The 57,671-nt window shown below is 31.5% G+C and carries 45 protein-coding genes (1 of these 45 only partly in view); 24 read left to right on the top strand and 21 right to left on the bottom strand.

Annotated elements, in window-relative coordinates:
- Window positions 1-60: 60 nt before the first annotated feature.
- The 4 genes from ABWP78_RS00510 to ABWP78_RS00495 form a co-directional block, all read right to left on the bottom strand.
- On the bottom strand, window positions 61-4,233 hold the full coding sequence (locus tag ABWP78_RS00510) for an RHS repeat-associated core domain-containing protein (protein ID WP_353167815.1): 4,173 nt from the start codon (window positions 4,231-4,233) through the stop codon (window positions 61-63).
- A gap of 8 nt (window positions 4,234-4,241) precedes the next feature.
- A complete protein-coding gene (locus ABWP78_RS00505; protein ID WP_353167813.1) occupies window positions 4,242-5,780 on the bottom strand; it encodes an FG-GAP repeat domain-containing protein in 1,539 nt (512 codons plus the stop codon).
- Between the two features lie 674 nt (window positions 5,781-6,454).
- Complete coding sequence (locus tag ABWP78_RS00500) at window positions 6,455-7,132, bottom strand: SpvB/TcaC N-terminal domain-containing protein (RefSeq protein WP_353167812.1); 678 nt, start codon at window positions 7,130-7,132, stop codon at window positions 6,455-6,457.
- Window positions 7,133-7,137: 5 nt separating this feature from the next.
- Entirely contained in the window at window positions 7,138-7,578 is a 441-nt protein-coding gene (locus ABWP78_RS00495) for a T9SS type A sorting domain-containing protein (RefSeq protein WP_353167810.1), read from the bottom strand.
- 484 nt (window positions 7,579-8,062) lie between these two features.
- Between ABWP78_RS00495 and ABWP78_RS00490 the strand changes: the two genes are divergently transcribed.
- Window positions 8,063-8,581 carry a helix-turn-helix domain-containing protein gene (locus ABWP78_RS00490; RefSeq protein ID WP_353167807.1) on the top strand — a complete coding sequence of 173 codons (519 nt, stop codon included), beginning with the start codon at window positions 8,063-8,065 and terminating at the stop codon, window positions 8,579-8,581.
- A gap of 186 nt (window positions 8,582-8,767) precedes the next feature.
- Window positions 8,768-9,124 carry a hypothetical protein gene (locus ABWP78_RS00485; RefSeq protein ID WP_353167805.1) on the top strand — a complete coding sequence of 119 codons (357 nt, stop codon included), beginning with the start codon at window positions 8,768-8,770 and terminating at the stop codon, window positions 9,122-9,124.
- A gap of 53 nt (window positions 9,125-9,177) precedes the next feature.
- Here ABWP78_RS00485 and ABWP78_RS00480 read toward each other — a convergent pair whose 3' ends face one another.
- The 8 genes from ABWP78_RS00480 to ABWP78_RS00445 form a co-directional block, all read right to left on the bottom strand.
- Entirely contained in the window at window positions 9,178-9,363 is a 186-nt protein-coding gene (locus ABWP78_RS00480) for a YgaP family membrane protein (RefSeq protein ID WP_353167803.1), read from the bottom strand.
- A gap of 12 nt (window positions 9,364-9,375) precedes the next feature.
- On the bottom strand, window positions 9,376-9,681 hold the full coding sequence (locus ABWP78_RS00475) for a hypothetical protein (protein ID WP_353167801.1): 306 nt from the start codon (window positions 9,679-9,681) through the stop codon (window positions 9,376-9,378).
- Between the two features lie 10 nt (window positions 9,682-9,691).
- Complete coding sequence (locus tag ABWP78_RS00470; RefSeq protein WP_353167798.1) at window positions 9,692-12,907, bottom strand: efflux RND transporter permease subunit; 3,216 nt, start codon at window positions 12,905-12,907, stop codon at window positions 9,692-9,694.
- A 49-nt stretch (window positions 12,908-12,956) separates the two neighbouring features.
- Window positions 12,957-14,045 carry an efflux RND transporter periplasmic adaptor subunit gene (locus ABWP78_RS00465; RefSeq protein WP_502905434.1) on the bottom strand — a complete coding sequence of 363 codons (1,089 nt, stop codon included), beginning with the start codon at window positions 14,043-14,045 and terminating at the stop codon, window positions 12,957-12,959.
- Window positions 14,046-14,130: 85 nt separating this feature from the next.
- Entirely contained in the window at window positions 14,131-15,444 is a 1,314-nt protein-coding gene (locus ABWP78_RS00460; protein WP_353167796.1) for a TolC family protein, read from the bottom strand.
- Between the two features lie 102 nt (window positions 15,445-15,546).
- Window positions 15,547-16,173, bottom strand: a complete 627-nt coding sequence (locus ABWP78_RS00455; protein WP_353167794.1) for a Crp/Fnr family transcriptional regulator — start codon at window positions 16,171-16,173, stop codon at window positions 15,547-15,549.
- Window positions 16,174-16,422: 249 nt separating this feature from the next.
- A complete protein-coding gene (locus ABWP78_RS00450; protein WP_353167791.1) occupies window positions 16,423-18,321 on the bottom strand; it encodes an amidophosphoribosyltransferase in 1,899 nt (632 codons plus the stop codon).
- Window positions 18,322-18,389: 68 nt separating this feature from the next.
- Window positions 18,390-19,313: a PfkB family carbohydrate kinase gene (locus tag ABWP78_RS00445; RefSeq protein WP_353167789.1), complete on the bottom strand. Its 924-nt coding sequence runs from the start codon at window positions 19,311-19,313 to the stop codon at window positions 18,390-18,392.
- A gap of 167 nt (window positions 19,314-19,480) precedes the next feature.
- Here ABWP78_RS00445 and ABWP78_RS00440 point away from each other — a divergent pair, with 167 nt between their 5' ends.
- Together ABWP78_RS00440 and thiL are read left to right on the top strand one after the other, a co-directional pair.
- Window positions 19,481-19,957: a regulatory protein RecX gene (locus ABWP78_RS00440; RefSeq protein WP_353167787.1), complete on the top strand. Its 477-nt coding sequence runs from the start codon at window positions 19,481-19,483 to the stop codon at window positions 19,955-19,957.
- Between the two features lie 139 nt (window positions 19,958-20,096).
- The gene (gene thiL / locus ABWP78_RS00435; protein WP_353167785.1) at window positions 20,097-21,146 is read left to right on the top strand and encodes a thiamine-phosphate kinase; all 1,050 of its coding nucleotides are present in this window, start codon (window positions 20,097-20,099) and stop codon (window positions 21,144-21,146) included.
- Window positions 21,147-21,165: 19 nt separating this feature from the next.
- Here the strand turns inward: thiL and rnhA are convergent, their stop codons facing one another.
- Window positions 21,166-21,645: a ribonuclease HI gene (gene rnhA, locus ABWP78_RS00430; RefSeq protein ID WP_353167783.1), complete on the bottom strand. Its 480-nt coding sequence runs from the start codon at window positions 21,643-21,645 to the stop codon at window positions 21,166-21,168.
- A 75-nt stretch (window positions 21,646-21,720) separates the two neighbouring features.
- A complete protein-coding gene (gene purN / locus ABWP78_RS00425; RefSeq protein ID WP_353167781.1) occupies window positions 21,721-22,284 on the bottom strand; it encodes a phosphoribosylglycinamide formyltransferase in 564 nt (187 codons plus the stop codon).
- Between the two features lie 242 nt (window positions 22,285-22,526).
- Here purN and ABWP78_RS00420 point away from each other — a divergent pair, with 242 nt between their 5' ends.
- The 5 genes from ABWP78_RS00420 to pyk all read left to right on the top strand — a co-directional run bounded on the left by ABWP78_RS00420 (window position 22,527) and on the right by pyk (window position 26,974).
- The gene (locus ABWP78_RS00420) at window positions 22,527-22,763 is read left to right on the top strand and encodes an acyl carrier protein (protein ID WP_007137004.1); all 237 of its coding nucleotides are present in this window, start codon (window positions 22,527-22,529) and stop codon (window positions 22,761-22,763) included.
- Window positions 22,764-22,954: 191 nt separating this feature from the next.
- Window positions 22,955-24,208, top strand: coding sequence for a beta-ketoacyl-ACP synthase II (gene fabF / locus ABWP78_RS00415; protein ID WP_353167778.1), 1,254 nt, complete (start codon window positions 22,955-22,957; stop codon window positions 24,206-24,208).
- 4 nt (window positions 24,209-24,212) lie between these two features.
- Window positions 24,213-24,962 (top strand): ribonuclease III, encoded by a 750-nt coding sequence (gene rnc / locus ABWP78_RS00410; RefSeq protein WP_353167775.1) that lies wholly within the window; start codon window positions 24,213-24,215, stop codon window positions 24,960-24,962.
- Between the two features lie 108 nt (window positions 24,963-25,070).
- Window positions 25,071-25,541, top strand: a complete 471-nt coding sequence (locus ABWP78_RS00405; RefSeq protein ID WP_353167772.1) for an IPExxxVDY family protein — start codon at window positions 25,071-25,073, stop codon at window positions 25,539-25,541.
- A 2-nt stretch (window positions 25,542-25,543) separates the two neighbouring features.
- Window positions 25,544-26,974, top strand: a complete 1,431-nt coding sequence (gene pyk, locus ABWP78_RS00400; protein ID WP_353167769.1) for a pyruvate kinase — start codon at window positions 25,544-25,546, stop codon at window positions 26,972-26,974.
- 69 nt (window positions 26,975-27,043) lie between these two features.
- Here pyk and ABWP78_RS00395 read toward each other — a convergent pair whose 3' ends face one another.
- From ABWP78_RS00395 to dinB, 3 genes are all read right to left on the bottom strand, one after another.
- Complete coding sequence (locus ABWP78_RS00395; protein ID WP_353167767.1) at window positions 27,044-31,255, bottom strand: T9SS type B sorting domain-containing protein; 4,212 nt, start codon at window positions 31,253-31,255, stop codon at window positions 27,044-27,046.
- Between the two features lie 97 nt (window positions 31,256-31,352).
- Complete coding sequence (gene lepA / locus ABWP78_RS00390) at window positions 31,353-33,149, bottom strand: translation elongation factor 4 (protein WP_353167764.1); 1,797 nt, start codon at window positions 33,147-33,149, stop codon at window positions 31,353-31,355.
- Between the two features lie 151 nt (window positions 33,150-33,300).
- On the bottom strand, window positions 33,301-34,377 hold the full coding sequence (gene dinB / locus ABWP78_RS00385; protein ID WP_353167761.1) for a DNA polymerase IV: 1,077 nt from the start codon (window positions 34,375-34,377) through the stop codon (window positions 33,301-33,303).
- Window positions 34,378-34,561: 184 nt separating this feature from the next.
- Between dinB and ABWP78_RS00380 the strand changes: the two genes are divergently transcribed.
- Window positions 34,562-35,029 (top strand): CYTH domain-containing protein, encoded by a 468-nt coding sequence (locus ABWP78_RS00380; protein WP_353167758.1) that lies wholly within the window; start codon window positions 34,562-34,564, stop codon window positions 35,027-35,029.
- A gap of 72 nt (window positions 35,030-35,101) precedes the next feature.
- Here ABWP78_RS00380 and ABWP78_RS00375 read toward each other — a convergent pair whose 3' ends face one another.
- From ABWP78_RS00375 to ABWP78_RS00360, 4 genes are all read right to left on the bottom strand, one after another.
- Window positions 35,102-35,557 (bottom strand): septal ring lytic transglycosylase RlpA family protein, encoded by a 456-nt coding sequence (locus ABWP78_RS00375; RefSeq protein ID WP_353167756.1) that lies wholly within the window; start codon window positions 35,555-35,557, stop codon window positions 35,102-35,104.
- Between the two features lie 90 nt (window positions 35,558-35,647).
- Window positions 35,648-36,046 carry a hypothetical protein gene (locus tag ABWP78_RS00370; RefSeq protein WP_353167754.1) on the bottom strand — a complete coding sequence of 133 codons (399 nt, stop codon included), beginning with the start codon at window positions 36,044-36,046 and terminating at the stop codon, window positions 35,648-35,650.
- A 60-nt stretch (window positions 36,047-36,106) separates the two neighbouring features.
- Entirely contained in the window at window positions 36,107-36,676 is a 570-nt protein-coding gene (locus ABWP78_RS00365; RefSeq protein WP_353167753.1) for a 5-formyltetrahydrofolate cyclo-ligase, read from the bottom strand.
- Entirely contained in the window at window positions 36,669-37,631 is a 963-nt protein-coding gene (locus ABWP78_RS00360) for a succinylglutamate desuccinylase/aspartoacylase family protein (protein WP_353167751.1), read from the bottom strand. The genes ABWP78_RS00365 and ABWP78_RS00360 overlap by 8 nt, the downstream gene beginning before the upstream one ends.
- A gap of 90 nt (window positions 37,632-37,721) precedes the next feature.
- Between ABWP78_RS00360 and ABWP78_RS00355 the strand changes: the two genes are divergently transcribed.
- From ABWP78_RS00355 to ABWP78_RS00290, 14 genes are all read left to right on the top strand, one after another.
- Window positions 37,722-38,591, top strand: coding sequence for a Fic family protein (locus tag ABWP78_RS00355; protein ID WP_353167749.1), 870 nt, complete (start codon window positions 37,722-37,724; stop codon window positions 38,589-38,591).
- 543 nt (window positions 38,592-39,134) lie between these two features.
- Entirely contained in the window at window positions 39,135-40,925 is a 1,791-nt protein-coding gene (gene uvrC, locus ABWP78_RS00350) for an excinuclease ABC subunit UvrC (RefSeq protein WP_353167747.1), read from the top strand.
- A 3-nt stretch (window positions 40,926-40,928) separates the two neighbouring features.
- The gene (locus tag ABWP78_RS00345; protein ID WP_353167745.1) at window positions 40,929-43,178 is read left to right on the top strand and encodes a patatin-like phospholipase family protein; all 2,250 of its coding nucleotides are present in this window, start codon (window positions 40,929-40,931) and stop codon (window positions 43,176-43,178) included.
- A gap of 70 nt (window positions 43,179-43,248) precedes the next feature.
- Window positions 43,249-44,745 carry an amino acid permease gene (locus ABWP78_RS00340; RefSeq protein WP_353167743.1) on the top strand — a complete coding sequence of 499 codons (1,497 nt, stop codon included), beginning with the start codon at window positions 43,249-43,251 and terminating at the stop codon, window positions 44,743-44,745.
- 215 nt (window positions 44,746-44,960) lie between these two features.
- The gene (locus ABWP78_RS00335) at window positions 44,961-46,118 is read left to right on the top strand and encodes a homogentisate 1,2-dioxygenase (protein WP_353167740.1); all 1,158 of its coding nucleotides are present in this window, start codon (window positions 44,961-44,963) and stop codon (window positions 46,116-46,118) included.
- Window positions 46,119-46,217: 99 nt separating this feature from the next.
- Window positions 46,218-46,577, top strand: a complete 360-nt coding sequence (locus ABWP78_RS00330) for a four helix bundle protein (RefSeq protein WP_353167738.1) — start codon at window positions 46,218-46,220, stop codon at window positions 46,575-46,577.
- 79 nt (window positions 46,578-46,656) lie between these two features.
- On the top strand, window positions 46,657-47,820 hold the full coding sequence (hppD, locus tag ABWP78_RS00325) for a 4-hydroxyphenylpyruvate dioxygenase (protein ID WP_353168096.1): 1,164 nt from the start codon (window positions 46,657-46,659) through the stop codon (window positions 47,818-47,820).
- A gap of 382 nt (window positions 47,821-48,202) precedes the next feature.
- Window positions 48,203-48,973, top strand: coding sequence for a DUF3108 domain-containing protein (locus ABWP78_RS00320; RefSeq protein ID WP_353167736.1), 771 nt, complete (start codon window positions 48,203-48,205; stop codon window positions 48,971-48,973).
- 8 nt (window positions 48,974-48,981) lie between these two features.
- Complete coding sequence (locus tag ABWP78_RS00315) at window positions 48,982-49,902, top strand: tryptophan 2,3-dioxygenase family protein (protein WP_353167734.1); 921 nt, start codon at window positions 48,982-48,984, stop codon at window positions 49,900-49,902.
- 14 nt (window positions 49,903-49,916) lie between these two features.
- Window positions 49,917-51,149: a M23 family metallopeptidase gene (locus ABWP78_RS00310; protein ID WP_353167732.1), complete on the top strand. Its 1,233-nt coding sequence runs from the start codon at window positions 49,917-49,919 to the stop codon at window positions 51,147-51,149.
- Window positions 51,150-51,160: 11 nt separating this feature from the next.
- Window positions 51,161-52,798 (top strand): glucose-6-phosphate isomerase, encoded by a 1,638-nt coding sequence (gene pgi / locus ABWP78_RS00305; protein WP_353167729.1) that lies wholly within the window; start codon window positions 51,161-51,163, stop codon window positions 52,796-52,798.
- Window positions 52,799-52,882: 84 nt separating this feature from the next.
- Complete coding sequence (locus ABWP78_RS00300) at window positions 52,883-56,197, top strand: TonB-dependent receptor (protein ID WP_353167727.1); 3,315 nt, start codon at window positions 52,883-52,885, stop codon at window positions 56,195-56,197.
- 24 nt (window positions 56,198-56,221) lie between these two features.
- Window positions 56,222-57,247 carry a fasciclin domain-containing protein gene (locus ABWP78_RS00295; protein WP_353167724.1) on the top strand — a complete coding sequence of 342 codons (1,026 nt, stop codon included), beginning with the start codon at window positions 56,222-56,224 and terminating at the stop codon, window positions 57,245-57,247.
- A 91-nt stretch (window positions 57,248-57,338) separates the two neighbouring features.
- Window positions 57,339-57,671, top strand: the start of a protein-coding gene (locus tag ABWP78_RS00290) for a spore maturation protein (protein WP_353167721.1). 1,107 nt of this gene lie beyond the right edge of the window; only the first 333 of its 1,440 coding nucleotides appear in the window; the start codon lies at window positions 57,339-57,341; its stop codon lies beyond the right edge, outside the window.

The raw sequence follows: 57,671 nt of genomic DNA, 5'->3' as shown, positions 1-57,671 counted from the left end.
ATATAAATAAAAACTCCCGTAGCAATTATTAATATTAGAAATGAAATTAATTGTATCATATTATTTTGATTTTGTTGTTGGAAGTGCAGAAGTATAAATTCCCTTATCAATTACAACATCTAGAAATTTAGTTATTAATTTATCAGTAAAATTGAAAGTTAATTTATCCAATGCTTTTCCTGTACCAAGTGTTAACCCATATTTTATAACACGATTCCTAGCGCTAATAAGTTTTGCTTGGTTATTAGTGTATTTATATTCATAAAGATCAAGAATTGTGTTACCAGTAGTACCGACTGCTGTAAATGCCATTCCAACTCCAACTACTCCCAATGAAGCCCCTTCGGTAAAGGGAGCTAAAATTAAGCCTCCAATTTCAGCATATCCTCCATAATCTTCCAAAAATTCAAAACCCGCTCTTAATCTATCAATTTTTGCTTGCAAATCCTTTGGAATCTGTTTTAATTTAGGTTTAGGATCACCTCCTCCATCAAGTGCCAAATGTGCTGAATGATTCAGTCCACTAACAATCAATCCTGTAACGGCACCTTGCCAAAAGTTACCGTTTGTTAATGCTGCTCCAGCACCACCACTAATGGTTCCGACAAACATAGTACCAACTGTACTATTTGCTCCTGCACCACCAATACCGTTGAGGTGTGTACGTGACATCGTTTGATTTCCATTATCTGTAATATGTTCCCCTCCTTGCCATGCACTGCTCATAATACTAGCTATGCAACCAGCAGCAAAACCACTCCAAAATTTTCCGCCTGAAAGGGCAGTCATACCGCCTTGGGTTAAGCCATGCGCTAATGCTTGGAAGGTGGCACGTGTGTAAAAATTACCTATGCCCGCCGCAACAGATCCAATACCATAAGCTATTCCACCGCTCACAGCTGTAATAACAACTGTTGTGGCTATACCTTTAAAGGTTATGGGTTTATCGTTAATTATAGCGTCACCAAAATACATAACAAGTGCCACCCCTATAGATATGGCTAAAGTAACTCCAAAATCTTCTCCGCTAACATCGGTATATTTTAATGGATTGTTTAAACAATAGCCATAACGGTTATAATTTTGCGTATTGTAGGGTTCTTGCACCATACTGTCAGCTTGTAAAAAACGATGCAATATGGGGTCGTACACACGCCCGTTCATATTTATTAATCCAACGCTTTCAAGATGTTCATGCCCGGTATACCCCCTATCAAAGAACGTGAGTTTGGTTAAATTATTGCCAGCTCCATCTTGAATTTTCGTAAGTAATCCCCATGGGTCATACTGACGTTTTTCAATAACAGCACCTACTGAATTAGTAATGGCAATTATACTGCCTTGGTAATCTCTATGCAAATAAAATAAACCTCCAGTTGCAGTAGTAGCCGAACCAATGTAGGTGTTTTTAACAACAATTTCCGAATCATATGCCGTACCATCAACAAATGTAATAATTTCTACGGAATTTGGTGTAACATAGTTATTATTTGTAAATTTTACGGTTACTTCCATGCTACCGTCTGCACTATAATATCTTCGGAACGGTCTTAGGTTTTTATCAGGATTAATACTTCCCCAATACATGATACTGCGCTGTTCTGTAATAGTATAAGACAAATCAATTACATCTTTGGTAGCATGTGAAATTCTATAAGGTGAGCTAAACATATTATATTTTATGTCTAATATGTTGCTCGCATTAGTTCCGTAGTAATTTTGTCCGTTTGGAGATAATCTTACTTTGCTATTTTGGTAAGGTTTGTTTGCAATTTCATACTTATACTCGCCAAATTTATTTTGTGTAATGCGACCTTTATTATCATAGTCCTGATTAAATGTTGGGATTTTGTCTATTTTTAAGTTATCAACGTAGAAAGTAGTTTTTGGTATTACAAAAGTATCCCACGTTTCTCCATTTTCACTTGTAAGACCTCCACCATTTGAAATCCAACTTCCAAATGCAACAAATCGTAATTTTAATACTGGGTTAGTTACAAAATTACTTACGGTATAATCGACGTTAATTTGCCCATTCTCAATGGTACAGATTTCATTTTCTATAAAATTTGAAGGGTCTGAAGGGTCTTCTTCTACAAGTATAGCTTTAACAGTTGTTCCTCTGTTTGCTGTTTTATTTGTTATTGTAGCTTTAATATTAATTTTATCATCAGTAATTAAGCCTAAGTTTAACGTTTTTTCTACAGCAAGTGGAAACTCAGGTTCATATTGTGCATTAAGGTAAACTTTCAGAGTACCTGCTACATTTGAAACAGAACCTTGCGTGGGTATTCCCGTAAATGTGAAACCATCTGTTGTGGTATTAAAAGGTAAATTTAAAATATTTGTTGACGTGCCATCCCATTTAACAAGCCTATCTAAATTATCATATTCAAAAACTTCATTTGAATCAAATAAACTGTTATATCTGCTCATTAAATTTCCTAAAATTGGATCAAATTGATTGGATAATGTAACTATGTTAGTAACACCAAGATTTTGTTTTTGTTGTGTTAAATAGCCGTAAACATCATATGTACTCGCATTTGTAATTCCATTTCCTAATTGTGAATTCGTTAACTGACCTCTACTGTTTACCGTATTTGCTTGCCATATAATAGTTGCCCCATCTTTTAATTGCCATTCTGTACCATTTTTATATACATGGGTTATCGTTTTTGTACTGGTTTTGCCATAACTTAATGCAGTTGAAGTTTCATTGTTTACACGTCCAAATGCATCAAATGTGATGGATTTAGTAAATGTAGCTACTGGTGAAGTACTGCTTGCAGTAGTAAATAATTTTTCAATTGTCTGATTTAGTTGCTTTGTAGCCGAATCATAACTATAATCATAAGAACTGTTACCATCTATAGGATTCACTACATTTAAATTAGTCAACCATTTATAAGTAGGATGATAACTGTATGTAGCTGTCATATTTGTAGCATCAGCAGCAGTAAGCCCTGTTATTACTTTTGTGGCTATTCTACCTCCTGTATCATATGTATAAACCGTTTTCCCTTTTGGTGTTGTTTCTTCCTTTACTTTACTAAAAGCGTCATAGTTGTAGGTATATATTCCTGCAGAAGTATCCTCTAATTTCTCTTTTCTACCCCATTTGTCATATTGTATTTTTGTTTTAATGCCTTCGTAATCAGATTCTAACAAATTACCATTTGCATCATATTTATATAATATAGTACCCCCTGGTGTATCTGTTGCACTAATTACAAGACCTAATGCATTCATCGTTTTAGACTTACTCATAGTAGGTTCTGTAGCAGAAATGGTTAAACCGTTATAATTTGTATAAACTATTTTACCAGTATGTGCAATTGCTTTTATAGGTCTAGATAAATCGTCAAACTCTGATGTATTCCACTGTGTTGGGCTAGCATTAGCAGCATAAGGTTCGCTAACTCTATATTTTCTTCCGAAACTATCATACTCTGTTTTTACATAATTCCAATTACCATTTAAGTCAATAGTGCCTTTTCTTATTTCTCTCGCTAAAACATCTTGCTCTATTAAACTAGTAGTTCCATCGTCTCCTATTTCGTTAGTAGTATATAATTCACCACTACGAGTGTAGGTATACGTTACGCTTTTTCCTAAAAAATCGGTTACCTTAGTTCTTTTACCCCAATTATCATATTCGCTTGTGGAGATTTGTCCCAAAGCATTAGTAGAAGAAGTAACTAAACCATAAACAGGATGAAACGTAACATTGGTAGCCGTCAGATTATCATTTACATTTTTAGTAGTTTTTATAAATCTATTAGTGGGGTCATACGTATATTCCATAACAACAGGCGCTACAGCATTAAGTGAAGTAGTGCCTGAAGCACTAACTGTTTTACTTTGCACTAACCCATTTGAAAAATAAGCAAACTCTTCTACTAATTTTTCAGTGGAATTATTGGATGATTTTTCCGATTTAATCAAATTATTATTACTATAAAATAATTTTTCGGTTGCTATTTGTGTATTTGAATTATCCGCTGGAGTATTTGGAATGGTATTTACAAACAGCTTTTTTGTTGTTGTAATTTCATTTGGTCTTCCTATATAATAATTAGCACCAACTCCTGTTGGATTGTTATCGTAATTTGTAATCACTTCATTTTTCCCTTGAATTGATGCAGGGTTATAGGAAAAGTAATTCTTTGATATCGATTTATTCTCAAGGTAATAACCATCACTACTATAAAAATAAGCGGTTTCGTTCACAACATTTGTTAAATAATCGGTGTGTTTCTCAGATTGCTTTTTAATACATAAGGAAACGTATTTGGTGAATTTATCTGCTCAAAATTAAATTCTTTTTTACTTAAAAATATATTAGAATTAGAACTATTAGAAAAAGAAAACGAAAAATTTTGATTGGGTTTGTATGTAATACTTGATACAATGGCGCCTCTTTTCAAAGGAGCAGAAATTGTTTCAACCCAAATTTTCTTATCCGCATCTAAAAAATACCAATTACTTCTAACTACCTTTTTAAATCCAATAGCTCCAATACCTTTTACATCATAAGTTAAACCATGATACTTAAAATCCTGTTTTTTTGTTGTCCCCCCGCTAGTGTTTATAAGTTTATTAACTACATTATTTGTAGACATTTGTTTAAACTCAATAAATGGATAATTAAATTCATTTGTTGAAGAATAAAAATCCCCAACTGAACCTAAACCATTATAGAATTGTGGTAAAATTAATTTTTTGTAAGAAATTTCATCAATAATTGTATTATTAGATTGATAAACTTTTTTAAGCAAATTATCTTCATTAAAATCTTTAGTAATATCTAAATATTCTATAAGTCCATTCCATCTTAATACAGCAATATCAGCATTAATTTTATCGTAGCGCCCACTACCTAAGTAATCGAAATTAGCAACAAATGGCATAGGAAAACCTGGGTCTTCGTCACCATGATTACCAGAAGAAAATTCTAAATCAAATTTTCCATTTTTACCAATATTATTAATGTATGCTTCTACTCTCCATTCTGAATCATAATCTTCAGCATCCCAAAAAGGAGAAGGTTGGTACACATTTAACCAAACTCTTAATAAATCAGTTTTACCATCTTTATTTATATCCATAGCAATATACTGACTGCTGTTGTTTATTGTTTTCCAATAATTACCAGAACTAGGCCAATATTGCACAATAGGCAAAGTAATTTTTTCAAACATTTCCGTTTGATTTGGTTTTGGATTACTGTAAAATATATGCCAATAATTACAATCTATGCAGCCATTTCCACTGGCATCTGGCAACATAATATCAGTTTTTGCATCACCATTATAATCGCCAAACATTATTTGTTTAGATAAATTATAGTATGGATTTATTCCTTGACCAATTATTTCTAATCCGATTGTTTGTAATGCTAGATTTTCTTTAAAACCAAAAACTTTATAATTACCATCTGGTTTAATAGCCATTAAATCAGACTTTCCATCACCATTAAAGTCCGCAATAAAATATTTTGAAGTGTGTAAAAAATTTAATTCTGATGACTGTATTGAAAAATTTCCAATAGTATTGGGCAAAGACGGATTATTAGGATTTAAATCTATTAGTCTTACCTCATAAACTCCTACTATTTCAACACTTGGTTTACAAAGTGGTGTATATCCGTCTTCAAGATCGACGTTGATACCAATGTTTTGATTACCATTATTATTTAATAATTCCCATTTCTTTACTTCATTAAAATTTATTACAAGCATTTCAGAAACAGAATCACCGTTAAAATCGCCTTCCAAATACTTAATAGCTGTTTTTTTAGTTGGTACAAAATCAGCACATTTAGAGTTTGGATTGGGTATTAAATCCCCATTAATATCTTCAAATGGTGGATTACAATTGTCTTCACATAAGGTAATTTGATTATTAATAGTAATGTTCTTAGAATTTATTAACGATATAATTCCATTATCTAAACTATATGTATTAAAATCGATTGAACCTAAATTTTCTTCAATCTTTAAAATAGATTGTGCTTGTTTTAACTTATTATTTTGAATTGTAGTAATTGGAAATGTTCTGTCTTTAATTAATGTTATTGGTAAATTAACAATATTGTCATTTAAATAACTGGTGTTAGTTGGGGATAATAAACTTAAATAAATTTGATTAGCATTTGCAAAATCTAAACGACCATCACCATCAAAATCTCCAGAAGTTACATGACTAAAAGATGGGGAAAAACTACCTTGATAACTTCGAAAGGTTTCTGTTGCAGTATAATTAGTTTGATTATATTCAAAAATTATTGGATTAGCGGGTTCATTATTTGAATTATACTCCTGTACTTTTGTAACTCTTTCATAACCGCTACTATCAACCGAATGTGTTAGTTGATATTTTTTGAATAATGAATTATTAGTAAAAACCTCAATCTTATCAAGAATTTTATCTCTTTTTACTTCTATTCCTTTTACAAAATACGACTCAACTCTAGAAGAATTTTGTTTAATGGTACTGGATTTGTATTAATATTAGCACTAAATCTTATCTCACTTATGAATAATGAGTTAAAACTTGAATTATAATGATAAGTAATTAAATTTCCATTCGTATCTTCGTATCTAGTTAAATAAAATGCAGTTTGATCAGAAGCAACCTCACCATTATAATTTCCATACCAACTTCTAGCTCCATCAGGCGCAGTAACAATAAAATACATTGAAGTACCGCTGCCTTGTAATTCAATTTTAACATTACTTTGAACTTCCGTCTGATATATAGAACCAGACGACCAATAATTACCAGATTTTAATAATAAATATTGCCCGTCTAATGCTAATTTGTCATCTTGATCAAAATCAACGCCATCCCTATATCCTTCAATATCTAACCTAGTAGAAACTCTAGCAATTGATGATAATGAATTAATATTCCAACCTTGACCCGCGATACCTGAAGCAGTACCGCTTATATATGCTAAATTAATTGTAGGTCCTATACTGTTAATACTTGGCGGCATTGCAATAGGAATACTAAAATTAGCTTGTCCTCCATTACTAATTTCTAATTTACCTTGTGTATCGTGATAATTCTGCGCAAAAACTGAATTTGCTAAAATGGCTAAAATGGCTAAAATTTTTAATTTCATAACTGTTAATTTTTAATTATGGTAATAGATTTTTGAACACCGTTATTATAGTTCAGATTTACTAAATAAGTACCTGATGTAAAATTTCCAAATGAAATTATAGTACTATTCTCAATTATAGTGCTCCTTCTTTCAATTAATTGACCCGAAATATTATAAACGTCAATTGAAGTTACTTTTTTGTCTTCATGTAATTCCCATTTTAAATAAAATTCGTCTTTTACAGGATTAGGATAATAAGATATTACATCTTCAGGGAAAAATTTTTGAAGGTCATTTTCTACTAAATCCTCATATTCTTTGGTTTCCTTATCATTTATTCGATTTGCAATAGCATTATATGTTCTTTTAATTTGGTTACCCGCCAAATCATACTCAAAAGTTATTGTTTGAGCCATTCCATTTATACCAAAACAGAATAAAAGTAATAATAAAAGTTTTTTCATAGTAATGTAGTTTATTTATTAGATTATATTATGCCACAAATTTATATTGCTTTATTATATCGTATTTACGGCTTTTTAGGGAAATAATTACGGTTTTAAATAATTTAATTTGCCAATTTTAAAGAAATTATCTTAAAAAATTGCATTAGATTCTTGATTCTGCGTTACCTATCGAAAATTCGCATTATTTTCATATTTACTAAAAAATCTTATATTTTTAACACTAATAGCATAGAATAATTTACATAATAATAGCTAATGTTGATAATTTCAAATTTAAAACTAATAATATTAAGGGTGAAATTTATTTATGTAGAATGATTTCTACAAAAAACTAGAAGTTGAATTTTATATTTGTGGCAAATAAAAAAGATATAAAGAAAATGCAACACTTTATGTGGCAAATAAAATAGCTTAAACTATTTTGCAACACTTTAAGTGGCAAAATTTTTGTAGTGATTATTTTGCCACAAAAAAATAACGAATGAAAGCAACTAATAGTTTAAAGAGCAATTTAGGTTTAACACAAGAAGAAGTCGCCTTGTATTTAGGCGTTACACGTTCTCAATGGTCAATGTATTGTATCGGTAAAAGAAAACTACCTACTGAAGCCATACAAAAATTAGCAGATTTATTAGCCTTTTCTCAAAACTACATTTCTAACAAAAAAGAAATTAAACCGTCCTTAAAGGCAAGAAAAATAACAATTCGTATGCTCGAAAATAAATGTACTAAAGCAGAATTAAAATTAATTTCTTATACAAAAAAAAGGATGCTTTTTGAGAAAAAACAGCAAGAAATAAAAAAATCAAGTATTTGTCTCGCTTTTTTAAAAAGCCAAAACACGTCTAAAATAGTACAAAATAGTATTGAAAATAGAATTAATAAAGAATTGCAAACGTATAATGAAACGAATAGGTTATTGTTAATAGCAGAAATAAATCTAGTAAAAGAAGAAGTGAAATCCATAAAAATTTCATTGAAAAAACTAATGAAAACGTAAAATTTAAACAATTCGTATTTCTTTAATACAAGTTTAACGCTTTTAGTTAAAAATAATATAAACCTTTATTTTGTTTTTAAATCTGGCATTTAAATTGAAAATAATGTTACATAACTTTTAATTTTTATAATTATGTATTCTATTTCAAACCTTACAACAGTTGCAGATTGTGACGTGTTGTTAAACATGGCAAACAAAGAAAAAGCCGATTTGAATTTTAAAAAACTATCCGATGAACGGTTAGTTAACAACTACAGCAACACTTCTGTAGAAATTTCCGTTATTTTACAAGGCATACTTGCTGAAATTTCGGCAGTAACTACTGTATTAAATGTACTTCCCGAAGGACCTACAAAAGATGCAGAAGAAAAAAGAAAAGTGCGTTTAGAGTACAAAAAGTTTTTACTAGAAACCCGAAAAGAAAGCTACGGTGCTGTAGCGCTCTTGGAAAAACAATTAGACTTAGAGCGCATAACTAAACAAATTGATGAAGTAGATGCTTTTATTTTAGCAATTACCAATCATAAAGCCACGCTAAATTAAATTTGAAATAGGTTTTCTAAAAGCCGTTCTGAAAAATCAGAACGGCTTTTTTGTTAGTCTTTAACGCCTAATTTGGCTAAAATGTCTTCCATTAAACACCATTTGGTAACAGAAGATTGTAATAAATTCGCACCTACAAAGGCGGTAAACCACAACCAATTTTGGTTAACATATATAGAAAGTAAAATACTAATTAATACAAAACTTCCAGCTATGGCTCGGATTATTCTGTTTTTCATACTTATTTTTTATTAATTTGATTTTTCAATATTTATTGTTGCAATATGAATTTTTGATTTGGTTTCTTGTTGCGAATTAAATTTAGTTATAGCAGTAAAAACCAAATCTACATTTTCAACAGGTACGAAAGCATAAAACAATATACTTTCATTTTCATTCATTTCTGTACCAAACCAGTTTTCGCCTATGGCTTCATTACTTGAGTTGTGGTATCCAATAACTTCTTTGTATGAAAAATTTTTCACATTTGCTTGTACCAAAATTTGTTTTATTTCTTTTTCAAATTCTGAAATCGAGGTTATTATTACTAGTTTCATAAGTCAAATATTATTGGTTAATTTCCTCCGTATTTTTATTTTCCCACTTTTTTCTTTCCGTGATATAGTAAATAATTGGCACTACTAATAATGTTAATACTGTAGATACAATTGCTCCAAAAACAAGTGATATGGCTAATCCTTGGAAAATTGGGTCGAATAATATAATGACCGCTCCAATTACAACAGCTCCGGTAGTTAATAAAATTGGAGTCGTTCTTACAGCGCCCGCTTCAATAATGGCTTGTTTTAATGGAATACCTTCGTTTAGTCGGATTTCAATAAAATCTATAAGTAAGACCGAATTTCGTACCATTACTCCAGCTAAAGCAATCATTCCAATAAATGAAGTGGCTGTAAAATAAGCCCCTAACAACCAGTGTCCGAAAACAATTCCAACTAACGAAAGTGGAATCGCCATCATCATAACAATTGGTGTTTTAAAGTTTTGAAACCATCCAACAATTAGCATATAAATAATTACAATTACTACTCCAAATGCAATTCCTAAATCGCGGAAAACCTCTAACGTAATTTGCCATTCTCCATCCCATTTTACAGTAAAATCACTTTCATCTGAAGGTTGTTCCATATACAATTCGTTAACTTTGTAACCCGCTGGAAGTTTCATTTTTTGTAATTCTTCGTTCATTCCTAAAATGGCATATACTGGACTTTCTAATTCTCCTGCCATATCTGCAGTAACATACACTACTCGTTTCTGGTCTTTTCTATAAATGGTTTTTTGTAAGACATCTTCTTTTACTTTTACCAAATCCGAAACTGGAACAACATTTCCACGACTTCCTTTTATTTTTAAATTCTGAATGTCTTGAAGTGAGGTTTTGTCTTTATCATCTAAAGAAAGAAGAATTCCAACACTGTTATTTGAATTTTCATCGTATAAATTTGAAATTGGGTATTCTTTTAACAAATAGGTTAAGTTTCCAACAACTTGTTGAGGAGCAACGCCATTTAACATCGCTTTTTCTTTGTCAATTTCTAATTTATATTCGGTTTGATTGTCTTCTACATACCAATCAATATCCACAATATCAGTCGTTTTTTCTAATATTCCTTTTACTTGATTGGCTACTTCAATTTGTTGTTTATAATCAGGTCCGTAGATTTCGGCAACCAATGTTGATAAAACTGGAGGTCCTGGTGGCACTTCGATAATTTTGACATTTGCACCATACTTTTTTGCAATTTTCTGCACTTCTTGACGCACTATTTTTGCAATATCGTGACTTTGTAAATCTCTATCTTCTTTATGTAATAAGTTGACTTGAATATCTGCCATATTGCTTCCACCACGTAAATCGTAATGACGAACCAGTCCGTTAAACGTAATCGGCGCAGACGTTCCAATATAATTTTGATAATTAACTACTTCTGGAATTGTAGTTAAATATTGTGCAATTTCTTGCGTTACCGCGGCTGTTCTTTCTAACGTAGTCCCTTCTGGCATATCAATTACCACTTGGAATTCGTTTTTATTATCGAAAGGCAACATTTTTACTAAGACCGATTTCGTGAAAAACATCAATACCGAACCTGCTAATAAAACCACTGTAATTCCTAACATTACTCTACGCTTCGTAGAATTTTCTAAAAATGGACGCTCAATTTTATTGTATAATTTATAAATCCAAGAGGTTTCTAAACCTTGTTCCGATTTGTGTTCTTGTTCTTCTTTTTCGTGTAATAAATGGTAACCTAAATAAGGCGTAACCGTTAAAGCCACAAACAACGACAGTAACATTGCAATAGATGCACCAATTGGCATCGGACTCATATATGGTCCCATCATTCCAGACACGAAAGCCATTGGTAAAATTGCAGCAATTACTGTAAATGTGGCTAAAATGGTTGGATTTCCTACTTCGTTAATTGCATAAATCGCAGCTTGTTTGAACGGCAATCGCTTCATTTTAAAATGGCGGTGCATATTTTCGGCGATGATAATACTGTCATCTACTACAATTCCAACCACAAAAACTAAGGCAAAAAGCGTAATTCTGTTTAATGTATAACCCAACATATAGTAGGCAAACAAGGTTAATGCAAACGTTAATGGTACTGAAAAGAAAACCACTAAACCTCCACGCCAGCCCATAGCTAACATAACTAAAAGCGTTACCGCGATAATGGCTACACCTAAGTGCATTAATAATTCACCAACTTTATGCGATGCCGTTTCTCCATAATTTCTTGAAACTTCTACGTGAACATCATCAGTAATTAAGGTCTTTTTTAAAGTCTCAACTTTCTCAATAATCTTATCTGAAATTTTCATCGCATCCGCACCTTTTACTTTTCCAATTGAAATAGTAACGGCTGGATATTCTGATTTGTTTTTAGCATATTTTTCATTCGCTTTTCCGTACCCAAAAGATACATAACTTCTTGGCGTTGAAGGGCCATCTTGAATTGTAGCCACTTGTTTTAAATATACTGGCATATTTGCGTTTACACCCACTACCAAATTTTCAACATCTTCAGAAGTGGCTAAAAATTCTCCAGTAGTTAATAAATATTCTTTATCATTTGCAACAAAACTACCCGATTGTGAACTGCCGTTATTGGCTTGAATCATTTGCATAATTCCTAAAGCATCCACGCCGTTTTCGGCCATTTTATCTTTATCTAAAACAACTTTTAATTCGCGTGTTCTTCCTCCAATTTCTTTAGTAATGGCAACATCTTTTACTTTTTCAATTTCCGAAGTAACTTCTTCCGCTATTTGACGAATTTCAAAATCATTTAATGTTTCACTCCAAAGCGTTACACCCAACATAGGAACATCGTCAATAGAACGTGTTTTTACCATAGGTTTAAATACGCCTTTTGGAAACATATTTTCGTTTTTCATTAACTCATCGTATAATTTTACATACGAGCGTTCTGAATCTTCACCTACATAAAACTGAACAATTATCATAGCCTGACCATTCATTGCCATACTATGTAAATGTTCTACACCTTTAATATTAGACAAGACTTTTTCTAATGGCTTGATAACTCGACTTTCCACTTCTGCTGGACTTGCACCTGGATAGCCAATCATAATATCTGCCATTGGAACATTAATTTGTGGTTCTTCTTCACGTGGAATTAAGAACGAACTATACACACCTATAATCATCAAACCCACCATTAATAATATGGTTAATTTTGAATTGATGAAAAAATGAGCAATTTTACCTGATATACCTTCTTGCATTTTTTAGATTTTTAGATTGTTGGATCTTTAGATTTTTAATAATTAAAATCTAATTTATTGACACTTTAGCTCCGTTATACAATTTGCCTTCTGATGAAACAATATATTGCTCGTTTGCCGATAAACCTGACAATACCTCTACTTGGTTGTCATAAGTTTTACCTGTTCTTACCCATCTTAAAATAGCAGTTTTACCATTGGCAATCGTATAAATTCCTGTTAGTTGTCCTTGTTTTACTAAAGCACTTTTAGGAACCATTACTTTATCTGATTTTACCGTAATTTCTGACTTTGTTGTATTGGAAATTGGAAATTGTACGTTTACAAACATTCCTGATAATATTGATTTATCATTTGAATTTAAAGTCACTTTCACTAAATATTGTCCACCCGTGTTTTTTGCTGAACCGCTGACTTCAGAAACCTTTCCTGATACTTCTTTATTTAAAGATTTTACCATTATTTTTACAGGCATTCCGTTTGTAATTTTGGTAATATCACTTTCAGAAACCATTGCAGTTACTTGCATTCTTGATGCGCCTTCTATACTTACTAAAGGCATTCCTGGATTTGCCATATCACCTTCTTTTATAAAAGTATTGGTAACTTCACCAGAAAATGGAGCGGTAATATTTGAATATGAAAACTGCGCCATTACTTCGTTACGCATTTGTTTTGCTCCAGCTAAACCTGCTTTTGCCATTTCAAATCGCGAGGTCATATCATCTAATTCTTTTTGAGAAGCACTTTGTTGTGCAAATAAATTGACAAAACGATCGTAATCTTTTTTAGCATTGTTGTATGCAGCTGTTGCTTGAAGTATTGAAGCATCAACTTGTGCTTTTTTAGCTTCTAAATCGGAACTATTGATACTTACTAATAGTTGTCCAGCGCCAACTTTTTGACCAGTTTTTACGTGGACTTTAGTTACATAACCCATCATTCTTGTGCTTAAATTAGCACTGCTTTCCGCTTCTGTTTTTCCACTTGCGGTAATAAATTCTGAATTATTTATAGCCAAACCGTTTACTTCAACTTTAATAGCTGGTTCGATATTGGTTACTTCTTTTGCTTCTTTTCCACATGAAAATAATACTAAAGTGGCAAGGCTTAAAATGGTTATTTTATTTATATTCATAATGTTTTTATTTAATAATTGAAATTTGTAAATCTTGGAATTCATTTTAAAAATTAAGATTGATTTTTGATATTGCTATTGAAATTTACCTCGTTAAAAACTGTAAATACTGTTTGGTAAAATTATATTCAAAAACCGCTTGCAGTTGCTCTAATTCTTTTTGAATCATTTGTGTTTCTGCTTGTAATAAATCGGTTGTTTTTTCTAAACCTTGTGCAAATCGGTTTTGTCTAATTCTGAACGCTTCTTGCGATTGCCCGAAAGCCAATTGCGATAAATTAACTTTGTTTTCCGAATCTAATAATTGGCGATTTGTTTTGTTTAATTCTAATTGACTTTGTTTCGTATATTGTTCTTTTTCTACATCTGCTTTTTGAGATTCGGCTTTTGCTTTCTCATATTTTCCAATAGATTTGTAACCATCAAAAATAGTCCAAGATAATTGAGCGCCAACTAAATATCCTTTTGCTGAAGTTCCTAAAACAGTTGCATCGTACATTTCATAACTTCCAAAAGCGTTTAGTCTTGGTAAAAATGTCATTCTGGATGATTGTAACATTTTTGCATACGCTTCAGAAGATTTACTCATCGCTTGAATGTCTTTTCTGTTTTCGGATAAAGTAGTATTTATAGGTTCAATTGAAATGGTGTTTTCTAACGCTTCAGATGGTTTATATACTTTTCCTTGCGTGTCTTCGTTTAATAAAAACCCTAAATAATCTGAAGCATTTTGCACATTACTTTTTGCATATTGCAACTGATTGGCAATTTCATTTACACGAACTTGTACGTTTAACAAATCCGTTTTTTGCAACATACCTTGTTTGAAATAATTTTCTACTAATTTCAAATTGGCTTTTCCGGTGGTATTTGCTTTTTCTAAAACTTTAACGGCTTTATATGCTAATTGTAATTGCATATATGCTTTAGAAACTTCTAATTCTAAATATTCCTTAGTGCGTTCGGTTTGTAATTGAAACGCTTCCATTTTGGCTTTAGCGGCTTGTCTTCCATAAAAACCATCTATATTAATTAGAGGTTGTTGAATTTCAAACTTAGTTGCAAAATTTTGTGTTTTGGCAGGGTCATTTAACAACGCTGGATTAAAATCAGAAGCGGTTAAAATTTCTTGATTTAATTTTGAACCAAATGCCATTAATGGATTTGTAGTTGAAATTCCGGTGTGTGAAACCGAAATATTTGGCAAGAAAACTGCTTTTGCCTGATTGTAATCTGCTTTTGCGGACTGGGCATTTTTTTCGGCAATTTTTACTTGTAAATTAGTTGAAGCTATTTTCTTAGAAATATCTTTTTTAGAAATGGACAGCGTGTCTTGTGCCAATCCAAAAACAGAAAATAATACTGCTGAACTTAAAATAGTGTGTTTAAATTTTTTCATAATCCTAAATTAATTATGAGGCAAATGTAAACGCATTAAAAATAGTGTACAGTAACAAGTGTTACAAAGGTGGAAAAAATATTTTAGTGAATGAAAGTTAGATTACAACAACTCAATATACGCACGATTCAATTTAATTTTTCCTTTGTTTTCTAATGCTTTTAAAATTCGGGAAATTACAACTCTTGATGTATTTAAATCGTAAGCAATTTCTTGATGAGTATTGTGAATTTGATTGGAAGTATTTATTTTAGATTTTTCTAAAAGATAATTTAGTAATCGTTCATCCATATTCATAAATGCTAAATGATCAATTGTAGTTAACATTTCTTTTAATCGGATGTTATAGCTGTTAAATACAAAATTTCTCCAAGTGGCATATTTACCAAGCCACTCGTTCATTTTTGCTACCGGAATTAAAATTAGTTGGCCGTCAGTTTCTGCTATGGCACGTATTTCACTTTTGGCATTTCCTATGCAACACTGCATAGACATGGCACAGGTATCTCCTTTTTCTATAAAATACAAAAGCAGTTCGCCTTCATCAAAATCTTCACGTAATATTTTAATGGCCCCAGTTAACATTAAAGGCATATTTTTAATGTTTTCATTAAAATCTATAATAATATCACCTTCATTGAAATTGTGAATTTTAGATACTTCTAAAATTTCGTTTATCAAACTTTCTTCAAAAATAAAATTATACGTGTTTTGGAGTGTGTTTTTCATTTTTAGGAAAATTTAAGTTTCCATTAGCGAATTTAGTAAATTCAACAACAAAAAGTGAAAAAATAAAAAAGATTTGACTGGAAAGTATATAAAATAAAAAAGGTGAAAATTTCTTTTCACCCCTTTTGCCCCAAATCTACCATAAAACTTAACCTACTAATTTTTCTGGTGATATAAAAGTATGGCAAGATATTTTACTAAAACAAAATAATTGTTGTATTGCAAATATTCTCGATGAAATGCACTTTTTTAATAAGCACGCGCTCCATTTCCTTCATAAAAGTTTATAAAAGCTGTATTTACCACTCGGTTTCCTCCAGGCGTTGGATAGTTCCCAGTGAAGTACCAATCTCCTAAATTTTTTGGGCACGCTTTGTGTAAATCTTCTACTTTTTGTAAAATAATTTTCACTTTTGCTTTCACTTCTTTTGAAGTTAGCATTTCTGCCATTTTATCTGAAATTTGTTCCTCTGTAAACGGATTGTAAATTTCTTTTACATAATTTACTACTTCTGTATCTTTTAAACCTTGTTGTGCTTTACATTTTTTATAAACGTCTTCTACAATTTGATATTGATTGGTTTCTTTTAAAAGTTCTAATGCGGCTTTGAAAGCAATAAAACCTTCCAATGTACTCATATCAATTCCGTAACAATCCGGATATCTAATTTGCGGAGCAGAAGAAACAACTACAATTTTCTTAGGATGTAATCGGTCTAAAATTTTAATAATACTTTGTTTTAATGTAGTACCACGAACAATACTATCATCAATAATTACTAAATTATCTGTTGGTTTTACTACGCCGTATGTGATGTCGTAAACGTGTGCAACCATTTCATCTCTACTGCTATCTTCGGTAATGAAAGTTCGCAGTTTAACGTCTTTAATAGCTATTTTTTCGGTACGAACTTTTTCTGCTAAAATTTCGTTTAACCCTTTTTCGTCTAAAGTATCTTTTTGCGCAATGATGTCTTTAACTTTTTGTTCGTCTAAGAATTTTTGAGCCGCTTCAGCCATTCCATAAAAAGAAGTTTCCGCTGTATTTGGAATAAATGAGAATACCGAATTATGTATGTCGTTTTCAATTTCTTTTAAAACACTCGGAAAAACATATTTTCCTAATAATTTTCTTTCTTGATATATTTCAGCGTCACTTCCGCGAGAAAAATAAATTCTTTCGAAAGAACAGGCTTTTTTATCTACACATTCTCTAATGTTTTCGAAAATAACATTTCCGTTTTTCTTAACAATAATAGCATCACCCGCTTCCAATTCTTTCACATCTTCGAATGCTACATTAAAAACGGTTTGAATAACTGGGCGCTCTGAAGCTACTACCACAATTTCATCATCTTGGTAATAATATGCTGGTCGGATTCCGTTTGGATCTCTAACCACAAAAGCATCTCCATGACCTAAAAGTCCCGCCATAGCATATCCTCCATCAAAGTTTTTAGAGGCTCTTTTTAATATTCTTCCAATATTTAATCGTTCTGCAATTACCGGTGAAGCTTCAAGTTTTGTAAGTCCTTCGTTTTTACAATCTAAATATAATTCTGTAATTTCATCATCTAAAAAATGACCGATTTTTTCCATAACGGTTACCGTGTCTGCCATTAATTTTGGATGTTGACCTACATCAACTAAGTCTTGAAATAACTCTTTAACATTAGTCATATTAAAATTTCCTGCCACTAATAAATTTCGATGCATCCAATTGTTTTGACGTAAAAAAGGATGAACGCTTTCAATGCTGTTTTTCCCGAAAGTACCATAACGAACGTGTCCTAAAAATAATTCGCCTACATAAGGAATGTTTTCTTTTTGTAACGCTACATTATTTTGATACGATGGATTTTTAGCTAATTCCTCAGAAATTCTGGTGTTAATTTGACCAAAAATATCCTGAATAGGTTGCGCTTGGTTAGAACGAATTCTACTAATATATCTTTGACCTGGTTTTACGTCTAATTTAATACTGGCAAAACCTGCGCCGTCTTGTCCACGATTGTGTTGTTTTTCCATTAAAAGGTACATTTTTTCTACCCCGTAAAAAGCCGTACCATATTTTTCTCTATAGTATTCTAATGGTTTTAAAAGTCTAAGTAAGGCAATTCCACATTCGTGTTTAATAGCGTCGCTCATAGTTGTTGTATTGTATTATTTATTTGTTGTATTAAAAATGCCCCGAAATTTCGAGGCATAGTTTTGTCTTATAATTTGATGTCAAATTGTGTTAACGCCTTAAATTGTTGTAAACGAGCATAAACTTCTTCTTTGTTTAAGTTTACCATTCTTTCTGTTCCAAATTTTTCTACACAGAAAGAAGCTAAATTTGAGCCATGAATAATGGCGTTTTTCATGTTTTCAAAAGAAATGTCTTCCGATTGAGCAATATATCCTGAAAATCCTCCTGCAAACGTATCGCCTGCTCCTGTTGGATCAAAAACTTCTTCTAAAGGTAAAGCTGGCGCAAAGAAAACATCTTTATTATGGAAAATTAATGCTCCGTGTTCTCCTTTTTTAATGACTACATATTTAGGCCCCATGGTATGGATTTTTGCAGCTGCTTTCACTAAAGAATATTCTCCAGATAATTGACGCGCTTCTTCATCGTTAATGGTAATTACATCTACACGTTTTATTACTTCTAATAATTCAGGTAGAGCACAATCCATCCAAAAATTCATCGTATCTATAACTACCAATTTGGGTTGGGTTGTCATTTGATTTAAAACGGATGATTGCACAATTGGATGTAAATTACCAAGCATAACTACTTCAGCATCCTTATATTTTTCAGGAACTATTGGGTTGAAATCTGCTAATACATTTAACTCGGTAGCTAAAGTATCACGAGAATTCATGTCATTATGATATTTTCCACTCCAAAAGAACGTTTTTCCGCCTTTTACAATTTCAATTCCTTCAATATTTATATTTCTTTCTGATAATAAATCTAAATGTTCTTGCGGAAAATCTTCCCCTACAACAGATACTATTGCAGCATCAACATTAAAAAAAGAAGCCGATAAACCAATATATGTTGCTGCGCCACCTAAAATTTTATCTGTTTTTCCAAAAGGGGTTTCAATAGCATCAAATGCTACCGTTCCTACAATTAATAATTTACTCATTTACTTTGATTTTAATAAGCTGCAAAGATAGTTATTCCGTTTGAAGTTTAAAAATGTTAGACTAATTTTAGTAATAAAAATATTTCAAGTAAAAGAATCCCATTGATGCTATTGCAAAAGTTATTTTTTATAGTAATTTTGAATAGATATTTACTTACTATTTTTCATTGGAAGCACCAAAAACCTCACTTACTACAAACGAAATTATCAGCAAATTAGAGTATTACTGCTCTTACCAAGATCGTTGTCATAAAGAAGTGGAACAAAAATTACGAAGTTTTACCTTACTTCCGGAACTAAAGGAACAAATTATTGTACATCTTATTGAACATAAATATATAGATGAAGAACGATTTGCTAAAAGTTTTGCACGAGGAAAACACAATTATAAAGGTTGGGGTAAAAATAGAATTGTTCAAGAATTAAAATTTAGAGAAATATCAAAAAGAAACATCGATTTGGCATTGTTGGAACTTCCAAATGAAGTTTATTTAGCTAATTTTCATTCACTTTCAGAAAAAAATTGGAACGGCATTAAGGAACGAAAAGGACAAAAGAAAAATAAAAAATTTGTAGATTTCTTACTCCGAAAAGGATACGAAACCAGTTTAATTTTTGAAAAACTTAAACAATTAGATAATTAGATAATTGGATAATTAGCGAATTTTCAATGTGCTAATAAAAGTAATTGTCTAATTGACACATTGTCTAATTATCTAATTGGCACATTGGCACATTAATCAATTGGCACATTAATTCCCTATCTTTGCAAAAACAACCCTTATGTTAGAAAATAAAGATCAAAAAACAACGAGCATTGCCAGTTTAGGTGAATTTGGATTAATTGAACATTTAACCAAGCATTTCAAAATTAATCAAAAAAGCACAATTAAAAGTATTGGTGACGATGCCGCTGTTTTAGATTTTGCTGGCAAAAAAGCAGTAATTTCTACCGATTTATTAGTGGAAGGTGTGCATTTTGATTTAAGCTATATGCCTTTAAAACATTTGGGATACAAAGCAATTGTGTCTACTGTTTCTGACATTTGTGCGATGAATGCCGTGCCTACGCAAGTTACCGTTTCGGTGGCGGTTTCTAATCGTTTTCCGTTAGAAGCTATGGAAGAACTTTTTGCAGGAATTACTTTAGCAGCCAACGCTTATAATGTAGATGTAATTGGTGGCGTCACGACTTCTTCTCAAAAAGGATTAATTATTTGCATTACAGCTATTGGCGAGGCGAATTTAGATGAAATAACTTATAGAAATGGCGCACAACAAACTGATTTATTAGTTGTTTCTGGCGATTTAGGTGCGGCTTATATGGGTTTACAAGTTTTGGAAAGAGAAAAACAAGTGTTTCAAGTCAACCCAAATAATCAGCCTATTTTAGACGATTATACCTATTTAATTGAACGTCAATTGAAGCCTGAAGCCAGAAATGATGTAAAAGAATTACTTGAAAAATTAGAAGTACAACCTACGGCTATGATTGATATCTCAGACGGATTGTCCTCTGAAATTATGCATATTTGTAAGCAAAGTAAATTAGGTTGTAATGTTTATGAAGATAAAATTCCGGTTGACCCACAATTAATAAATGTGTGCGAAGAATTTAATGTAGACATTACCACAATTGCCTTAAATGGCGGAGAAGACTACGAATTGCTTTTCACGATTAAAATGGAAGATTTCGAAAAATTAAAACACAATCCAAATTTTACCATTATTGGTCATATGGTTGCGGAAAGTGAAGGCATGCACTTGGTGACTCGTGCCAACACAAAAATTGAACTAAAAGCAAGAGGCTGGAATGCAATAAACGAGGAATAAAATTGGTTGAAAAACTATTTTACAACAATTTCTGTTCTTCCGTTTCGTAAAAAGTATCAATATTTAAATTTTTTTGCTGCGAGGCCATCACGGCCAATTCGTCACAACGTTCATTTTGAGGATGATTGTTGTGTCCTTTAATCCACATAAATTTCACGTGATGTTGTTTATAAATTTTTAAAAATCGCATCCATAAATCAGGGTTTTTTTTGTCTTTGAAGTATTTTTTCTCCCAACCAAACACCCAACCTTTTTCTACTGAATCCACAACATATTTAGAGTCTGAAACTACCAAAACATTGGTTTTAGGTGCTTTCAATTTTTCTAAACCTACTATTACGGCTAACAATTCCATTCTGTTATTAGTGGTGTGTCTGAATCCTTCAAAAAATTCTTTTTTGTAAGGCGTGCCCACCATTTCCATCACCACACCATAACCACCTGGGCCGGGATTTCCTTTGGCAGCGCCATCTGTGTATATGTTAACTTGGTAGGGCATTTTAGATTATTAGATTTTTAGATTGATTAGATGTTGAAATTAAGAAATTTTAGTGGGTTTGACTTTCTAGGAAGTCTAACCTTCTAAAAACCTCTCAATCACTTTTGGAAAATGTGACATTTCCAATTCGTGAATTTTTTGTGCGATTTCTTCTGCTGAAGTACAATTTTCAATATTTACGTTGGCTTGAAAAATGAATTCGCCTTCATCAAAATGTTCGTTCACATAATGAACCGTAATTCCTGTTTCCTTTTCTTTATTTTCTAAAACCGCTTGATGTACATGCATCCCGTACATCCCTTTTCCACCATAATTAGGCAACAATGCCGGATGAATATTGATTACTTTATTCGGAAATTCGTTAATAATATGAATAGGAAATTTCAATAAAAATCCTGCCAACACAATTAAATCGGGTTGCAATTGTTTCAGTCTATTTAAAACGGTATCATCTGAAAGTTCCATTTTATTAAAAACAAAAGTTGGGACATTAAATTTTTTAGCTCTTTCAATTACTTTAGCTTCAGAATTATTTGTAAAAACACCTACAACCGAAACAGCATTTGACATGTTAAAATAAGCCACAATATTTTCGGTATTTGAACCATTTCCGGAAGCAAAAAGGATAATCTTCTTCATTTTATTCTGTTTTTTTTAACTTATTGCAGTAATAAACCACATAAATATCACACAAAAGTATAAATACATTTAGGTTTAACGGCAAAAAAAAATGAAATAATAAATTAATTCATTCTAAATATGCTTAAAAATAAGGTGTTTTAAGTTTTTTTTGTATATTCGTTGTTATATTTACTAACAAAAATGTTGTTTTAAAATAAAGTTTTTTATTTTTGCCAACAAATAATTAAAAATTGAAAATTATGTCAGACATTGCATCAAGAGTAAAAGCGATTATCGTGGACAAATTAGGTGTTGACGAAAACGAAGTAGTAACAGAAGCAAGCTTCACTAACGATTTAGGTGCTGATTCATTAGACACTGTAGAGCTTATTATGGAATTCGAAAAAGAATTTGATATCCAAATTCCAGACGACCAAGCTGAAAACATTGCTACTGTAGGTCAAGCAATTTCTTACATCGAAGAAGCTAAGAAATAATAACTTTTCATCCGTATAATTTATTTTATACGGATGTTGTTATTTTTTGTTTCTGTTTTTAAAAATCTTTGTTTAGATTTGTAAAAACATTGATTGTATTACAATCATTCACATAAGACATTTATGTAATACCCAATGTTGATATTTAATTATGAAGCATTGGGTTTTTCTATATAACTAAAAAATAATTTATGCAATTAAAACGTGTAGTGGTAACAGGACTTGGGGCGCTTACTCCAATTGGAAATAATATTCAAGAATATTGGAATGCCTTAATTAGCGGTAAAAGCGGTGCGGCTCCAATTACGTATTATGATACCGAAAAACATAAAACCAAATTTGCTTGCGAAGTAAAAAACTTCAATATCGAAGATTTTATCGATAGAAAAGAAGCAAGACGTATGGATAAATTTGCACAATATGCCATTGTTGCAGGTGAACAAGCTATTGCAGATTCAGGGATTTTAGAATCAAACGTAAATAAACAAAGAGTAGGTGTTATTTGGGGTGCTGGAATTGGTGGATTAGAAACCTTTCAAGAAGAAGTACTAAGTTATGCTAAAGGAGACGGAACACCTCGTTTTAATCCTTTTTTTATTCCAAAAATGATTGCCGATATAGCTCCCGCTCATATTTCTATGAGAAATGGCTTTATGGGTCCAAATTATACGACGGTTTCCGCTTGTGCTTCTTCAGCAAATGCTATGATAGATGCTTTTAATTACATACGTTTAGGTATGTGTGATGTAATTGTGTCTGGAGGCTCTGAGGCAGCAGTAACTATTGCAGGAATGGGTGGATTCAACTCTATGCAAGCGTTATCCACAAGAAACGATTCGCCAGAAACGGCTTCTAGACCATTTGACGCTAACAGAGATGGTTTTGTTTTGGGCGAAGGTGCAGGCGCTTTAGTTTTTGAAGAATACGAACATGCAAAAGCGCGTGGTGCGAAAATATATTGTGAAGTTGGTGGTGGCGGAATGTCATCTGATGCCTATCACTTAACGGCGCCACATCCAGAAGGAATTGGAGTGATTGCAGTGATGGAAAACACCTTACGCGATGCAGGTATGAAACCAGAAGAAGTAGATCATATTAACACGCACGGAACCTCAACACCTTTAGGAGATGTTGCAGAATTAAAAGCAATTAGTCATGTTTTTGGAGCACACGCTAAAAACATCAATATCAATTCTACTAAATCAATGACAGGTCACTTGTTAGGAGCTGCTGGAGCAATTGAAGCAATTGCTTCGATTCTAGCCATGAAATACAGTCTTGTTCCACCAACAATAAACCACACTACAGTAGATGAGAATATTGATCCTTCATTAAACTTGACTTTAAACACGCCTCAAAAAAGAGAAATTAAAGTGGCAATGAGTAATACTTTTGGATTTGGCGGACATAATGCTTGTGTGCTTTTCAAAAAATTAGAAGAATAACTTCATGCGACGCATTTTAAATAAAATATTGAAAAAATCCCCTTCTTCTAATCAAGACGGGGTTTTTTTTGAAAAAATTACCAAAATATTAGGATTCAAACCCAATACAGAAATTTATTACAAACATGCCTTTACGCATCGTTCCTCTAACCAAACCGATGAAAACGGATTTCCTATTAGTTATGAACGTTTAGAATTTTTAGGCGACGCAATGTTAGGCAGCGTAGTTGCTGCTCATTTATATAAAAGAGTGCCAACAGGCGACGAAGGCTATTTAACAAAAATGCGTTCTAAAATTGTAAGTAGAGAACATTTAAATGAATTAGGCAAAGATTTTAATTTGGTGCAATTTATTGAAAGTAAAGTGAGTCCTTCCCATTTTGGTGATAACATTCATGGAAATTTATGCGAAGCTTTTATTGGTGCCATTTATTTAGATAAAGGGTATTTATATTGTGAGAAATTTATACAAGAAAAAATCATCAAACAATATGTGGATATTGAGCGATTAGAAGGCAAAATTATTAGCTATAAAAGTTTAATTATCGAATGGTGTCAGAAAGAAAAAATTAGTTTCAAATTTGATATTTTTGAAGATGATGGTAAAGAAGGCGTAAAATACTTTGGCGTAAAATTATTAATGGGCAATCAGGTAATTAGCAAAGCCCGAGCCACTTCAAAGAAAAAAGCAGAAGAAACAGCGGCAAAAAGAGCGTTTTTTGCTTTACAGGATAAAATTGAAAACAAATCCTAAGTTTTTTATCAACTACAACGTTTGAATTAAAAAAAAACAGTTTAGAAACCTTTTTTACTACAATTTACTAATTTTTACTCCTATCTTTACGATTATTTTTTAAAATAAATGGCAAATCTTAAACTTACATTCGACGATTTTGAATCAAATGATTTTGAGTTACTTGCTATTCATTCTAATTTAAAAGATTTTAAATTAACCTTTTTAATAAATCTAAAATTGAATGTCTTGATGAAAAAAAATGAAAGTGAAATTTCAATAAAATCTTCTAACGGAACAGGAAAATTTTCTAGATTTAGTTTTGATGATTTAAACCAAGATATCACTTGGGAACTCATTAAAAATCAAACCAATTTTAATTCGAACCAAAATAATACAGGATTTTTTTCTGAAGATAATATTACAATGAATTTAATTCCAGAATTAAAAATAGCCGATTATTTACTAAAAATAGACAATATAGATTCAAGCTTTAAAAGCGATGAAGTCATTCAAAAAATAAGTACCATACAAAATGTTTCTACGATTTATAAAGTAGATACCACTAATTTAAAATCGATAAACAATTTAATTTTTTAAAGATGCATACAACCAAAAAAACAAAAATTGTTGCCACATTAGGCCCCGCTTGTAGTAGCAAAGAAGTAATTAAAAAAATGATTGACGCCGGAGTTAATGTTTTTAGAATTAATTTTTCTCACGCAGATTATACAGATGTAAAAGAAAAAATAGATATTATTCGCGAATTAAATACTGAATTTGGCTATACCACTTCTATTTTAGCCGATTTACAAGGCCCAAAATTACGCGTTGGTGTAATGAAGGAAGATGTAATGGTACATCCTGGAGATATTATTACTTTCCAAACCTCAGAAGATATTCCTGGAACTGCTGAAAGGGTGTATATGAACTATAAAGAATTTCCTAAGGATGTAAATCCTGGAGAAAGAATCCTTTTAGATGACGGAAAACTAATGTTTGAAGCTATTGAAACTAACAGAGTTGATGAAGTAGTTTGTAAAGTAATTCAGGGCGGACCGTTAAAATCTAAAAAAGGGGTAAATTTACCTAACACAAAAGTATCGCTTCCGGCATTAACGGTAAAAGATATTAAAGATGCTATTTTTGCTTGTGAAAACAAAGTAGATTGGATGGCACTTTCGTTTGTTAGAACTAAAGAAGATATTAAAGATTTACAAGATTTAATTGCAGAACATTCTGAACATAAAATTCCGATTGTAGCTAAAATTGAAAAACCAGAAGCCGTTGAAAATATTGACGAAATTGTTATTGCTTGCGATGGATTAATGGTAGCTCGTGGTGATTTAGGTGTTGAAGTGCCAGCGCAAGAAGTGCCTTTAATTCAGAAAAAACTAATTTTAAAAGCCAAATTAGCGCGAATTCCAGTAATTGTTGCTACTCAGATGATGGAAACAATGATTACTAGTTTAACGCCTACAAGAGCAGAGGTAAATGATGTAGCCAATTCGGTTATGGATGGTGCGGATGCCGTAATGCTTTCAGGCGAAACTTCAGTTGGAAATTATCCAGTACAAGTTATTGAAACTATGACAAGCATTATTGAAAGTGTAGAAGATTCCCCGCTTATTAGTGTGCCTCATATCGCACCAACAAAAAGAAACGAAAGATACATCACTAAATCTATTTGTTTTAACGCTGCTGCTATGGCAGATACTATAGATGCAAAAGCGGTTACTACATTAACCAATAGTGGTTATACCGCTTTTCAAATTTCGGCTTGGCGACCACACGCACATATTTTAGTGTTTACTTCAAACGAAAGAATTGTAACCCAATTAAATTTACTTTGGGGTGTAAGAGCATTCTTTTACGATAAATTTACGAGTACAGATGATACTATTGACGATATCAATAAAATTTGTAAAGAAAAGAAATATGTAAAAACAGGCGATATGGTAGTTAATTTAGCTTCTATGCCTATTGCTAATAAAGGAATGGTAAATACAATAAGAATTTCAGAAATTCATTAGAAATTAAATCCTGATAATTTAAAATCCCAAATTCTTAATTGAATTTGGGATTTTTTTATGTCTTTTACACTATCGTTTTAAACTAAAATGAGATTTAAAAACACCTTTTTGCTTACTTTGTGTTATGAATTCTACAGAAAACCAATAATCTGTTGATGGTAAATCTTTGCCTTCATATTTTCCATCCCAGCCAGAACCAGCAGGAGAAATTTGTTTCAATAATTTTCCGTATCTATCAAAAATAGAGATTGTACTATTGGGTTGTTGTGCTAAATCAAAAATATTCCAAGTGTCGTGGAAAGTGTCTCCATTTGGCGTAAAATAATTTGGATAATTAATTATATAAATTGGGCCAATTCTTGTAGGCGTACAGTTTCCTAATGTATCAAAAATGGTAACAAAATAATCGCCTGTAACTAAGTTTGTAAAGGTATTACTCGTTTGAATTGGACTTAATGTACCGTTTGGATATTCTGACTGATAAATGTAGTTTCCGAACCCATCTGTAATATTTACAGTAATAAAAGTTCCATCTGTGTCAAATTCTGGGCTAACTGTATAATTAGCTTTAGCTGGGCTTGATTGTAAAATAGTAACTGTTGTATTATTATAATTACAAGCCGAACCCACATCTGGAATGAGTTTGACAAACGTAACATTATAGACCCCAGCTTGCGTTGCGGTAAAATTAGTACCCGTTCCCAATAAAGTTCCATTTAAAAACCAATTAGCTGTAAAAACCGCAGGATTTAAGCCAGTTTGAATCGTATAAGGACTAATTAATGCATTCGTAATCGGATCTACACAAATAACCCCTTGCGGCAATGTAATATTTAATAAAGGATGAACTGTAAAACTAAACGACTGTTGCGCATTACAATTTATATTATTCAATGCAGATGCATAGACATAATAGGTATATGTACCAGGAGTAGAAATATTTAAATTAGTAATTAAATTGACAGCATTCCCTCCTGGTTGCGAATAATAATTTAAATTGAAACCAACGGAAGGCAAAGTAGGTAATACATATGTTCCACATTCTTCGGTATCAAATACCAAAGCTAATGCGGCTAAATTTGGGGTTTGAGACACAATTATGTCAAAACTGTCTTGAGCAAAACAAATTGTTCTGTCCCCGTTTGCTGCTACCACCCATATAGTAGTAGTTATATTAGGAACATTAAATACAAAACCGTTTGCAACTGGTAACGTTCCCGCTTGATCATAAAAATAACCTATAGTATAGTTTTCTGGCGTTGCCGGCACATGCGTTAAAACTGGTAATGTATAATTTTGAGTTTCGCATACAGAAACGTTGCTATAATTTGGTAAATTAATTCCGCTGTATGTTACCGTAAAAGGTCTATTAATTGTACAATTAGTTACCGGGTCAATATTGTATAAATAAAATGTTTGTGTAGTAGAAAAAACTGTCGATGAAGACACTAAAGTTCCTACTCCGCTTGGGCCTCCTGGTGCGGTATATATTTTGCCATTAACTGGTTGTGGAATCGAATAAGGCGTACATTCAAATCTATCTAAAACACCATCAGCGGGTGGAAACGGATTCAGACTTATGGTAAATGATAGTTCATTCGAACAACCATTCGCATCGGGTCCGTTAAATACAAAATAAGTACCTGGGTTTAATCTGACTCCAGATAAATCTATAATATTTCCAGCTGAAAGAGGTATTTGCCCTAAAGTAGTTGGCCCACCTGGCAAAGTATAATATGAGCCATTTGTTAAAACAGGTAATACAAATTCGCCACAATACACGCCACTAGTAATTACATCTACTAAAGGCAACGGATTAATAATAATATTATAATTCAAATTATCTGTACAGTTTGGCAACAATGTTGTATTAGCATAATAATATATTACTTGAGAAGTTGTTATTGGAATAGTAGGATTTATCATGGAACCTCCTCCTAAAGGAGCGGTATAATAACCGCCAAAAGCAATAGCTGGTAATGTATAACTATTACATGCAGGTATTGTAGTAAACAAATTTGTGTCAATTATATTAATTTGAAAATCCGTCTCTAAAGCACAGCCACCAGGATTTCCGTTAGCGTCAATAAAAGAAGTACTATTATATATGTACATTATTTGAGTAGCAGTTATAGTATTCCCAGCAAAATAGGGTATGCCCGTTCCTCCAGGTTGAGAAAAATAATTCCCATTAGTTAATGCTGGTAATACATACGAATTACAATAAATAACATCTGGTAAAGTATCAATTAAAGGTAGTGGGCGAATGTTAATATTAAATAATTCATCTCTACAAAAAACACCATTTACCTCTGCATAATAATAAACTGGTTGAATAATATTTATTAGTGTAGTGTTTGAAAAAACCGTACCAACTGGAATTAAAACACCAGTGCCTGATGGCCCTCCTGGAGCAGTATAAAAAGCCCCAATATTATATGGTGGAGAAGGTATAGTAAATGAACCACAATTATCTAAAAGCAGTCTATATTCATCTACAAAGTAAGCTAAAAAAGAAGATTCGTTAAAACAGCCATTTACATCAGGTCCATTATATATAAAGTATGTGTTACCATCACTTATAATATTGCCTGCAAACAATGGCGTGCCAGTGCCACCAGGTCCAGTAAAATAATTTCCATTTGTTAAAGCAGGTAAAACATAATTACTACAAGCTATTACATCGGCTAAATCATCAACCAGTGGTAAAGGATTTACTTGAATATCAACACTTGTAACGTCAAAACAAGAAGGATTAGAACTATTTTGCATTCTGATCCAAACGGTTACAGAAGTTGTACCATTTGGAATTGTAACGGAAGTAATTATGCCGGTATTCCCTGCTATAGCATTAGCTTGGTTAGAGAAATATAAAATGCTGTAACCCGTTAATCCGTTTAAAACTTGATTGTCTAAATTAGCTAAAAAATAAGTATTTGCAGTAGCTGCTTCACACAATTGTACATCAACCGGTTGTGTAGCATTGACAACTGGATTTATTACTAAATCAAATTGATATACGGCATCACAAAATAAATTTGATGTCGTATTGTAAATTTTAACGTAAATTGTTTGACCTGAAGTAGTAGAAAAATTAGTTGTCCCAACAATAGGATTATTAGTAGTTGTATCAGCCATAGAAGCATAATAAAACAAATCATAAGTTGTGTTATTTAGACCTAATTGGGATTCATTATTTATAGTTAAATCAAAAGAATAGCTCGCTGCACCTGTGTTACACGTTTGTAGATTAATTGGGGCAGCAACCGCTAAGTTATTAACCACAACCGTATCGGTTAAAAAGCAGGACCCTTTAGTAACTTCAACAGAATAAGTTCCTGGGGTGTTTACGGTGTAAGATGATGTATTTCCTCCAACTGGATTCCCGTTTTGAAGCCACTGATAAGTATATGTATTATCTAACTGAGTATTTAATTGAATTGGATTTCCTGAGCAAATTGTTTGATCTGGACCTAAATCTAATGTGGTTGTAAAACTTCCTCCAGAAATAAATACAGCAGAATCATATCCTGAATTATTATAATCCCCAATTACCAATCGTATTTTATAGGGAATATTTGGAATTACTGCCGAAGCCGCATTCATAACTACAGTATGTCCTCTCATATTTAATGTAGAAGCCGGAATATTAGTTGGATTGTAGGTGCTAAAAAAATTTGAATTCGCCGATTCGCAATTGGTATTATACAATTTATTTCTAATGTCTTTAACCGTAACCGGCAAATTTGTTCCTGGAATAACTGCTAAATTGGTTGAAACATTCGTATTTAAATTGGTTAAAACAAAAGCAAAAACATCGCTAAAAGCACATTGGTATTCACCATATTCATTAGAAGCGAATAAGAAATCAAAACTAAAACTATTTGAAACGGGAATAAAATCGAACTCTAAAAAAGCCACATCGGTTATTGTGGAAGATTGACCAGTGCTGTTACTTATAGTTTGTAAATAAGCATCTGTATTGGTATTAATTTGCGAACTTAAAGTAGCATTATTACTATAATTTCCTTGGGTGTTCAACGCCAAACCATTTCTAATAATAATTCCTTCATTTATAGGAAAAGTAGATCCGTTTTTATTAAAATAGGCAACAGATTGGTTAGAGGAAATAGCAATATTTGAAACTGTGACACAAGAATTTACAAGCAATAAATCTACAAGTTGAGCAGGAGAATTAGTAGTATTGTCTATTGTAATGGTTTGCGAAAACATACTAGAACTTAATGCTAATATTAAAATATAAAGGGACTTCAAATTCATATTATTAGATTCGTTTTAGAATTAGCACATAAATTTATGAAATATTTTAAATAAAAAAAAGCATATTAAAATTAATATGCTTTTTGTTGTTTTATATTTAATCATTCAATTTTAAAACGGCCATAAATGCTTCTTGCGGAATTTCTACGTTTCCTACTTGGCGCATTCGTTTTTTACCTTTTTTCTGTTTTTCTAATAATTTACGTTTACGAGAAATATCACCTCCATAACATTTTGCAGTAACATCTTTACGAAGCGCTTTTATGGTTTCACGGGCAATAATTTTAGCTCCAATAGCAGCTTGAATTGGAATGTCAAATTGCTGACGTGGAATTAATTCGCGTAATTTCTCGCACATTTTTTTACCAATATTATACGCATTGTCTTCATGAATAAGTGCCGATAATGCATCTACTGAAGTGGCGTTTAATAAAACATCTAATCTTACTAATTTTGAAGTTCTCATTCCTATCGGATGATAATCAAAAGAAGCATATCCTTTAGATACTGTTTTTAATCGGTCGTAAAAATCGAATACTATTTCTGCCAAAGGCATATCAAAATTTAGCTCTACTCGTTCAGTAGTTAGGTAAGTTTGATTGGTAATTAAACCTCGCTTTTCAATACATAAACTCATTACATTTCCAACATAATCGGATTTTGTAATGATAGTTGCCTTAATATAAGGTTCTTCAACTCTATCTAATTTACTTGGTTCTGGTAAATCTGATGGGTTGTTTATTATGAAACCCACTTCTGGTTCTTTCTTTGTGTAAGCCAAGTACGAAACGTTAGGTACGGTTGTAATAACGGTCATATCAAACTCTCGTTCTAAACGTTCTTGAATAATTTCCATATGCAACATTCCTAAAAATCCACATCGGAAACCAAACCCTAATGCCGCTGAACTTTCTGGTAAAAACACCAAAGACGCATCGTTTAATTGTAGTTTTTCCATTGAAGAACGTAAATCTTCATAATCTTCTGTGTCTACAGGATAAATTCCGGCAAATACCATTGGTTTTACGTCTTCAAAACCAGTAATCATATTTGTTGTTGGTTCTTTAGCGTCTGTAACGGTATCACCAACTTTCACTTCTTTTGCTTCTTTTATTCCAGAAATTAAATAGCCAACATCTCCTGTTGAAATTATATTTTTTGGAACCTGATTTAATTTTAAAGTCCCCACCTCATCGGCAAAATATTCTTTACCGGTTGCCATAAATTTAATTTTCTGGCCTTTTTTAATTTCACCATTTACAACACGAAAAATTACTTCAATTCCCCTAAAAGGGTTGTAATGCGAATCAAAAATTAATGCTTGTAAAGGTTCGTCTTTAGTGCCTTTTGGATGTGGAATTTTTTCAATTATGGCTGCTAAAATATTTTCAACACCAAAACCTGTTTTACCAGAGGCGTGAATAATATCTTCTAATTTGCAACCTAATAAATCGATAATGTCATCTGAAACTTCTTCTGGATTCGCAGAAGGTAAATCTACTTTATTTAAGACAGGAATAATTTCCAAATCATTATCTAAAGCTAAATATAAATTTGAAATGGTTTGCGCTTGAATACTTTGTGCGGCATCAACAATTAACAATGCACCTTCACAAGCGGCAATACTTCGAGACACTTCATAAGAAAAATCTACGTGACCAGGTGTGTCAATTAAATTTAAAATATATTCTTGTCCTTGATACGTATATTCCATTTGAATCGCGTGACTTTTTATGGTAATACCACGTTCGCGTTCCAAATCCATATTATCCAATAATTGCGCTTTTTCTTCTCTGCCGGTTACTGTTTGTGTCGCACCTAAAAGGCGGTCTGCTAACGTACTTTTCCCGTGGTCAATATGTGCAATTATGCAAAAATTTCTAATGTGTTTCATTTGTTATCTTTCAAAATTCAAAATTCAAAATTCAAAATTTGTTTTTCAACAAAATCCATTTTCAAATTCAAAATATTTTTTAATTCTTTTATAATCTACAAATATAGCGTAATTATGCGGTTTTGAAAAAGATTAATTTAGGAATAACCTTCTAAAACTCAAACTTCAATTGATACACCACAAATTTTTTCTGATGTGTGTTTAAATTGTTTAAAGAAATACCTAATAATCGAACCGAATTTTTGAGTTTTTCTTGATACAATAATTCTTTAGCGGTTTCAAAAATTAGATTTTTATCGGAAATAAAGTATTGTCCCGTTTTACTTCTTGTTTGTTGTGAAAAATCGGAATATTTTATTTTTAAAGTAATGGTTTTTCCTGCTATTTTGTATTTTTTAATACGTCGTTCAATTTCTTCAGCTATGTTTTTTAACCGTTCTTCCATATAAATTTCAGAAGATAAATTTTTATTAAAAGTGCGTTCGGCGCCAACAGATTTCATTTCTCTATTGGGTTTAACTTCACTAAAACTTACACCTCGAGATAAATTATAGTACGAATTACCACTATTTCCAAAATGTTTTTCAAGATAGTCTAACGATTTTGACTTTAAATCCGTTCCAGAATAAATGCCTAATTGATACATTTTTTCAGCAGTGACTTTTCCAATTCCGTAGAATTTTTTCACATCTAACACTTCAATAAACGCTTCCACCTCATCCGGATTTACTGTTTTTTGACCGTTGGGTTTATTGAAATCACTCGCGATTTTCGCGACAAATTTATTTACAGAAATACCTGCAGAGGCTGTCAAACCAGTAACTTCAAATATTTTTTGTCGGATTTCTTTAGCAATTAATGTTGCACTTGGATTTCCTTTTTTATTTTCCGTAACATCCAAATACGCTTCATCTAAGGAAAGTGGTTCTACCAAATCTGTATATTCATAAAATATTTTTCTAATTTGTTTAGAAACTTCTTTATATCGTTCAAAATTTGGTTTTACAAAAATTAAATTTTCACATAAACGAGCGGCTTGTGCCCCACTCATAGCGCTTCTTACCCCAAATTTTCTCGCTTCATAACTGGCAGCGCTTACTACACCACGAATTTCATTTCCGCCCACAGCAATTGGTTTCCCTTTTAAATCAGGATTATCCAATTGTTCTACAGAGGCATAAAAGGCATCCATATCAATGTGAATTATTTTTCGTTGTATGATTTCCATAAGATTTACAAAGTACTGAAAAAAATATTTCTTTAAACTGAAATTTATCAGATTTTCAGAAATTTCAATACCATTGGATTAGAGAACCTCAGCCAACCTAAAACTTGAAACAAAAAGAACGATAAAACTTATGCGACTTATATGTTTAAATATTGTAATTTTGATTCTTTATATTTTAAAAATTATGCAAGAAATAGAACGTAAATTTTTAGTCCATTCCTTAGATTTTATTTCTGAGGCTTTACATTCGCATAAAATTGCTCAAGGGTATTTAAATTCCACACCTGAACGAACGGTCAGAATTAGAATAAAAGACGATAAAGGATTTATTACCATAAAAGGCAAAGGCGACGAATCAGGAACTACACGTTTTGAATGGGAAAAAGAAATTGAGTTATTCGAAGCAGAAGCTTTATTAAAATTATGCGAAACAGGCGTAATTGATAAAACCCGGTATTTAATCAAAAAAGGAAATCATACATTTGAAGTGGATATTTTTGAAGGTGAAAATAAGGGATTGATTGTTGCTGAAATTGAACTTTCCGACGCCAATGAAACGTTTGAAAAACCAAATTGGCTGGCAAAAGAAGTAACTGGCGATGAAAAATATTATAATGCGTATTTAAGTAAAAAACCTTTTACCGCTTGGTAACGTTTATATAAAACAGAAATTTCCATAAAATAATTCATGAAAATCTGTGAAATTTGTGTAAAATTTTAAGTTTTATTTCTTCACAATTTCAATATTTACATCAATATGTCCACCATAATTTGAAGGTCTAATTTTCCAAAATGCGGCTCTTGTTAAATCAATATGCCTGTTTTTATGAAACGGGCCTCTATCGGTAACTGTAACGTAAACTACTTTTTTAGTTTTTACACCTGTAACTTTTAATTTGGTGCCAAATGGAAGTTTTCGGTGGGCGCAAGTCATGTCATTATTGTTAAATCTTGTGCCACTTGCGGTTCTTCTGCCATTAAATTTATTAGCATAATAAGAAGCGTGTGCCGATTCGTGATACATTTCTAGTTTTTCAACAGGTTTGGCTATACTGTCTTTTTTCTTTACTGTATCTGTAACTTTTAGTTTAGGTTTTTCTTGAGAAAAATTAGATTTTATGTTTTCCTTCTGAAAAAAAAGCACTACTAAAAGCGGCAATATGTATATAAATTTTTTCATCTTCATATAGATAAGATTAAAAAAGAAGTAAATTTTCACTTACTTCTCTTTATATTTTTATTGATTTGGCAAAATTAATACCATAAAAAGTTATAATCCTAACCAATGTTTAAAAGGTATTCTTGATAGTAAGAAAATTAATCCTAAAACATAAAAAATACCAATTTTTTTAAACTTCCCATTACTGCTTTCTTCTTTTTTATGTTTGCTCCAACCAATTGTAATTAAAGCAATTGCTAAAATATTCGTTATTGGATGATCTATTTTCACTAAACCTAAAGCTTTAAAATCGAAATCAAAAGTAGATGCCCACATAAATAAGCCAACCAACAACTGGATATGACTAAAAATTAAGGCAATTAATGAGATACTTCTGTCTTTTGAAGTAAAATTTCTTTTTGCTGAAAGCCCTAAAAAAGCGTTACTAATAGCAAAAATTAATACAGCTAAAACACCATAAGCTAGGGCGGAATGAATAGATTGTAACATAGTTTATTTGTTTAATAATAATTTCAAATATAATAAAATATATGGAATTCCGATTTAAATTTATATTAAAAAATTATAAACTTTAGTTGGTGTCACACAATAATCCAACTGAATATCAGTAGATAAGGTGTCAAAAATTAATGTTTCTGCTTCAAAAAAAGAAACGCCAATTTTTATGGTTTCTGGTTGGCATTTTGACAAAAACTGATCATAAAATCCTTTTCCATAACCTATTCTATTGCCTTTTTCGTCAAAAGCCAAAAGAGGAACAAAAACCACATTAATTTTAGAAACAGGAACTTCTAAACCGTCAACGGGTTCGGGAATATCGTACTTGTTTTTTTTTATTTTGGTTGCATCTGTTAAGAGAAAATGAGTCATTTCTCGAGTTGAAAAATCACTTGCTGAAAGGACAATGTTTTTGTCTTTTCCTGCCAAAACTTGCAAAATATATTCTGTATTTACCTCATTTTTGGTTTCAATAGGTAAAAAAAGATGATAAAAACTGTGTTGCCAAATATCTAACTGAATGATTTGATTAGCAATTTGTAAGGATAAATCTTCAATAGTTGTCTCAGATAATTTTTGCCTTAAAGCATTATACTTGGTTCTTAATTCCTTCTTAGTCATTTTCTAATTTTGTTGAAATATGAAAAACAGCATCGCCTTGATATACAATTGGGGCATCGTTTACGTTTATTAAATAACCATCATGTGGTGCTTTTAATTTATGACTCACTTTCCCAAAAGGATCTGAAATTGTGGCTAATAAGTCGCCTTTTGTTACAAAGCTTCCAATTTGTTTTAAACCATGAAACATACCAGAAAAATTAGCTCGTACCCAATCCGATGTTTCAATATATATAGTTTGATTTGGTTTTGAAATTTCGTGTTTATTTTTTAGCATTCCAAAATGCATTAAAAATCGTTTGGTTCCTTCTACAGCTTCTTGAGTTACCGCATTATTAATGTCTACCGATTTTCCTCCTTCAAATAATAACATTTTCACATTCATTTTATCACATGAACTTCTGAACGAACCAGAAATATTATTAGAATATAGGGTAAACGGAGCACCAAATACATCTGAAAGTGTTTTTAATTCTGCGTTATTTGGAACAATTCGTATTTGTGGTGCATTAAATCTTCTAGCACCTCCAGCATGAAAATCTATTGCATAATCAATATGTGGCAAAATTTCTTTTAAAATAAAATACGCAAATTGACTTGCTAAAGAACCTGTTTTGCTTCCAGGAAAAATTCGATTTAAATCTCTACCATCTGGAAATTCTCTGGCTTGATTGACAAATCCAAAAATATTAATTACGGGAATACAAATAATAGTGCCTCGTTTTGGTTTATTAATTTTTTTTACAATTAATTCTCTTACAATTTCAGTGCCGTTAATCTCATCGCCGTGTAAACCAGCAGTTAACAACACTACCGGCCCTTCTTTTTTACTTCTTTCTACGATAATTGGAATGTGTAAATCGGTCATTGTATGCAATTTACCAATTTGCATATTGATGGTTTTGCTCTTTCCCGGTAAAATAGTTTCGTTAAAAATAGTAATTTCCTTGTGCATACTGTGTTTTACTTTTTGCTAAAGTAATAAAAAATTACTTTATGCTAAATCAATTGTTTTTTGTTATTTTTGTTAAGTAATACATCCAAAATGGTAGAAATTAAAAAAGCATTAGAGTTAAAACAAGAGTTAGATACGCTTCGCCCAATAAACATGGAGCAAGAGCACCGTATTATGCAAAAATTTCGTTTGGATTGGAATTATCATTCTAACCATTTGGAAGGAAACTCATTAACTTATGGCGAAACGAAAGCTTTATTGCTTTTTGGAGTTACTGCACAAGGCAAACCATTAAAAGATACTTTGGAAATTACGGGTCATAATGAAGCTATAAATTGGGTGATTGATGTAGTTAAAAAAGATTATCCATTAACTGAAAACTTCATTAGAGAATTACATTCCTTATTATTGAAAGATTCGTATAAAGAATCCATAAATGAAGATGGAAAAATAGTTTCCAGAAAAATTTCTGCTGGAAAATACAAATCAAATCCGAACCATGTTTTAACAGTAACTGGAGAAACATTTTATTTTGCTTCACCAGAAGAAACACCAGCTAAAATGTACGATTTACTAAATTGGTACAAAGAAAAAATTGAGGATAAAGAGGTAAATCCAATATTAATTGCAGCCGAATTTCATTATAAATTTATACGAATTCACCCGTTTGATGATGGAAATGGAAGAACAGCTCGAATTTTAATGAATTTTATTTTAATGCAATTTGGTTTTCCGCCAGTGATTATAAAAACACAAGATAAAGAAAACTATTTTGCCGTTTTGCGCTTGGCTGATGCTGGAAATTTAGAAGCTTTTGTAACTTATATTGCAGAAAATTTGAATGTTTCATTAGAAATTATGATTGCTGGTGCCAAAGGTGAAAATATTGAAGAAGAAGATGATATTCAAAACCAAATTTCTGAATTAGAAAGAAAAATTGCAGTACTAAAAAATAAATAACATATATTGATTTTCAATGTCAATTACAAAAAATCAAATTCAATATCAATTACAAAAATCAAATTCAATATCAATATTTAATAGCAATTTCAAAATAGTTTAGAACACAGATTAGAGAAATTTTTAAGATTTCTAAAATTTATCCAATCTGTGTTGTAAAAAATCTATTAAAACATTAATTTGAAAACAATTTAATATCAATATCAATTACAAAAATCAAATTCAATATCAATATTTAATAGCAAATTCAAAATAGTTTAGAACACAGATTAGAGAAATTTTTAAGATTTCTAAAACTTATCCAATCTGTGTTGTAAAAAATCTATTAAAACATTAATTTGAAAACAATTCAATATCAATATCAATATCAATTACAAAAATCAAATTCAATATCAATATTTAATAGCAATTTCAAAATAGTTTAGAACACAGATTAGAGAAATTTTTAAGATTTCTAAAATTTATCCAATCTGTGTTGTAAAAAATCTATTAAAACACTGATTTGAAAACAATTCAATATTAAATTCAATATCAATTTTAAAAATGCTTTCACCTTTAGAATTACAAATACAAACTTTACCTGATAATCCTGGTGTATATCAGTATTACGACAAAGACAACAAGATTTTGTATGTTGGAAAAGCAAAAAATTTAAAAAAACGCGTACAATCGTATTTTACAAAAAACCACGATAATTATAAAACTGCGGTACTTGTAAAAAAAATCGTGACCATAAAACACATTGTTGTTCCTACAGAAACCGATGCGTTATTGTTAGAAAACAATCTTATTAAAACACTTCAGCCAAGATATAATGTATTGCTTCGTGATGACAAAACGTATCCTTGGATTTGCATCAAAAAAGAAGCGTTTCCAAGAGTGTTTTCTACTCGAAAAATGATAAAAGACGGCTCGGAATATTTTGGTCCCTACACCAGTTTTAAAACCGTAAACACATTATTAGAATTAATTAGAGAATTATATCCTTTACGAACCTGTAATTTTGATTTATCTCCAGCAAACATTAGAGCAGAAAAACACAAAGTCTGTTTAGAATATCATATCGGAAATTGTAAAGGCGGTTGTGAAGGATACGAATCGCAAGAAAATTATCAAAAACAAATTACAGCTATTCGAGAAATTTTAAAAGGTAATTTTAAAGAAAGTCTAAAAGATTTTAAAAACCATATGCAGATTTTAGCCTCTGAAATGAAGTTTGAAGAAGCCCAAAAAATTAAAGATAAAATTGAAGTTTTAGAAAACTATCAAGCAAAATCAACGATAATAAATCCTAAGATTACCAATATTGATGTTTTCTCCATTATTTCCGATGAAACAATGGCATATGTCAATTTTTTACAAATTTCGCACGGCGCTATTATTCGCTCGCACACATTAGAATTAAAGAAAAAATTAGACGAAACCAATCAAGAATTATTAGAATTAGCTATTGTAGAAATAAGAGCGCGATTCTTTTTAACCTCAACAGAAATAGTAGTGCCTTTTGAAATAGATTTAGGCGATAAAATTAAAATAACTGTTCCTAAATTAGGAGATAAAAAAGAGATTTTAAACTTATCAGTAAGAAATGCAAAATATTACAGATTAGACCAATTAAAACAAATTAAAATTGTAGATCCAGACCGACATACAAACCGTATTATGGCACAAATGCAAAAAGATTTACGCCTTTCTGTAGCACCTCGACATATTGAATGTTTTGATAACTCGAATATTCAAGGAACAAATCCTGTATCAGCCTGTGTGGTATTTAAAGATGGAAAAGCTAGCAAAAAAGACTACAGACATTTTAACATAAAAACCGTTGAAGGACCCAATGATTTCGCTTCAATGGAAGAAGTGGTGTATAGAAGATACAAAAGGTTATTGGACGAAAAAGAATCTTTACCTCAACTTATTATCATAGATGGTGGAAAAGGACAATTATCTTCAGCATTAAAAAGTTTAGAAGATTTAGGTTTACGTGGTAAAATTGCCATTATTGGTATTGCGAAACGATTAGAAGAATTGTTTTATCCAGACGATCCAATTCCTTTATATTTGGATAAAAAATCGGAAACGCTCAAAATAATTCAACAATTACGAAACGAAGCGCACCGATTTGGAATTACACATCATCGTGACAAAAGAAGCAAAGCGGCATTAAATTCTTCCGTTGAAAGTATTCCTGGTATTGGTGAAAAAACAATGATTACCTTAATTTCGCACTTTAAAAGCGTAAAAAGAATAAAAGAGGCACCAGAATCTGAAATTTCTTCAGTAATTGGACTTTCAAAAGCAAAAAAAATTTCCGACTTTTACAAAAAAGAATAACTCGTGATAAATAAACAAGTAAAAAGTAAAAAGTGCCAAGTGAATTACATTCGTGGTACATTTTCTTGTTTTATACTTTTTGCTTTTGTCTTTTTACTTTTGCCTTTTAACTCAATAGCACAAGACAGCATTAAAAAACCTAAAATTGGTTTAGTGCTTTCTGGTGGCGGCGCAAAAGGATTGGCTCATATTGGTGTATTAAAAGTAATTGATTCTTTAGGTATAAAAATAGACTACATTGGCGGCACCAGTATGGGCGCTATCATTGGCGGACTTTACGCTTCTGGATATACCGGTAAACAATTAGATTCTATTTTTAGCACGTTAAATATAGACGATTTAGTTCAGGATAATATCCCAAGAAAATCTAAATTACTTTTTAACAAAAGAAATGATGATATTTATGCGTTATCATTACCCTTTAAAAAATTAAAGCTAGAAACGCCAAATGCATTTTCAAAAGGCTTTTTCAATTATAATTTTTTATCTAAATTAACCTATCACGTAAGAAACATAAGAGATTTTAAAAAATTACCTATTCCTTTTTTTTGTATGGCGACAGATATTGAAACTGGAGAAGAAATCGTATTAAATAAAGGAATTTTTCCGCAAGCATTAGTAGCAAGCAGTTCTGTTCCAAGTATTTTTTATCCTATTGAAATTGAAGAAAGACTACTAGTTGATGGTGGTGTTACAAATAATTATCCCGTTGAAAAACTTAAAGAATTAGGTGCTGAATATATTATAGGTGTAGATGTACAAGAGGAACTGAAAGACCGAAATGAATTGCAAGGTATTACTACTATTTTTGGGCAAATTTCTAATTTCAATACACAATCGCAAATGAAAAGTAAGCGCCAGCTTACAAATGTTTACATAAAACCTGAAATAAAAGGATATACGGTTTTATCATTCGAAAATGGAAAGAAAATCATTGAAAATGGTGAATACGCAACGAGAAATTTTTTATCAGAACTACTAAAATTTGAAAATACAGCGTATCAAAAACCAGCATTAAAACCTGTTAAAGATTCTATTTTTGTTGGAAACATAGCTTTTACAGAACTGAAAAATTATACACGCGCATATGTTTTAGGGAAATTACGATTTAAACCTAACACAAAAATAAGCTTTGCAGATTTTCAAAATGGTATTCAAAATTTAAGCAATACACAAAACTTTAGTTCTGTAAAATATCAATTTAACGAAAAAGATATTTTTATTAGTTTACGAGAAAACAAAATAAATACTTTTTTGAAATTTGCACTTCATTATGATGAATTGTATAAAAGTGGTGCTTTGATAAATATCACCCAGAAAAAAATTATCTCCAAAAATGACATGGTTTCCCTAGATTTAATTTTTGGCGATAATTTTAGGTACGATTTTAATTACTTAATTGACAATGGCTATTATTTTAGCTTTGGAATTAACTCCAGTTTAAATAAATTCAATAGAAATATAAATACCGCATTTGGAATTCAAAAATATTTAACCAATGCTTTTGAAAAAATAAATATAGATTATTCAAATATAAATACTAAAGTGTTTCTACAAACTGTTTTTTTAAGAAAATTTAATATTGGCGGAGGGGTAGAGTTTCAAAACTTATTTTTAAATTCTGACAATTTACCAAAAGCAAATAAAACAATTGAAAATAGTAATTATTTATCATTTTTTGGGTATCTTAATCATGATACTTTTGATGATAAGTATTTTCCAAAAAAAGGATGGTATTTAAAGAGTAACTTTAATTACTATTTTAATTCATCAGATTATACGAATCAATTTTCAAAGTTTTCAATTACTAAAGCAGATATGGGAATTGCATTTAATTGCCTAAAAAATTTGTCATTTATTATTCAAAATGAAATTGGTTTCAAGATCGGGTATTCTAATTTGCCTTATTTCGATTTTGCTTTGGGAGGAATTGGATTTAGAGAAAACTCCAACATTCGCCCTTTTTATGGATATGATTTTTTAAGTTTAAGCGGAAATTCATATATAAAAAGCAGTGGGTCTTTTGATTTCGAATTTTATAAAAAAAATCACATCAACTTAACATATAATGCCACAATTATTGGTGATTTTATTTTTAAAGCCACGAAAACCTGGTTTAACAAACCTTCATATACAGGATTTGGTTTGGGCTATGGATTAGAAACTTTAATAGGCCCCGTTGAAATAAAATATACTTGGTCTCCTGAATCCAGTTTTTCCGCTTTTTGGGTGAATTTAGGTTTCGTTTTTTAAATTCTTTTTTGGATTTGGATATTTAATTGAAAATATCCTATATTTGAAGCAACTAAAAAATTATTACTTTATGTCTATTTGGAAAAGAAAATCTATTTCATTACTACTTGCTGAAGCTACTGAATCAGAAAAAGGATTAAAAAGAACGTTAACAGCTTGGTCATTAGTTGCACTAGGAATAGGTGCAATTATTGGTGCCGGATTATTTGTCAGAACTGCAACAGCTGCAGCTCAAAGTGCTGGGCCATCTGTAACTATAGGATTTATTGTAGCGGCTATAGGTTGTGCATTAGCTGGTTTATGTTATGCTGAATTATCATCATCTATTCCAATTTCAGGAAGTGCTTATACCTATACTTATGCAACAATGGGTGAATTACTTGCCTGGATTATTGGTTGGGATTTAATTTTAGAGTATGCTGTTGGTGCAGCAACTGTAGGAATTGCTTGGAGTGAATACCTAAATAATTTACTCGTAAATGTACTCCATACCAGTCCAATTCCATATGAATTATGCCATTCCCCTTTTCAAGTTTCAGCTGAGGGTGTAAATGGTATTATAAATTTGCCCGCATTGTTTATTGTTGCGGTGATTAGTTTGCTTTTAATTAAAGGAACACAAGAATCAGCATTTGTAAACAGCTTAATAGTTATAGTAAAAGTAACTATTGTAATTTTGATCATTATACTTGGCTGGAACTTTATTACTCCAGCGAATCATACACCATATATTCCTCAACCATCTATTTTTACAGACGAACATGGAATAAGTCATAATTTTGGCGGTATTTGGGGGGTTCTTGGAGCGGCAGGAACAGTCTTTTTTGCATTTATTGGTTTTGATGCAGTAAGTACAGCAGCCCAAGAAACTAAAAACCCAAAACGTGATATGCCTATTGGTATTCTTGGCTCATTAGCAGTTTGTACCGTTCTTTATATTCTTTTTGCACACGTGTTAACAGGTCTTGAAGATGTTGAATTTTTTAGAAATGGAGGAAAAGAAGCTTCGGTGGCTAATGCAATTACTTCTGCAATGCCTGGATATGAATGGTTAGCACAGTTTGTAACCGTGGCTATTTTATTCGGATTTACCTCAGTAATATTAGTAATGTTGTTAGGACAATCACGTGTTTTTTATTCTATGGGTAAAGATGGTTTGTTACCAAAAGCATTTGGTGATTTACACCCAAAATATAAAACACCATACAAAGCAAATCTTGCAATTTTAGTTATTGTTGGATTATTCGCTGCATTTGTTCCTGGAGATATTGTTGGAGACATGACAAGTATAGGAACGCTATTCGCCTTTATTTTAGTTTGTATTTCAGTAATTGTTTTAAGAAAAACACATCCAGACATGAAAAGAGAATTCAAAACACCATTCGTGCCGTTAGTTCCAATTCTTGGAGTTGGTGTTTGTTTAGCTATGATTGCAGGATTAGGATGGACAAACTGGTTGCGATTAGCAGCATGGTTAGCACTTGGGCTTATATTTTACTTTGTATATAGTAAGAAAAACAGTGTGTTAAATAACCCTGACAAAAAATCTAATAACAAACCAGAATAATATAATATTTAAAAAACGACTTCAATTGAAGTCGTTTTTTTTTATAATAAATTTTTCCGACATTTGTGATATGGAAAACTGGAACGGATTATTAGTCCACTTAAAATTCCTCATCAAGAGAAATCCTGAGTGAGTAGTTTTATGTGCCCATTAGATACTGTGCCCTTTTGCAAATTATCTAATTTTTTCATTGTCTAATTATCTAATTAAAAAAAATGCCAATATATCATAAATTAGGAGATTTCCCTCAAAAACGCCACACGCAGTTTGAAAAAACTGATGGTGGATTATATTACGAACAACTTTTTGGTACCGAAGGATTTCATGGACATTCTTCATTATTATACCATGTGCATAGACCAACACAGGTTAAAGAGATTACTAAATCTTATTCTGTTGAACCAAAAATCGCTATTGGGAAGAACATTAAGTCGCTATTATTAAAAGGTTTTGAATTACAACCAGCTGACGATTTTTTAGAAAGCAGAAAAGACATGCTTGTTAACAAAGATTGTATTATCGGATTAGCCGCACCAAAAAAATCATTACGCAGTTATTTTTATAAAAATGCAGATGCAGACGAAATGATATTTATCCATAAAGGTTCTGGAAAACTTAGAACTATGATGGGAAATATAGATTTTGAATATGGCGATTACTTAATTATTCCACGCGGAATGATTTATCAAATTGATTTCAATTCAGAAGACAATCGCTTATTTTATGTAGAATCTTATGCGCCTTTTTATACCCCAAAAAGATATAAAAACGAATCTGGGCAGCATTTAGAACATTCGCCATTTTGTGAAAGAGATTTTAAATTACCTTCTGAAATAGAAACCTATGACGAAAAAGGTGATTTCTTAATCAAAATCAAAAAAGAAGGAATGATGCACGAGGTAGTTTATGCCACACATCCTTTTGATGTTATTGGTTGGGACGGATATAATTTCCCTTACGGATTTTCAATTCATAATTTTGAACCTATTACAGGACGTGTTCATTTACCGCCGCCAATTCATCAAACATTTGAAACAGCAACATTTGTAGTATGCTCTTTTGTACCAAGATTGTACGATTATCATCCAAAATCAATTCCTGCTCCTTATAATCATAGTAATATTGATTCTGATGAAGTATTGTATTATGTTGATGGCGATTTTATGAGTAGAAATAATATCGAACAAGGACATATCACTTTACATCCAAAAGGAATTCCTCATGGCCCTGCACCAGGAGCAATGGAAAGAAGTATTGGTCATACCGAAACAAAAGAATTAGCTGTAATGGTTGATACATTTCGTCCATTAATGGTAACAGAAACAGCAATGGGATTAGACGATGGGAAATACTATAAATCTTGGGTGGAATAATTAGATAATGTGTCAATTTGATAATTAGATAATACTAAAATATCCAAAACAAATACATTTTCAGATTAATTAATCAACTCATTTTATAATTTCAAAAAAATGACTTTTAATGAAAAATATAAAAACAATGCACTTTTAATTAAAACTTTTGAGTTTTCACTTAAAATAATTGATTTTACCGAATCATTACAAGAAAAAAAGAAATTTGTAATAGGAAATCAATTATTGAAAAGCGGAACTTCAATAGGAGCAAACTCTAAAGAAGCCCAAAACGCTGAAAGTAAAGCAGACTTTATACATAAATTAAAAATTACCATTAAGGAAGCTGACGAAACAGAATATTGGTTATTTCTATGTGATGCTCATAAATCATATCCAGATTGTAAAGAATTATTAATGGATTTATCAGAAATTTTAAAAATATTAAATAAAATAATTTCAACCTCAAAAATAAAATAAATAAATAGGAAATGTGTTCATTAAATAATTATTATCACGTACCCATTTTCTAATTATCAAATTCTCTAATTAACATATTATTATGAAAGATTTAAAATCAGTCGAATACGGCTTAGAAAAAATATTTGAAGGCGCACAAGATTTCTTGCCTTTATTAGGAACAGATTACGTAGAATTTTATGTAGGAAACGCCAAACAAGCCGCTCATTTTTACAAAACGGCTTTCGGTTTTCAATCATTAGCGTATGCAGGATTAGAAACTGGCGTAAAAGACAGAGCGTCTTATGTTTTAAAACAAGATAAAATACGTTTAGTATTAACAACCGCTTTAAACAGTAATTCACCAATTGGAGAACATGTTAAAAAACATGGAGATGGCGTTAAAGTCATTGCACTTTGGGTTGAAGATGCTAGAAAATCATTTGAAGAAACTACAAAACGAGGTGCAAAACCTTATTTTGAGCCTGTTGTTGAAAAAGACGAAGATGGAGAGGTAGTTCGTGCCGGTATTTATGGCGCATACGGAGAAACGGTGTTTGTGTTTGTGGAACGTAAAAATTACAACGGAATTTTCATGCCTGGTTATCAAGAATGGAAATCGGATTATAATCCAGCACCTGTTGGATTAAAATTTATTGACCATATGGTTGGAAATACGGGTTGGAATAGAATGAATGAAGCCGTAAAATGGTTTGAAGATGTAATGGGATTTGTTAATTTCCTTTCTTTTGACGACAAACAAATTACTACTGAATACTCAGCATTGATGTCGAAAGTTATGAGTAACGGAAATGGAAGAATCAAATTTCCAATTAACGAACCGGCCAATGGAAAAAAACGTTCTCAAATTGAAGAATATTTAGATTTTTATGAAGGCGAAGGCGTGCAACATATAGCAGTTGCTACAGATGACATTATTACTACAGTTGCCGATATGCGTTCTCGTGGAATCGAATTTTTAAGTACGCCACCACAAGCATATTATGATGCCATTCCAGAAAGATTGAAAGATCACATGTCAAAATTTAAAGAAGACATCAACGAACTTCAAAAATTAGGTATTATGATTGATGCCGATGAGGAAGGGTATTTATTACAAATTTTCACCAAACCAATAGAAGACCGACCAACACTTTTCTTCGAAGTTATCCAAAGAATGGGCGCCAGGGGTTTTGGAGCAGGAAACTTTAAAGCCTTGTTTGAATCTATTGAAAGAGAACAAGCCAAAAGAGGAACATTATAAAAATAAAAAGCAGCTACAACAGCTGCTTTTTAAATTAAAATACACCGATTATAAATCATTAAAAACCAATTGGTTAAAAACAATATTGTCAAATAGATAAAAAAAGTAGGTTATTTTTTTGTTTTGTTGAATTTTAACCACTTTTCTTGCGTATTTTTCTGTTAAAAGTGTTAAAGTTGATTTTTATTTAAATAAAACACAAAACCTTAACATATCTTTGCAGGGCAATTGAGAGGTAGTAGACTCATATTGCGTATAAGTTTTCATAATTTATAGTTTTTGGTTGGTTAAAAATAAAAACTCAGTTAATTCATTTGACTGGGTTTTTTGTTTTTTGTAACTTTGGAACAATAATTGCATTCTACAAAGAAAACCTTATAAAATGAAAAGAATAATTTTACTTTTAACGGTGTTTGTGCTATCCAACTCTTTTGATACTGAGGAAATGGATTCTTACGCCATTGGTGAATTTTTCAAATTAAGAATACACTACGGATTAATAAATGCCGGTTATGCCACTTTAGAAGTTAAAGACGCCGATCTTAACGGTAAAAAAATGCACCATGTTATAGGAAAAGGCTACACAACTGGCGTGACTAAAATGATGTTTAAAGTAGTGGACAACTACGAAAGCTATTTTAATAAAGAAACCAACAAACCTTATGTGTTTATTAGAAACATAAACGAAGGTGGCTATACCAAAAACCAACAAGGCTATTTCAACCAAAACAACAATACCGTTTTAGTAAAAGATTATAAAAACAAAACTGAAAAAACGTTTAATGTACCTGAAAATATTCAGGATATTGTTTCGTCTTTTTATTATCTAAGGAATCACCCTAAAATTGACAAATTGGTTGTTGGCGAATCCATAACGATAGATATGTTTTTTGATGAAGAAACTACAAAATTTAAACTTAAATTTGTTGGTAAAGAAAATATAAACTCTAAATTTGGAGAAATAAACTGCATGATTTTTAAACCACTAGTACAAGCCGGGCGTGTTTTTAAAGAAGAAGAAAGTGTAACCGTTTGGATATCAGATGATGAAAATAAAATTCCAATCCGAGTAAAAGCCAGTTTAGCAGTTGGTTCTATAAAAGCAGATATTGATCAGTACAAAGGATTAAAACATCCTATAAATTTTAAATAATACTTATTTTGAAAGATACTATTTCAACAAAAATCGAACAATTAGATGAAAAGTTCGAAAAAATAAATCAAAAAACAGAAACCCATTTAGAAGGATTACTTTGGGCAAAACCAATAACATATTGGGATTATATTCAAACCGATGCGCTTTTAAATTTACAAATTCAACGTTCTACTCTACCAGATGAAATGGTGTTTATTATGTATCATCAGGTGAATGAATTGTTATTTAAAATGATACTTTGGGAAATGGAACAAGTGTGCCATAATACTGCACCAAGTACTGAATTTTTTACAGAAAGATTAAACAGAATTAGCCGCTATTTTGATATGTTAACCACTTCTTTTGATATTATGAAAGAAGGCATGGAACCAGAGCAATATTTAAAATTCCGAAATACCTTAACGCCTGCAAGTGGTTTTCAAAGTGCACAATATAGAATGATTGAATTTGCATCAACCGATTTAATTAATTTAATCGATTTCCGTTTTAGAGCAACCATTGATAGAAACACGTCTTACACGCACGCGTTAGAACATTTATATTGGCAAGCTGCAGGAAAAGATCATCAAACAGGAGAAAAATCATATTTGTTATGCGAATTTGAACGAAAATATAAGAAGGAATTTTTGGCTTTTATGGAAGAATACAATACCATAAATCTTTGGCAAAAATTTAAACAATTACCAGAAAACGATCAAAAAAATCCAGAATTAATAGCGGCTATGCGTCATTACGACAAAACTGTAAATATTACTTGGGTGATGGGACATTTTAATGCGGCAAAAAAATATATTGAAAGCGTTCCTGGAAATCATGAAGCTACAGGCGGAAGTGATTGGAAAAAATACATGCTACCAAAATACCAAAAAAGAATTTTCTTTCCAGAACTTTGGAGCGAAGAAGAATTAAAAAACTGGGGAGAATAATTAAAAACCAAGATTTGAAATACATATTATACGCTTTACTACTGCTTACGTTTTCCTGTCAAAACAAAGAAAATGACAGTAAATCGGCAGCAAAAATCACAAAAAAAGTACCTATAATTAAAAAATACGGATTTACTTTTAATGATTTTTCTGTGGTTGAAGATACCTTGCAATCTGGCGACACATTTAGCACCATTTTAGAAGCGTACACACTACCCGATAGTTTAAAAACATTTGATGTAACTGAAAAAATTAAAGATTCTTTCAACATTAAAAACATCCGAGCAGGTAAAGCTTTTTTAACTTTTTCCGATAAAAAAAACAAGAAAAAATTAAAAGCAATGGTTTATGTGCAAGACAAAACCAGTTTTTTAGTGGTCGACCTAAGAGATTCTATTCGTGTAGAAATAAAAAAACGTCCTACCATAATTAAAAGAAGAACTATTGCGGCAGAGTTGGACGGCTCTTTATCAGAAACTTTATCAAGAAAAGGAGTAAGCGCAGATTTAGCAAACGAATTGGCACAGATTTATAAATATTCAATTGACTTTTTCAAGCTAAAAAAAGGCGATAAATTTGCTGTAACCATTAAAGAAAAATATTTTGAAAACGGAGAATATTTAGGAGTAGACGAAGTAGAAGCGTCTTATTTTGAATACAAAGGGAAAAAAATATACGCTTTCCCTTATAAATTAAATGAGAATCAAAAAAAAGTAGAATATTATGACGAAAAAGCTTCGGGAGCTAAAAGTATGTTTTTAAAAGCACCTTTATCCTTTTTCAAATTAACCTCAAAATTTACAACTCGAAGATTTCATCCAGTACAATTTACTTGGAAAGCACATAATGGTACAGATTATGCTGCACCACACGGAACACCTATAAAAACAACCGCTTCAGGAGTTGTAGAAGCCACGGGATATACTTCTGGAAACGGAAATTTTGTAAAAGTAAAACACAACGGAAAATACGCCACACAATACCTTCACATGTCGAAAATTTTAGTTCGAAGAGGGCAATCTGTTTCGCAAGGACAAATTATTGGAAAAGTGGGAAGTACTGGTTTAGCAACTGGTCCGCACGTGTGTTATCGTTTTTGGAAAAATGGCGTTCAAGTAGATCCTTTACGTTTAAAAATGCCTACTTCGGAACCCATGACAAAAAAACAAAAAACAAAATATTTAGCTACAATTGCACCGCTAAAAAAAGAATTAGACGAAACCACTGCAAAAACATTTAAAGAATAAACAATTTTATCATGAAATTACAACATATCAATCCAACCGAAACAAAAGCTTGGCAAAAATTAACCTCTCATTTTTCAGAAATTGAACAGCAATCTATTCAAGATTTGTTTAAAAATGATGCCAAAAGAGCCGAAAAATTCAATATTGAATGGCATGATTTTTATGTAGATTTTTCAAAAAATAATTGGACTGAAGAAACCATACAATTACTTATAGAATTAGCAAATGAAGTAGGGTTGCCAGATGCTATATCAAAGTATTTTTCGGGAGAAAAAATAAATGAAACCGAAGACAGAGCTGTGCTTCATACCGCATTACGTGCTAATGAAAACGATGTGGTTTTGTTTGAAGGAAAAAATGTAATTCCTGAAATTTATGACACAAAAAATAAAATAAAAGATTTTACAAATTATATCATTTCAGGAGAAGCGAAAGGATATTCTGGAAAACCATTTACAGATGTGGTGAATATTGGAATTGGTGGTTCGGATTTAGGTCCGGCCATGATTGTGGAAGCCTTACAATTTTATAAAAACAATTTAAACACACATTTTATTTCTAATGTAGATGGCGATCATGTACAAGAAATATTAAAAAAAATAAATCCTGAAACTACTTTATTTGTTATCGTTTCTAAAACATTTACGACTCAGGAAACCTTAACCAATTCGGAAACCGTAAAAAAATGGTTTTTACAGTATGCTACTGAGAAAGATATTGCCAAACATTTTGTAGCCGTTTCAACAAATTTGAAAAACGTAACCAACTTTGGTATCGCACCCGAAAATATTTTCCCAATGTGGGATTGGGTTGGCGGAAGATTTTCATTATGGAGTGCCGTTGGTTTAACTATAAGTTTAGCTGTTGGATACGATAATTTTAATCAATTATTAAAAGGTGCGAATAAAATGGATGTGCATTTTGCAAATACGCCTTTTGAAAATAACATTCCTGTAGTATTAGCGTTGTTAAGTATTTGGCATAATAATTTCTTTGGTGCCGAAACAGAAGCACTAATTCCGTATACACAATATTTACAAAAACTAGCGCCTTATTTACAACAAGGTATTATGGAAAGCAATGGAAAATCTATTGCTAGAAATGGAAAATCTGTAAATTATCAAACAGGAACAATTGTTTGGGGCGAGCCAGGAACCAATTCGCAACACGCGTTTTTTCAATTAATTCATCAAGGAACAAAACTAATTCCAACAGATTTTATTGGTTTTATTGAGCCGCTTTATGGCGAAAAAGACCATCATAACAAATTAATGTCTAACTTTTTTGCGCAAACAGAAGCCTTATTAAAAGGAAAATCTCGTGAACAAGTACTTTCAGAATTTTTAGCACAAGGTAAAACAGAAGCTGAAGTAGCAGATTTAATACCTTTTAAAGTTTTTGAAGGCAACAAACCCACCAATACCCTACTAATTAACAAACTCACTCCAGAAAGTTTGGGCGCATTAGTAGCCATGTACGAACACAAAATTTTTGTACAAGGCATTATTTGGAACATCTATAGTTATGACCAATGGGGTGTAGAACTTGGGAAGCAATTGGCCAATTCTATTTTAAACGAAATAGAAAGCGGAAACATCAAAAACCACGACAGTTCAACAACTACGCTATTAAGTAAATTTATTAGTTAAAAAATAAATGAAATGTTAATGTTTTCTTAATATTAGACGTGAATATTTATTCTAATTTTGTGGAAAATATTTAACTAACAAAACATGAAAAAGAACATTTATTGGTTTTTTCTATTCATTTCGGCATTTGGTTTTTCACAAGTTACAAAATCAGCTATAACTGGTACTGTAAAATCTTCAACAGGTGAAACTCTTGCAGCTGCAGTAGTAGAAATTAAGCACGTTCCCACGGGAACAAAGTACTTTTCGACAACTGACGAAAAAGGAAATTACTCGGCTAATTCTGTAAGACCAGGAGGTCCTTACACAATTAAAGTAAATTATGTAGGGTATAACCCTTTTGTAATTGAAGAAATTACGGCTCCATTAGGAAACTCAATTGTAATTAATATTGAGATGCAAAGTACCATTAATTCTATTGAAGAAGTAAAAATTGTATCTGTAAATTATAAAGATGCTTTTAACAAAAGTAAAACGGGTGCGGGTCAGCAATTTTCTAACAGAGAAATTAACGCTGTGCCGATTATTGGTTCTAGAAACATCAACAGTATTACAAAATATAATGCAAATGCTGGAAGTAACGGAACATTTGGAGGGCAAGATTCTCGTTTGAACAATTTTACAATTGATGGTTCTGTATTTAATAATGGTTTTGGTTTGGGTTCAGATTCTCAAGCTGGAGGTAGAACAGGTTCTACTGCAATTTCATTAGATGCTATTGAACAACTTCAAGTAAACATTGCTCCTTTCGATATTAGACAATCAGGTTTTACAGGTTCAGGGATTAATGCGGTAACTAGAAGTGGTACAAATGAAGTTGAAAGTTCTGTTTATCATTCATTCAGAAATAATAAAAAAGAATATTTAGGTGAAAGAGCCGGAAATATAAATATTACGCCTTCAAAATTTGAAGAAAAAATTTGGGGAGCTCGAATTGGCGCACCAATTATCAAGGACAAGTTATTTTTCTTTGGTAACTTTGAAACTATTGATAATGTTAGTCCAGCAACAACTTGGACTTCATCAGGATCGCCAAATGCTGGAGCACAAGTATCTGAAACAGCTTATACTGATTTAGTAAGTGTGTCAAACTTATTACAAAACTCATTTGGCTACGAAACAGGTGCTTTTGAAAATTTTGATGCAGTTAAAGAATCTAAAAAGTTTTTAGCTAGAATTGACTGGAATATTAATGACAATCATAAGTTAACAGCACGTTATGTGCACCACGATTCTGGTGCTGATGAATTAATTTCAAATTCAAACTCTGCTGGTTTTGGTAACAGAAGAACAAACGTTTTCTCTATGTCATACAAAAATAGTGGTTACGTTATTCAAGACAATACAAGATCTGCGGTTTTAGAATGGGATTGGAAAATTTCAGAAAAATGGTCAAATAACTTTATCGCTGGATATGATAAACAATTAGAAAATAGAGGTTTACAAGGTGGTGGTCTTTTCCCAACTATTGACATTAAAAAGGGATCAAATAATTATATTTCTGCTGGTTTAGACCCTTTTACACCTTCTAATTTATTAGATTACTCAACCCTTCACTTTACCAATAACATAACAGGAAACTTCGGTAAACATACTTTATTATTTGGTGCCAATTATGAAAGATTTGTATCCAACAATAATTTCTTCCCAGCATCAAATGGAGTCTATATTTTTGACGACCTTACAACTTTTAACAATGCAGTTGCAGAAACGGTTGCTAATGGTGGAGCGCCATCTACTACAAATTTACCATCAAGATTTCAATACAGATACTCGGCTTTACCAGGTGGAGCAGAACCAATGCAAGTTTTAAAATCTAATAAAATTGACCTTTATGCACAAGATGAATATAAAGTGTCAAACCAATTAAAATTAACATACGGAATTAGAGCTACTGCGGTTGGTTTAGTAGATACAGCACTAGAAAATCCAGTGGTTACTGCTATGACTTTTGCAAATGGCGAAAAATTCAATACTGGCGACATGCCAAAAACACAATACTTGTTTGAACCAAGATTTGGATTTAACTTTGATGTGAACAAAAATGCGAGAACCATTTTTCGAGGTGGAACAGGTGTATTCACAGGAAGACCGCCTCTTGTGTTTTTATCTAACGCAATTGGAAACAATGGTGTATTAACCGGATTTGTTGATGTAAGTGGTGCAGCTATAGCGGCAGGTGGATATGGATTTACAGCAAATCCAGGTCAATATTTTACACCTAGCACGCCTCAATTGCCAACTACATTTGATTTGGCTTTTACAGATGAAAATTTCAAATTTCCACAATCTTGGAAAACAAATTTTGCTATAGATCAAAAATTGCCGTTTGGTTTAGTAGCTTCATTTGAAGGAATTTATAGCCAAAACATTAACGAAGTATTTTATTATAATGCTAATTTAGAAGTTGCTCAAAGAAACATAAATAATGGTGGTGATACACGACCTTTTTATTCTGGAACAGATGCTGGAGCAAGAATAAATGATAATGTATCAAATGCAATTGTATTATCAAACTCAAACCAAGGTTATTTTGTTTCAACTACATTTAAGTTAGAGTATCCTTACAAAAATGGATTTTGGGGGTCAGTTGCCTATACTAAATCAACTGCTCAAGATTTATTATCTGCTGGTTCTATTGCTTCAGGTTCTTGGACAGGAGCAAGATCTGTGTTAGGAAATAACAATTTAGATTTATCTAATTCAAACAACAATACGCCTCACAGAATTGTAGGTTTATTAGGCTATAAATTAAATTATGGATCTAAATATGGCGGATCTACTTCAATTAATATTGGTTATGTTGGAGAAAAAGCAAGTCCTTATACCTATACTTACGGAAGTGACATCAACGGTGACCGTGTAAATGGAAATGATTTGTTGTACGTACCAAATAAAGTATCAGAAATTAGATTTGCAGATATCACTCAAAATGTTGGTGGTGTATCTCAAGTATTATTTACTGCCGCTCAACAAGCAGAAGCTTTCGATAAATATATTGAACAGGATTCTTATTTAAAGACAAAACGTGGACAATACGTGGAAAGAAACGCATCTACGTTACCAATGTTACACCGTTTAGACTTATCTGTAACTCAAGATTTCTTCTTAAAAATAAAAGGGAAAAAACAATCTTTTCAATTTAGAGCAGACATCTTAAACTTCACAAACTTGTTAAACCATGATTGGGGCGTTTCTAAAAGAGCAACAAATACCCAAATATTATCGGTAAGTACAGCGCCAAGTGCTGCAAACAATTATGTTCCAAGTTTTCAATTGGCACAACAAACGGATGATAATGGAAAAAGATATTTAATTAAAGATACCTTATCTAATAATTCATCGGTATTTGATGTTTGGCAAGCACAATTCACATTAAGATATACATTTGGTAAATAGTGTAAACTAAAAAACATTAAAAAGATGAAACTAATTAATAAAATATCAAAAGCGTTAGCAGTAGTAACTGTAGCTTTATTATCATTTTCTTGTGAAAGTGAATCAGAAAATGTAGTAGAAAAATATCCTACCATTGTAGAGATATTAGATGCTGATGCTGCAAATTTCAGTATCTTGAAAGCAGCTTTAGTTAAAACTGGATTACTAAATACATTTAGAAACCCAGGGTCGCACACAGTATTAGCTCCAAAAAATAGTGCTTTTATTGCAGCTGGGATAACTGAGGCTTCTATAGCAGCTACTACAACAACTGCTAACATTGCTGCATTAAGTAGAATACTAAGATACCACTTATTAACAGAAGGCACATTAGCTGCTAATTTGCCAAATAGCGGATATGTGAACACATTTTCTCCATATGCAACATCAACTTCTGTCTCTATCAGTTTATACATAAATAAAACTAATGGTGTAGTACTTAATGGAGGGAATACTAATGGCGGTGCATCTGTTTTACAATCGGATATAAATGCAAGTAATGGAGTTGTACATGTAATTAGTCATGTATTAAATATTCCTAAATTACACAACTTAATTATTGCCAATCCAGATTTGACTAGTTTACTAGGCGTATTAACTTCTGCTCCTCAAGCTGCAGTGTTAACAGATATTACTACAACAGCAACTGGTGCTTCAAATGCGTTATCACGTACGGTTTTTGCTCCAACTAATGCTGCGTTTACAAGTGCATCATTTTTAAATGGCCAATCTGACGCAAATATTACTAAAGTATTGAAATATCATATTGAAAATAATAATCGTAGAGCTTCGTCTTCAACTGTTTTTGTTGCGCCAGCAACACCTGTAGTTATTACACCTTTGGTTATTAATACTCAATTAACTGGGCCACAACAAACTATTTCTATAGCAGCTGGAACAGTTAATATTGCTGATATCACAGCAGTTAATGCAAGTATTAAAACAATAAACATACAGGGTTCAAATGGTGTAGCACACATCATTGATAAAGTGTTACAACCCACTTTATAAAAAATACCTAAAAAATTCTAAACCGTTCTAATTGATTTTGGAACGGTTTTTTTTTATCTTATAAAATCATACATTTACAAAAAAATACAATATGGTATTAAGTAGATTTTGGTTGGCTATTTTTATTTCTTCTATAGTGTTTATTATAGTAAGTTTGTTTGCAGAAAACACGTATTCTGTAGATTATGTATTAAATGGAAAAAAAGATGATCCTGTTTTAATTTCGGAAAAATTTTTAAAAGAAATCCCTGTTTTCATTAAAGATAGTATTCAAAAATCCGAAGAAAAAACATTTACTATCAATAGAGATGCCTTAAATCCAGATACTACATACGTTTATAAAAACCAAACGGTAAAAATATATAGTGGCAAACAAAAATCGGATGGTTTATTACCAACTTGTAAAAACAGTTTGTTCGATATT

The sequence above is a fragment of the Flavobacterium sp. genome, from assembly GCF_040402955.1.
Taxonomy (GTDB): domain Bacteria; phylum Bacteroidota; class Bacteroidia; order Flavobacteriales; family Flavobacteriaceae; genus Flavobacterium.
The sequence above is the reverse complement of the archived record's forward strand: the minus strand, read 5'-3'. Positions and strand labels throughout refer to the sequence as shown.

What these genes read in the sequence shown, in the direction of transcription:
- ABWP78_RS00365 (WP_353167753.1), bottom strand. Translation starts at nt 36,676, where the DNA reads ATGACTAAGAAGGAATTAAGAACCAAGTATAATGCTTTAAGGCAAAAA.
- ABWP78_RS00375 (WP_353167756.1), bottom strand. Translation starts at nt 35,557, where the DNA reads ATGAAAAAATTTATATACATATTGCCGCTTTTAGTAGTGCTTTTTTTT.
- ABWP78_RS00405 (WP_353167772.1), top strand. Translation starts at nt 25,071, where the DNA reads ATGGCAAATCTTAAACTTACATTCGACGATTTTGAATCAAATGATTTT.
- ABWP78_RS00295 (WP_353167724.1), top strand. Translation starts at nt 56,222, where the DNA reads ATGAAACTAATTAATAAAATATCAAAAGCGTTAGCAGTAGTAACTGTA.
- ABWP78_RS00500 (WP_353167812.1), bottom strand. Translation starts at nt 7,132, where the DNA reads ATGAAATTAAAAATTTTAGCCATTTTAGCCATTTTAGCAAATTCAGTT.
- ABWP78_RS00470 (WP_353167798.1), bottom strand. Translation starts at nt 12,907, where the DNA reads ATGCAAGAAGGTATATCAGGTAAAATTGCTCATTTTTTCATCAATTCA.
- ABWP78_RS00490 (WP_353167807.1), top strand. Translation starts at nt 8,063, where the DNA reads ATGAAAGCAACTAATAGTTTAAAGAGCAATTTAGGTTTAACACAAGAA.
- pyk (WP_353167769.1), top strand. Translation starts at nt 25,544, where the DNA reads ATGCATACAACCAAAAAAACAAAAATTGTTGCCACATTAGGCCCCGCT.
- ABWP78_RS00335 (WP_353167740.1), top strand. Translation starts at nt 44,961, where the DNA reads ATGCCAATATATCATAAATTAGGAGATTTCCCTCAAAAACGCCACACG.
- ABWP78_RS00460 (WP_353167796.1), bottom strand. Translation starts at nt 15,444, where the DNA reads ATGAAAAAATTTAAACACACTATTTTAAGTTCAGCAGTATTATTTTCT.
- ABWP78_RS00355 (WP_353167749.1), top strand. Translation starts at nt 37,722, where the DNA reads ATGGTAGAAATTAAAAAAGCATTAGAGTTAAAACAAGAGTTAGATACG.
- ABWP78_RS00455 (WP_353167794.1), bottom strand. Translation starts at nt 16,173, where the DNA reads ATGAAAAACACACTCCAAAACACGTATAATTTTATTTTTGAAGAAAGT.
- ABWP78_RS00320 (WP_353167736.1), top strand. Translation starts at nt 48,203, where the DNA reads ATGAAAAGAATAATTTTACTTTTAACGGTGTTTGTGCTATCCAACTCT.
- ABWP78_RS00420 (WP_007137004.1), top strand. Translation starts at nt 22,527, where the DNA reads ATGTCAGACATTGCATCAAGAGTAAAAGCGATTATCGTGGACAAATTA.
- ABWP78_RS00485 (WP_353167805.1), top strand. Translation starts at nt 8,768, where the DNA reads ATGGCAAACAAAGAAAAAGCCGATTTGAATTTTAAAAAACTATCCGAT.
- ABWP78_RS00495 (WP_353167810.1), bottom strand. Translation starts at nt 7,578, where the DNA reads ATGAAAAAACTTTTATTATTACTTTTATTCTGTTTTGGTATAAATGGA.
- uvrC (WP_353167747.1), top strand. Translation starts at nt 39,135, where the DNA reads ATGCTTTCACCTTTAGAATTACAAATACAAACTTTACCTGATAATCCT.
- rnhA (WP_353167783.1), bottom strand. Translation starts at nt 21,645, where the DNA reads ATGCCCTACCAAGTTAACATATACACAGATGGCGCTGCCAAAGGAAAT.
- rnc (WP_353167775.1), top strand. Translation starts at nt 24,213, where the DNA reads ATGCGACGCATTTTAAATAAAATATTGAAAAAATCCCCTTCTTCTAAT.
- purN (WP_353167781.1), bottom strand. Translation starts at nt 22,284, where the DNA reads ATGAAGAAGATTATCCTTTTTGCTTCCGGAAATGGTTCAAATACCGAA.
- ABWP78_RS00445 (WP_353167789.1), bottom strand. Translation starts at nt 19,313, where the DNA reads ATGAGTAAATTATTAATTGTAGGAACGGTAGCATTTGATGCTATTGAA.
- pgi (WP_353167729.1), top strand. Translation starts at nt 51,161, where the DNA reads ATGAAATTACAACATATCAATCCAACCGAAACAAAAGCTTGGCAAAAA.
- ABWP78_RS00480 (WP_353167803.1), bottom strand. Translation starts at nt 9,363, where the DNA reads ATGAAAAACAGAATAATCCGAGCCATAGCTGGAAGTTTTGTATTAATT.
- ABWP78_RS00300 (WP_353167727.1), top strand. Translation starts at nt 52,883, where the DNA reads ATGAAAAAGAACATTTATTGGTTTTTTCTATTCATTTCGGCATTTGGT.
- thiL (WP_353167785.1), top strand. Translation starts at nt 20,097, where the DNA reads ATGTTAGAAAATAAAGATCAAAAAACAACGAGCATTGCCAGTTTAGGT.
- ABWP78_RS00340 (WP_353167743.1), top strand. Translation starts at nt 43,249, where the DNA reads ATGTCTATTTGGAAAAGAAAATCTATTTCATTACTACTTGCTGAAGCT.
- ABWP78_RS00330 (WP_353167738.1), top strand. Translation starts at nt 46,218, where the DNA reads ATGACTTTTAATGAAAAATATAAAAACAATGCACTTTTAATTAAAACT.
- ABWP78_RS00450 (WP_353167791.1), bottom strand. Translation starts at nt 18,321, where the DNA reads ATGAGCGACGCTATTAAACACGAATGTGGAATTGCCTTACTTAGACTT.
- fabF (WP_353167778.1), top strand. Translation starts at nt 22,955, where the DNA reads ATGCAATTAAAACGTGTAGTGGTAACAGGACTTGGGGCGCTTACTCCA.
- lepA (WP_353167764.1), bottom strand. Translation starts at nt 33,149, where the DNA reads ATGAAACACATTAGAAATTTTTGCATAATTGCACATATTGACCACGGG.
- ABWP78_RS00360 (WP_353167751.1), bottom strand. Translation starts at nt 37,631, where the DNA reads ATGCACAAGGAAATTACTATTTTTAACGAAACTATTTTACCGGGAAAG.
- dinB (WP_353167761.1), bottom strand. Translation starts at nt 34,377, where the DNA reads ATGGAAATCATACAACGAAAAATAATTCACATTGATATGGATGCCTTT.
- ABWP78_RS00395 (WP_353167767.1), bottom strand. Translation starts at nt 31,255, where the DNA reads ATGAATTTGAAGTCCCTTTATATTTTAATATTAGCATTAAGTTCTAGT.
- ABWP78_RS00475 (WP_353167801.1), bottom strand. Translation starts at nt 9,681, where the DNA reads ATGAAACTAGTAATAATAACCTCGATTTCAGAATTTGAAAAAGAAATA.
- ABWP78_RS00380 (WP_353167758.1), top strand. Translation starts at nt 34,562, where the DNA reads ATGCAAGAAATAGAACGTAAATTTTTAGTCCATTCCTTAGATTTTATT.
- ABWP78_RS00465 (WP_502905434.1), bottom strand. Translation starts at nt 14,045, where the DNA reads ATGAATATAAATAAAATAACCATTTTAAGCCTTGCCACTTTAGTATTA.
- ABWP78_RS00370 (WP_353167754.1), bottom strand. Translation starts at nt 36,046, where the DNA reads ATGTTACAATCTATTCATTCCGCCCTAGCTTATGGTGTTTTAGCTGTA.